Source organism: Pseudonocardia yunnanensis (genome assembly GCF_039534065.1).
Taxonomy (GTDB): domain Bacteria; phylum Actinomycetota; class Actinomycetes; order Mycobacteriales; family Pseudonocardiaceae; genus Pseudonocardia; species Pseudonocardia yunnanensis.
This window is the reverse complement of the sequence record NZ_BAAAUS010000020.1, coordinates 113994-171664: the sequence shown is the minus strand read 5'-3', so window position 1 is coordinate 171664 and position 57671 is coordinate 113994. Positions and strand designations below refer to the sequence as shown.

At 69.8% G+C, this 57671-nt stretch carries 49 protein-coding genes (1 of these 49 only partly in view); 19 read left to right on the top strand and 30 right to left on the bottom strand.

Features of this window, described 5'->3' with window-relative positions; translation table 11 throughout:
- Positions 1-12 precede the first annotated feature (12 nt).
- From ABD743_RS19540 to ABD743_RS19530, 3 genes are read left to right on the top strand one after another with little or no spacing between them, the layout of a single operon-like run.
- Positions 13-900, top strand: a complete 888-nt coding sequence (locus ABD743_RS19540; protein ID WP_344723549.1) for a DUF4331 family protein — start codon at positions 13-15, stop codon at positions 898-900.
- Positions 897-1046, top strand: coding sequence for a hypothetical protein (locus ABD743_RS19535; RefSeq protein ID WP_344723548.1), 150 nt, complete (start codon positions 897-899; stop codon positions 1044-1046). Before ABD743_RS19540 ends, ABD743_RS19535 begins: the two co-directional genes overlap by 4 nt.
- 10 nt (positions 1047-1056) lie before the next feature.
- Positions 1057-1920 (top strand): alpha/beta fold hydrolase, encoded by an 864-nt coding sequence (locus ABD743_RS19530; RefSeq protein ID WP_344723547.1) that lies wholly within the window; start codon positions 1057-1059, stop codon positions 1918-1920.
- A 22-nt stretch (positions 1921-1942) separates the two neighbouring features.
- On the opposite strand, the gene ABD743_RS19525 is transcribed toward ABD743_RS19530, so the two are convergent.
- Positions 1943-3037, bottom strand: a complete 1095-nt coding sequence (locus ABD743_RS19525) for an MBL fold metallo-hydrolase (protein ID WP_344723546.1) — start codon at positions 3035-3037, stop codon at positions 1943-1945.
- Positions 3038-3094: 57 nt separating this feature from the next.
- Positions 3095-4003, bottom strand: a complete 909-nt coding sequence (locus ABD743_RS19520) for a LysR family transcriptional regulator (protein WP_344723545.1) — start codon at positions 4001-4003, stop codon at positions 3095-3097.
- A gap of 321 nt (positions 4004-4324) precedes the next feature.
- On the opposite strand from ABD743_RS19520, the gene ABD743_RS19515 reads away from it, so the two are divergent.
- Positions 4325-7081, top strand: coding sequence for an AAA family ATPase (locus ABD743_RS19515; RefSeq protein WP_344723597.1), 2757 nt, complete (start codon positions 4325-4327; stop codon positions 7079-7081).
- Positions 7082-7118: 37 nt separating this feature from the next.
- On the opposite strand, the gene ABD743_RS19510 is transcribed toward ABD743_RS19515, so the two are convergent.
- Positions 7119-7709 (bottom strand): hypothetical protein, encoded by a 591-nt coding sequence (locus ABD743_RS19510; protein ID WP_344723544.1) that lies wholly within the window; start codon positions 7707-7709, stop codon positions 7119-7121.
- Positions 7710-7824: 115 nt separating this feature from the next.
- Positions 7825-8949: a Gfo/Idh/MocA family protein gene (locus ABD743_RS19505; protein ID WP_344723543.1), complete on the bottom strand. Its 1125-nt coding sequence runs from the start codon at positions 8947-8949 to the stop codon at positions 7825-7827.
- 76 nt (positions 8950-9025) lie between these two features.
- Between ABD743_RS19505 and ABD743_RS19500 the strand changes: the two genes are divergently transcribed.
- From ABD743_RS19500 to ABD743_RS19490, 3 genes are read left to right on the top strand one after another with little or no spacing between them, the layout of a single operon-like run.
- A complete protein-coding gene (locus ABD743_RS19500; protein WP_344723542.1) occupies positions 9026-9544 on the top strand; it encodes an ArsR/SmtB family transcription factor in 519 nt (172 codons plus the stop codon).
- Positions 9545-9585: 41 nt separating this feature from the next.
- Entirely contained in the window at positions 9586-10716 is a 1131-nt protein-coding gene (locus ABD743_RS19495) for a serine hydrolase domain-containing protein (RefSeq protein WP_344723541.1), read from the top strand.
- Complete coding sequence (locus tag ABD743_RS19490; protein ID WP_344723540.1) at positions 10713-11078, top strand: hypothetical protein; 366 nt, start codon at positions 10713-10715, stop codon at positions 11076-11078. The genes ABD743_RS19495 and ABD743_RS19490 overlap by 4 nt, the downstream gene beginning before the upstream one ends.
- 11 nt (positions 11079-11089) lie before the next feature.
- On the opposite strand, the gene ABD743_RS19485 is transcribed toward ABD743_RS19490, so the two are convergent.
- The 18 genes from ABD743_RS19485 to ABD743_RS19400 form a co-directional block, all read right to left on the bottom strand.
- On the bottom strand, positions 11090-12151 hold the full coding sequence (locus ABD743_RS19485) for a LacI family DNA-binding transcriptional regulator (RefSeq protein WP_344723539.1): 1062 nt from the start codon (positions 12149-12151) through the stop codon (positions 11090-11092).
- Positions 12152-12187: 36 nt separating this feature from the next.
- Entirely contained in the window at positions 12188-15130 is a 2943-nt protein-coding gene (locus ABD743_RS19480) for a glycoside hydrolase family 2 TIM barrel-domain containing protein (RefSeq protein ID WP_344723538.1), read from the bottom strand.
- A gap of 33 nt (positions 15131-15163) precedes the next feature.
- Entirely contained in the window at positions 15164-16858 is a 1695-nt protein-coding gene (locus tag ABD743_RS19475; protein ID WP_344723537.1) for a dihydroxy-acid dehydratase, read from the bottom strand.
- A gap of 11 nt (positions 16859-16869) precedes the next feature.
- Complete coding sequence (locus tag ABD743_RS19470) at positions 16870-17778, bottom strand: dihydrodipicolinate synthase family protein (protein ID WP_344723536.1); 909 nt, start codon at positions 17776-17778, stop codon at positions 16870-16872.
- Entirely contained in the window at positions 17775-19211 is a 1437-nt protein-coding gene (locus ABD743_RS19465; RefSeq protein ID WP_344723535.1) for an NAD-dependent succinate-semialdehyde dehydrogenase, read from the bottom strand. The genes ABD743_RS19470 and ABD743_RS19465 overlap by 4 nt, the downstream gene beginning before the upstream one ends.
- 1 nt (position 19212) lies before the next feature.
- Positions 19213-21000: a GH39 family glycosyl hydrolase gene (locus ABD743_RS19460; protein ID WP_344723534.1), complete on the bottom strand. Its 1788-nt coding sequence runs from the start codon at positions 20998-21000 to the stop codon at positions 19213-19215.
- Between the two features lies 1 nt (position 21001).
- The gene (locus ABD743_RS19455; protein ID WP_344723533.1) at positions 21002-21892 is read right to left on the bottom strand and encodes a carbohydrate ABC transporter permease; all 891 of its coding nucleotides are present in this window, start codon (positions 21890-21892) and stop codon (positions 21002-21004) included.
- Complete coding sequence (locus tag ABD743_RS19450; RefSeq protein WP_344723532.1) at positions 21885-22826, bottom strand: carbohydrate ABC transporter permease; 942 nt, start codon at positions 22824-22826, stop codon at positions 21885-21887. Before ABD743_RS19450 ends, ABD743_RS19455 begins: the two co-directional genes overlap by 8 nt.
- Positions 22823-24103 carry an extracellular solute-binding protein gene (locus tag ABD743_RS19445; RefSeq protein WP_344723531.1) on the bottom strand — a complete coding sequence of 427 codons (1281 nt, stop codon included), beginning with the start codon at positions 24101-24103 and terminating at the stop codon, positions 22823-22825. The genes ABD743_RS19450 and ABD743_RS19445 overlap by 4 nt, the downstream gene beginning before the upstream one ends.
- 801 nt (positions 24104-24904) lie before the next feature.
- Positions 24905-25342, bottom strand: coding sequence for a histone-like nucleoid-structuring protein Lsr2 (locus tag ABD743_RS19440; protein ID WP_344723530.1), 438 nt, complete (start codon positions 25340-25342; stop codon positions 24905-24907).
- A 256-nt stretch (positions 25343-25598) separates the two neighbouring features.
- Positions 25599-25910 (bottom strand): helix-turn-helix transcriptional regulator, encoded by a 312-nt coding sequence (locus tag ABD743_RS19435; RefSeq protein WP_425566947.1) that lies wholly within the window; start codon positions 25908-25910, stop codon positions 25599-25601.
- Positions 25829-26158, bottom strand: coding sequence for a hypothetical protein (locus ABD743_RS19430; protein WP_344723528.1), 330 nt, complete (start codon positions 26156-26158; stop codon positions 25829-25831). The genes ABD743_RS19435 and ABD743_RS19430 overlap by 82 nt, the downstream gene beginning before the upstream one ends.
- Positions 26159-26326: 168 nt before the next feature.
- Positions 26327-27811, bottom strand: coding sequence for an MFS transporter (locus tag ABD743_RS19425; protein WP_344723527.1), 1485 nt, complete (start codon positions 27809-27811; stop codon positions 26327-26329).
- Positions 27808-28257, bottom strand: a complete 450-nt coding sequence (locus ABD743_RS19420; RefSeq protein ID WP_344723526.1) for a MarR family winged helix-turn-helix transcriptional regulator — start codon at positions 28255-28257, stop codon at positions 27808-27810. The genes ABD743_RS19425 and ABD743_RS19420 overlap by 4 nt, the downstream gene beginning before the upstream one ends.
- Positions 28258-28810: 553 nt before the next feature.
- On the bottom strand, positions 28811-29713 hold the full coding sequence (locus tag ABD743_RS19415) for a sugar phosphate isomerase/epimerase family protein (RefSeq protein ID WP_344723525.1): 903 nt from the start codon (positions 29711-29713) through the stop codon (positions 28811-28813).
- 42 nt (positions 29714-29755) lie between these two features.
- Positions 29756-30841, bottom strand: a complete 1086-nt coding sequence (locus ABD743_RS19410; RefSeq protein ID WP_344723524.1) for a Gfo/Idh/MocA family protein — start codon at positions 30839-30841, stop codon at positions 29756-29758.
- Positions 30838-31902, bottom strand: a complete 1065-nt coding sequence (locus ABD743_RS19405) for an aldose 1-epimerase family protein (RefSeq protein WP_344723523.1) — start codon at positions 31900-31902, stop codon at positions 30838-30840. Before ABD743_RS19405 ends, ABD743_RS19410 begins: the two co-directional genes overlap by 4 nt.
- Positions 31899-32636: an SDR family NAD(P)-dependent oxidoreductase gene (locus tag ABD743_RS19400; RefSeq protein WP_344723522.1), complete on the bottom strand. Its 738-nt coding sequence runs from the start codon at positions 32634-32636 to the stop codon at positions 31899-31901. The genes ABD743_RS19405 and ABD743_RS19400 overlap by 4 nt, the downstream gene beginning before the upstream one ends.
- A gap of 243 nt (positions 32637-32879) precedes the next feature.
- On the opposite strand from ABD743_RS19400, the gene ABD743_RS19395 reads away from it, so the two are divergent.
- The 4 genes from ABD743_RS19395 (at position 32880) to ABD743_RS19380 (ending at position 37131) form a co-directional block, all read left to right on the top strand.
- Positions 32880-34100, top strand: coding sequence for a CaiB/BaiF CoA transferase family protein (locus ABD743_RS19395; RefSeq protein WP_344723521.1), 1221 nt, complete (start codon positions 32880-32882; stop codon positions 34098-34100).
- Positions 34097-35212, top strand: a complete 1116-nt coding sequence (locus ABD743_RS19390) for a hypothetical protein (RefSeq protein WP_344723520.1) — start codon at positions 34097-34099, stop codon at positions 35210-35212. Before ABD743_RS19395 ends, ABD743_RS19390 begins: the two co-directional genes overlap by 4 nt.
- The gene (locus tag ABD743_RS19385) at positions 35209-36009 is read left to right on the top strand and encodes an enoyl-CoA hydratase/isomerase family protein (protein WP_344723519.1); all 801 of its coding nucleotides are present in this window, start codon (positions 35209-35211) and stop codon (positions 36007-36009) included. The genes ABD743_RS19390 and ABD743_RS19385 overlap by 4 nt, the downstream gene beginning before the upstream one ends.
- A gap of 81 nt (positions 36010-36090) precedes the next feature.
- The gene (locus tag ABD743_RS19380) at positions 36091-37131 is read left to right on the top strand and encodes a LacI family DNA-binding transcriptional regulator (RefSeq protein WP_344723518.1); all 1041 of its coding nucleotides are present in this window, start codon (positions 36091-36093) and stop codon (positions 37129-37131) included.
- Positions 37132-37366: 235 nt separating this feature from the next.
- Here the strand turns inward: ABD743_RS19380 and ABD743_RS19375 are convergent, their stop codons facing one another.
- Genes ABD743_RS19375 through ABD743_RS19365 form a run of 3 tightly spaced genes read right to left on the bottom strand, consistent with a single transcriptional unit; the run spans position 37367 to position 40939 of the window.
- Positions 37367-39541 (bottom strand): xanthine dehydrogenase family protein molybdopterin-binding subunit, encoded by a 2175-nt coding sequence (locus tag ABD743_RS19375; RefSeq protein WP_344723517.1) that lies wholly within the window; start codon positions 39539-39541, stop codon positions 37367-37369.
- A complete protein-coding gene (locus ABD743_RS19370) occupies positions 39541-40500 on the bottom strand; it encodes an FAD binding domain-containing protein (RefSeq protein WP_344723516.1) in 960 nt (319 codons plus the stop codon). The genes ABD743_RS19375 and ABD743_RS19370 overlap by 1 nt, the downstream gene beginning before the upstream one ends.
- Positions 40487-40939 carry a (2Fe-2S)-binding protein gene (locus ABD743_RS19365; RefSeq protein WP_344723515.1) on the bottom strand — a complete coding sequence of 151 codons (453 nt, stop codon included), beginning with the start codon at positions 40937-40939 and terminating at the stop codon, positions 40487-40489. Before ABD743_RS19365 ends, ABD743_RS19370 begins: the two co-directional genes overlap by 14 nt.
- 223 nt (positions 40940-41162) lie before the next feature.
- Here ABD743_RS19365 and ABD743_RS19360 point away from each other — a divergent pair, with 223 nt between their 5' ends.
- Complete coding sequence (locus ABD743_RS19360) at positions 41163-41741, top strand: TetR/AcrR family transcriptional regulator (protein ID WP_344723514.1); 579 nt, start codon at positions 41163-41165, stop codon at positions 41739-41741.
- Between the two features lie 40 nt (positions 41742-41781).
- On the opposite strand, the gene ABD743_RS19355 is transcribed toward ABD743_RS19360, so the two are convergent.
- From ABD743_RS19355 to ABD743_RS19345, 3 genes are all read right to left on the bottom strand, one after another.
- Positions 41782-42693: a hypothetical protein gene (locus ABD743_RS19355; RefSeq protein ID WP_344723513.1), complete on the bottom strand. Its 912-nt coding sequence runs from the start codon at positions 42691-42693 to the stop codon at positions 41782-41784.
- Between the two features lie 920 nt (positions 42694-43613).
- Entirely contained in the window at positions 43614-44879 is a 1266-nt protein-coding gene (locus tag ABD743_RS19350; RefSeq protein WP_344723512.1) for an MFS transporter, read from the bottom strand.
- 66 nt (positions 44880-44945) lie between these two features.
- Positions 44946-45815 (bottom strand): hypothetical protein, encoded by an 870-nt coding sequence (locus ABD743_RS19345; RefSeq protein WP_344723511.1) that lies wholly within the window; start codon positions 45813-45815, stop codon positions 44946-44948.
- Positions 45816-45936: 121 nt separating this feature from the next.
- Between ABD743_RS19345 and ABD743_RS19340 the strand changes: the two genes are divergently transcribed.
- From ABD743_RS19340 to ABD743_RS19315, 6 genes are all read left to right on the top strand, one after another.
- Positions 45937-46887, top strand: a complete 951-nt coding sequence (locus ABD743_RS19340) for a lactate/malate family dehydrogenase (protein ID WP_344723510.1) — start codon at positions 45937-45939, stop codon at positions 46885-46887.
- Between the two features lie 165 nt (positions 46888-47052).
- Positions 47053-48378 (top strand): ABC transporter substrate-binding protein, encoded by a 1326-nt coding sequence (locus ABD743_RS19335; RefSeq protein ID WP_344723509.1) that lies wholly within the window; start codon positions 47053-47055, stop codon positions 48376-48378.
- A 97-nt stretch (positions 48379-48475) separates the two neighbouring features.
- Entirely contained in the window at positions 48476-49405 is a 930-nt protein-coding gene (locus tag ABD743_RS19330; protein ID WP_344723508.1) for a carbohydrate ABC transporter permease, read from the top strand.
- Positions 49402-50223: a carbohydrate ABC transporter permease gene (locus ABD743_RS19325; RefSeq protein WP_343982696.1), complete on the top strand. Its 822-nt coding sequence runs from the start codon at positions 49402-49404 to the stop codon at positions 50221-50223. Before ABD743_RS19330 ends, ABD743_RS19325 begins: the two co-directional genes overlap by 4 nt.
- Positions 50224-50266: 43 nt before the next feature.
- On the top strand, positions 50267-53095 hold the full coding sequence (locus ABD743_RS19320) for an alpha-L-rhamnosidase (RefSeq protein ID WP_344723507.1): 2829 nt from the start codon (positions 50267-50269) through the stop codon (positions 53093-53095).
- A 57-nt stretch (positions 53096-53152) separates the two neighbouring features.
- Positions 53153-53938 (top strand): nucleotidyltransferase domain-containing protein, encoded by a 786-nt coding sequence (locus ABD743_RS19315; protein ID WP_344723506.1) that lies wholly within the window; start codon positions 53153-53155, stop codon positions 53936-53938.
- Here ABD743_RS19315 and ABD743_RS19310 read toward each other — a convergent pair whose 3' ends face one another.
- Both ABD743_RS19310 and ABD743_RS19305 read right to left on the bottom strand, forming a co-directional pair.
- Positions 53939-56539, bottom strand: a complete 2601-nt coding sequence (locus tag ABD743_RS19310) for a glycosyl hydrolase (RefSeq protein ID WP_344723505.1) — start codon at positions 56537-56539, stop codon at positions 53939-53941. It abuts the gene before it with no gap.
- Between the two features lie 76 nt (positions 56540-56615).
- Positions 56616-57050, bottom strand: a complete 435-nt coding sequence (locus ABD743_RS19305; protein ID WP_344723504.1) for an Rrf2 family transcriptional regulator — start codon at positions 57048-57050, stop codon at positions 56616-56618.
- Between the two features lie 131 nt (positions 57051-57181).
- Between ABD743_RS19305 and ABD743_RS19300 the strand changes: the two genes are divergently transcribed.
- Positions 57182-57671 carry the 5' portion of an SDR family NAD(P)-dependent oxidoreductase gene (locus ABD743_RS19300; RefSeq protein ID WP_344723503.1) on the top strand. The gene runs 266 nt beyond the window's last position, so only the first 490 of its 756 coding nucleotides appear in the window; its start codon is at positions 57182-57184; its stop codon lies beyond the right edge, outside the window.

Here is a 57671-nt window from a genome sequence, read left to right as displayed (position 1 = left end):
AGCATTTGCAGCGTGTCTCACCACCTGGATTCCGAGTTGTCTCGCAGGGACAACCGGCTCGACCTCACCGACCATTACGTCTTCCGCGGCGAGACCGGCACGGTCTTCGTCATGGATGTGAACTCCTCGCTGGCGACGGACGCGCCCCTCGGGTGGCACCCGGAGGCCCGCTACGAGTTCAAGATCCACGCCAGCGGTGGCGAGCTGGAAGATCTCACCTACCGGCTCAGCTTCGGCCCGTGGGACGCCGACGGCGGCCAGTCCGTGTCACTCCGTGTCCTCACCGGTTCCCAGGCTCGGGACGACGCCGCAGAAGGCGAGCTGCTCGCCGAGGGCCGAACGGGCGCCGTCATCACCGGGCCGGCCGGACTGCGGTTATGGACCGGCCGCGCTGCGGACCCGTTCTACGTCGACCTCACGCAGGTCTTCGCCATCAACGCCGCCGTCACGAGGGGCGCGGAGATCGAACTTCCAGGCTGGCGCCCCGACATCGCGCAGAGCAGTTTCGCCGGCTCGTTCATCCACTCCATCGTGCTCGAGATCGCCGACGACGACCCGCACCTGGGCGTCGACCGGAACATCGGGGTCTGGAGCGTCACCAAGCTGGCCACCGACGCCGGTGGCTGGCGACAGATCAATCGCGAGGGCCACCCCATGATCTGGCCGATCTTCCGCCCCGACGACGGCGAGGCCGCCAGCACGACGAACGAGACGCATCCGGCCGACGAACTGCCTGCCGAGAGCGAACACATCGCGAAGCTCGTCGCGGGCGTGGTGCGGGCGAACGGAACGGCCGGCGACCCCGAGGCCCACGGAAGATCGGTGGCACGACGGCTGCTGCCCGACGTGTTGTGCCCTATCGGACCGGCACGTCCGCCGAGTTCGGGTTCTCCGACATGAACGGTCGCGACCTGGCCGACAACGCACCTGAGGTGATGTTCTCGCTCGTCCTCAACTCTGCTGTCAGCACCGGTCTCACCTCGGGGCAGTTCGCGCGCACACGGAGCGCGGCTTTTCCCTACGTCGTGGCCGCCCCGGCCGAGTGACGGCCGCACCATGACCACACCTGCTACTGCACCGACGCAGTTCACCGCTCCCAACCTCTACATCGAGGCCGGCAACGGGATCACCTATGCCTACCGCCGCTTCGGCAGCACCGGGCCCGAGATGACACCGCTGCTGTTCCTGCAGCACTTCCGCGGCAACCTCGACAACTGGGATCCACTGCTCATCGACGCCATCGCGGCCGAACGTGAGGTGATCCTGCTCGACAACACCGGGGTGGGCGGATCCTCAGGACGAACACCGAACAGCGTCACAGCGATGGCGCACGACGCACTCGCCTTCGTCGACGCTCTCGGCCTGCGCACACTCGACATCCTCGGCTTCTCCCTCGGTGGGTTCGTCGCTCAGGAACTCACGCTCATCAGGCCGCACCTCGTGAACCGGCTCGTCCTTGCCGGCACCGGCCCGCAAGGAGGCGAGCAGATGCACGGCTTCACCTCAGACGTCCTGGACGCGGCCACACGCGACGAGCCCACGGGCGAGGACTTCGTCTCCCTCTTCTTCGAGCGCACCCCCACGAGCATCGGCAAAGGCTGGGAGTTCGTCGACCGCATCTGCAGCCGGACGCAGGACCGCGACGCGCCGACCAGCCTCCAGACCCGGGACGCCCAACTCGACGCGATCACCACCTGGGGAATACCCGACCCCACCCGCCTGCACCGGCTCTCGGGGATCACACATCCCACACTGGTGGCGAACGGCGACCACGACATCCTCATACCGACGAGGAACAGCAGGCTACTGGCCTCGAACCTGCCCAACGCCGCACTGTCGATCTACCCAGGCGCAGGCCACGGGTTCCTCTTCCAGCACCCGGAGGAGTTCGCGGCGGAGGTCAACGCCTTCCTGGACTGAGGTCGGCGCCGACGTCCGGAATTCACGGGTGCCCGATGTACGGCGCAGGAACCCAGCTGAATCCGTTCTGTTCGGCGCGAACGTGACCAAGCCCTGGGAACGAGAGATGAGCGCCACCGACAAGATATCCTTGTTTCGGGGCATCGCCCAGCATCCGCATTCTTGACGCCACCGCCTGCGCCGGATCCACGTCGTATTCAACAGTGATCGACGGATCCCGGAACTGGACCTCGGCGGCGTGCACGATATCGCCCCACAGCAGCATGCGCTCGCCCCGGCTTTCCACCAGGTAGCCCGTCAGTCCAGGCGTATGCCCGGGCTCGGGCACCGTGCGAATGCCCGGGAACAGCTCTGTCTCGCCGTCGAAGGTCCGGAGCCGGTCGGCCTGAATGTACGGGTCGAGGGTTTGCCTCGACTGTACGAACGTCATTTTGCGATCCGCCGGCGCGCCGGCCTCGGCTGCGGAGGAGAGCCAGTAGTCCGGATCATCCTTGTCGACATAGACCCTCGCGTTCGGGAACACGGCCTTGCCCCCGATGCTCAGGCCACCTGAGTGGTCACCGTGGATGTGCGTGAGCAGAATCGTGTCGACGTCTTCGGGTCGGTAGCCCGCAGCGCGCAGATTGTCGACCAGCTTCCCGGACGTCGCCCCGAACAGCTCGCCTGCACCGGTGTCGACCAGGATCTTCTGCGCGCCCGTGTCAACCAGGAAGCAGTTGATCGACAGCTCCGTCGGTAGCGCTTCATGCGACGCCTCGAAGGCCGCCCTGACATCGTCAGGCTTGCTCATGATCATAGGAAGGTCGCGAGGCGCCGTGCCATCCGACAGGACTGTGATCCGGAAATCGCCGAGCCTCAACCGGTAGAAGCCGGGAGCCTGCTGGTCCACCCATCCGGACGTTGCGGCACCCTGGTCGGCTGGGGCCGCGCAGGCCGCAGGTGCCATGGCGACAGTCACGGCGACGATGAGCAGAGCTCCCTTGCGCAACACCATTGTTCGTCTCACGTCGACTCCTTTCCCTGAGGGCGAGACATGATTGAAAGCGCCTATCCGCGCGATTTCCGGTTCATCTTCCGGCGGCACAGGATCGATGGCGCCCGTGGACACCCCGGTCACGTCCCCGGGGTGGGGCGCACCGCAGTCGAGACACCGGCCCCGGAATCGCCGCGCGAGCTAACCCCGGCAGGCCCGTATGGCGACGCGCAGTAGCTCCTCGGCGGCGCCGACAAGTTTCCGGCCCTCCGGCCACACCGCACGCAGAGTCCGGTGCAGGTCGACACCCGCAATGGCGACCTCGACGAGCTGGCCTGCGGAGATGTCCGATTGCACGGTGATCGCGCTCAGCACTGCCGGCGCCACACCCGCGATGACCGCGCTGCGTGCGGCGGCGTTCGAGTCGAGCTCGAGCAGGGGCCGAGCCGTGCGGAGATCGGCCCTCTCCAGCATGCGGTCGAGGGTTTCCCGTGTGCCGGATCCCAGTTCACGCACGATGAGCGGGGTCTGCGCGAGCTCCGCCAACTCGACGACGTGCCTGCGCTGCGCCCATGGATGCCCTGGGTGAACGACGATCGCCAACCTGTCCTTCGCCACCTGTTGCGAGCTCAGCCGTGCGGGGACCGTGGGAGCTTCGATGAAACCGATACCGATCTCGCCGCGCAGAGCCAGGTCGGCGACGTGCTCGGAGTTCGTGACCCTGAGGCTCGCGTGGAGCCCAGGCGTTCGCCGCTGCAACGCGCCGATCCAGCCCGGTACGAAATGCTCCGCGAGCGTCATGCTGGCGGCGATGCGCAGGTCGTTGGCACGGTCGGCGCGGAGTGCCGCGACGCCGACCATGAGTTCGTCCACCTCGGCGAGGACCCGCTGGGCCCACTGGGTCACTGCACGCCCCTCCGAGGTGAGGTGTGAGCCCCGGCGACTCCGATCGACGAGGGTGAGATGCAGGCGGCGCTCCAGTGCAGCCAGTCGTTTGCTCGCAGCCGGCTGGCTCGTCCTCAGCCGCCCCGCCGCTTGACCGAGGCTGCCGAGTTCGCCGACCAGCACGAGCAGCTTGAGGCTCTCGAGATCCGGAACGGTCTCGCTCATAACCAGATGGTAGGAGGTAATTCCCGATTGCGGTCTACCCCCGGCTCTCCAAATTCCTGATCCTTGAACACGCCGTTAAGCCAATGAACAGCAAGGTGCACAGCTCGAGAGCGCCTGAGTCGACTCGCCGGCGAACCGATCATTTCTGGAACTGTGCCCGGGTGCAGAATCCGGACAACATGGAGGAAGCCTCGTCATGTCTGCGCCCAACTCCCCCGGACCCGGCACCGCAGCCGGATGACAGGCGAGCCACTGATTCCACTCGGCCACGGCTCGCGGCCTGTCGATCTCGGCGTCGGGAGTTCCGATCGACCACACCGCGTGCTCACCGGGCGGCTCGACAACGGCGGGCGCCGGTCGCGGCGCCACCATGAGTTGTCGGGCAGGCGTGATGAGTGTGGAGTGCTCGATCGACTGGTGGCCGGCGTGCGGGCCGGTCAGAGCCTGGCGATGGTGCTGTGCGGCGAGCCCGGGGTGGGTAAGACCGCGCTGCTGGAGCACGTGGTCGAGCAGGTCACGGGATTCCGGGTGGCGCGGGCCGCGGGTGTGCAGCCGGAGACGGACCTGACCTTCGCCGGCCTGCATCGGTTGTGCGCGCCGATGCTGCGCTGGGCAGAGGTCCTTCCCGTTCATCAGCGCGATGCTTTACAGGCGGCGCTCGGGATGCGCGGTGAGCCGGGGCCGAATCGTTTCCTGGTCGGCCTGGCGGTAGAGGGCCTGCTGACCGAGGTCGCCAGGGAACGGCCGCTTCTTCTCGTCGTGGACGACGCTCAGTGGCTCGATCGCGCCTCCCTGCAGGCACTGACGTTCGCCGCACGTCGACTGGAATCGCAACCGGTGGCCCTGATCCTCGCGACGCGCGAGCCCGCTTGCACACCCGAGTTGACGGGCCTGCGCAAGTTGGTGGTCGCCGGACTGCCCGACGCCGAGGCGCGGGCATTGGTGCGCTCGTTCCACCGCGGACCGTCGGACGACCAGGTGCTCGACCGACTCGTCGCCGAGACGCGGGGGAACCCGGCGGCATTGCTGGGACTGACGCCTGCGGAGTTGGCCGGCGGGTCGGGATCGCCTGGGGCACAGGCTCTCCCGAGGTGGGTCGAGAAGGAGTACCTGCAGAGTCTGCCGGCGTCGCTTCCGGCCGCGACGCGCCGGCTGGTCCTGATCGCGGCGGCGGAGCCGCTCGGTGACCCCGTGCTCTTGTGGCGGGCGGGCGCCCGGTTGGAGATCGGTGTCGAGGCGGTGGAGCCGGCGGCCGCAGCCGGGCTGCTCGAGGTCGGCGCCCATGTGCGGTTCCAGCACCCGCTGCACCGCTCGGTCGTCTACCAGGCGGCATCGGTGCTGGAACGGCGCATCGCGCACCGGGCACTGGCAGAGGTCACCGACCCGGTCGCGGATCCTGATCGACGTGCCTGGCACCGGGCGCAAGCCGCAGCCCAGCCCGACGAGGAGGTCGTCGGGGACTTGCAGCGGACAGCGGCGCTGGCGCGGGCCCGCGGCGGACCGGCCGCGGCGGCCGCGTTCCTGCAACGGGCAGCCGAGCTGACACCGCCGGAGCGGGCGCGCCGCGCTGAGCGCGCTCTGGTTGCGGCACAGGCCGCGCATCGGGCCGGCAAGCCCGACGCGGCCCTGCGAATGCTCTCGCTGGCAGAAGTGGACCCGTTGGACGAGCCGCAGCGGGCCCGGTTGGAACTCCTGCGCGCACAGATCACGTTTGCCGTGAACCCGGGCAGCGAGGCACCACCGCTATTGCTCAGGGCCGCCCGACAACTCGAACCACTCGATGTCCAACTGGCCCGCGAGACCTACCTGGATGCGCTCTCCGCGGCCATGATCGCGAGCCCGTTGGCCGGCGTGCGCGAGGTCGCCGAGGCCGCACGTTCCGCGCCGCCCTCGGCGCTGCCGTCGCGCGCGACCGATCTTCTCCTCGACGGCCTCGCGACGCGTTACACCGACGGATACACGGCGGGGCTGCCGACGTTGAAGCGGGCCCTCGACGCCGTGCTCAGCCACGACATCTCCCGCCGCGACGGACTGCGCCTGCCCTGGCCCGCCCACATCACCGCCGTGAATCTCTGGGACGACGAAGCGCTGGAGATGGTCGCCACCCGCTGTCTCCAGGTCGCCCGGGACGCCGGGGCGTCCACCACGCTCCCCCTCGTCCTGAACTCACGCATCGCCACACACGTGCTCGTCGGCGAGCTCGCTGCAGCCGCGCCGTTGCTCGACGAGCTGGACGCGGTCACCGAGGCGACCGGGAGTCCCCTCACCCCCTATGGCGCCGTGCTGCTTGCAGCCTGGCACGGTCGGGAATCCGAGGCCTGCGAACTCATCGGGAGCACCGTCACCGACGCCCTGCGACGAGGAGAAGGCTTCGGACTGATCGTCAGCTACAGGGCCAAAGCGTTGCTCTGCAACAGCCTGGGCCGGTACGAGGACGCACTTGCCGCGGCCGAGCACGCCGAGAACGTGTGCCCGCAGGCGTCGGGCATGCCCACCTGGGGGACGCTGATCGAGCTCATCGAGGCGGCCGGCCGCAGCGCGATGCCCGAGCACGCTTCCGCGGCATATCAGCGACTCGCGGAAGCGACCGACGCGAGCGGTACGGAATGGGCGCTGGGCATCCAGGCCCGCTCCCGCGCTCTGCTGAGCAACGGTAAGGCTGCCGAGGAGGCATACCGCGAGTCGATCGCCCGCCTCGGCCGCACACGCATCCGCGGCGAACTCGCCCGCGCACACCTCCTGTACGGCGAGTGGCTTCGCCGCGCGAACTCTCGGCTGAGAGCGCGTGAGCAACTGCGTATCGCCTTCCGCATGTTCACAGCCATGGATATGGAAGCGTTCGCCCGCCGCGCTACTCGGGAGCTGCAGGCCGCCGGCCAACGCAGCCGCAGACGGACCGTCGAGAAGGATGGCGAACTCACGAGTCAGGAGATGCAGATCGTCGGCCTCGTGCGGGAGGGCCTCTCGAACCCCGAGATCGCGGCCCGGCTGTTTCTCAGCCCGCGCACCGTCGAGTGGCACCTGCACAAGATCTTCGGCAAGCTCCACATCACCTCACGCGTACAGCTCTATCGCTGAATCGGGCTTCCCTCCCGCCACACGCGGCGGTGGTCCCTCACGCTCCTACCGGAATCCACGGCGACACCCGATCCCGGTCGAGGAGATCAGGCCGCCCCAGAGAACCCAGCATGCTGTGCACAGCGACCTCGGCATCCCGGGTCCAGTCATGACACTGCTGCTTGGACCGGCACAGCATCGGCGCACGGCTCCGTGCGGCGGCGACGATCACCTCGGCATCGGCCCTGACCTGCTCGTTCTCGGTTGCTGGGTCACGAAGCTGCATGCCCGCCGAGGCAACGATCGCCGCGACATCGGACAGGCGGGTCCGCAGCCAGTCCCACGGCGCGGCCTTGACCGCCTCGTCCCAGTGACGCTCACTTGGCTCGACCCCCACGAAGTGCGGGTGAAAGTGCGCCGCCTCGAACGCTCCGGGGCTGCCGTCGAGACGATCGAACAGGTCCGCCCGCCACACGGGTTGATCGACCACGATCACCTGGGCGGCCGACTCGGAACCACGGCGCGGTTGAGGGGCCAACAGCCGGATCTCGACGCGCGCACCGTGCTCCATGTGGCTGTCGGCGAGGTCGATCTCGAACCAGTGCCGTACGAGAACGGCAACCTCGTTGAAGACGAAGGCATGCTGCACGTGCTGCTCCTGTCAGTTCGCCGGATTCCGGGTTGCGCATACCTGCCTACCTCCCCGCCAGGCCCGTGACCAGTAGCGCGTGATCAGGATCGGCTCAGGGGGCCGATCCGGATCATCAGTCGACGCTCGGCACCGGGACGGGTCGCGATCCGTTTGCCAGCGACTGCGCGCCCATGACGCCGACGAGTACTGCCGCAACCGCCGGACGCACCGGAACCAGCGGCGGCGCACCGTGCTCGATCGTCGCGCGGAACGCAGTGAGTATCAGCGCCGTTCCCTCGGCGCGCCGTTCGACCTCATCGCCCGCCAGGAACAGCGGCGGCGGTGTTCGCTCGTCGTCGCGGATTTCTCCGTCGTCGCTCGCCCACCCCTCGGTTCGAACCCGGACCGACCAGGCCCGCTCACCCGGGCCACGTCCGGACTCGACCAGCCCGCGGCTGCCCCGCACCGACACCCAACTCCAGTGGCTGTCCGCTTCGCCCTGCAGGAATCCGTGCCGGGTCACAGCCAGCGCGCCCGTGGACAGCCGGACCACCATGACCACCGCGGCCCGTCGGTTCGTCTCGTCCACGGTGAATGCGGTGACCTCCACGGGTCGCGCCCCGGTGATCGCCAGCACCGGCGACATCGTGTGGGTGCAGTACGCGGTGGGTGCGATGCGCCCCCTCCAGTGCGCTGGGTCCCCGATCAGCGCGTCCACCATCTCCGGCGACATGCCGTGCAGGTAGTCCGCCTCGATCAGCTCGACCCTGCCCACCTCGCCGCGGGCGACCACCTCCCGGATCGCGCGCACGTGTGGGTGGGCGACGTAGTTCTCCGCCAGTGAGTAGGTCGCGGCCGACCCGTCGACAGCCTCGATGAGCCGGCGTCCCTCCTCCACGGTGGTGCACGCCGCGGACTCGGACAGCACGTGCACACCCTGTTCGAGGAACTCCATCGCCGGCGGCGCGTGCGCGTCGAAGTCGTTCGCCAACACCACGCCGTCGAGGTCGAGTTCGAGCAGGTCCTCCCACCGGTCGGTGAGATTCGCGCCGGGCAAGCGGCCCGCCGCGGCGGCGCGGGTCTCCGGGTCGCGATCACAGCCGGCCACCACCTGCAGCCCGACGCGCTGCGCCCAGTCCGCCAGGTAGAGGCCCATCTTGAGACCCACGACGCCCAATCGCAGGCCGCTCGACACCGTCACCGGATCCGCCCCGTCCCCCGCTGCGACATGCGTGGCGGACCAGGGTGCCAGGTTCACCGTCCTCCGCAAGCTGGCTCGGAGCGCGCACCGAAAGCCGTTTGCGACGATTACGTAAATTCGTAATATTGGCGCCATGGAGTTCGACACCGAGGCGCTACGGGATCTTGATGCCCGCTTGCGGGCCGTCGAAGCGCGCCTCGACGGCGAACCAGCGGACCGTCGGGCGGTGAGCGCAGACGCCCAGACGTTCTGGGTGCTCGAGGGCCTGCGAGCGCGACTCGCAGGTTCTGACGGTGGCGAGGTGGTGTTCGCCGGCGAGGTCGAGACAGCCGCAGGGTCAGCGAGCTGGCAGTACGGGCACCCGACCGAAGCCCTGCTCGATCTCGACGAGGGTGCCGCGGACAGTGCGGCGGCACGCCTGTCCGCGCTCGGGCATCCGGTGCGCCTGCAGCTGCTGCTCGCCGTGCTGCGCGGCCACACGAGCCCAGCAGCTCTCGCCGAGCTCGACGGCATGGGGACGACCGGGCAGGTCTATCACCACGTCCGCATCCTGACCGCTACCGGCTGGTTGCGCTCCGCCGGGCGCGGACAGATCCACGTCCCGGTCGAGCGGGTCGTGCCGCTGCTCGTCGCTGTCGCAACGGCCCTATGACACGCACCGCAAGAACCGCACCACCAGGGGGAGGAAGCACCGTGACCAGCTCATCAACCATCGCCCCACACGCCCCGCCGCCATCCCGGCCCCGCGCCGGAGGAACCGTTGTCGTGGTGGTGGTGTGTGCCGCGCTGGCCCTTGCGGTCGGGCTCGTGGCGCGGCCCGCGCCGAGCCGGCTCCCCGACCACCACGTCGGGGACGCGGCGCTCGCGACGCTGGCCCGTGAGGTCGTCGGCGAAGGGCAGCCGGCGCTCGCCGTCGCCGCCGTCACCAGGGACGGCACGCGCACCGTGGCAATCGGCGCCGGTCTCGACGACCGATTCGAGATCGGATCGATCAGCAAGGGGCTGACGGGTCTGCTGTTCGCGGAGATGATCGGCCGCGGCGAGGTCACGGCCGCCACACGGCTCGGCGATCTCGTCCCGGTCGACGGACCGATCGCCGAGGTGACCCTCGCCCAGCTCGCCACGCACCACTCGGGCCTGCCGAGACAGCCACCCACCGTCGCGCAGTTTCTTCGGGGCTACTGGAGCGGGCTCTCGGCCGGGGACCCGCACATCGCGACGCTCACGCAGCTCCTCGCCGAACTCGCCGACGTCCACCCCGACGCCCCGCCGGCCACGTACTCCAACGTCGGTTTCGAACTGCTGGGCGCCGCGCTCGCCGCGGCCGGCGGGGCGCCCTATCCGCAGCTGCTGGCCGAGCGGGTGCTCATCCCGCTCGGAATGGCCGACACCATCGTCCCCGTCTCCGCCGCTGAGCTGGGCCCCCGCGACCTGCTGGGCGAGGCCCGAGGCGGCCGCCGTGCCGACCCGTGGCTCGGCGAGGCGATGGGCCCCGCGGGCACCGGCAGGGCCGACATCACCGACATGGCCGTTCTCGCCCGAGCGCTGCTCGACGGCAGCGCGCCCGGTATCGACGCCCTCACGTCTCGCAGCACCTTCGACGAGGAGGACAGCATCGGATGGGCCTGGTTCACGAGGGCCGTCCCTGCGACCGGGACCACGGTCGTCTGGCACAACGGGAGCACCGGCGGGTTCTCCTCATTTCTCGGGATCGACCGGGATGCGGGCACCGCCGTCGTCGTGCTGGCCGCCGCTGGGGAACCGGCCGACCGGATCACAGCGACGGGGTTCACCCTGCTCGAACGCATCGGAGGTGAGGCATGATCGCGGCGCTGGAAATCGGGCTGTGGTTGTTCGCGGTGATGATGACCGGCAACCAGGTGCTGCGGGCGTGGTCCCGAGGGGCCTTCGCGGCCCCCAGCAGGTTCGTGCTGGTCAGCTCCACCGTGGACGCCGTCGTGGCGCTGGCGTTCGTGCGTGCCGTCATCCCGCCGCCGGGCCTGCTGTCCTGGGCCTGGGTGATCGCGGCGGTCGCTGTCGGGATCGGGATCGCCGGAGTGATCCTGCGCTGGCCCACGCTGGGCTGGGGCGCCCCGACCTCAGGTACCTCGCGGCCCACCATGCGAGCGGTCCTCACCGCCATCTACGCGGCCGTCGGCGCCGGCATGGTCGTTGTGCTCGCCTGACCCGACCAGGGCTACGGCGGCGGCGGTGCGGTGCTCCGGCGCACCACGAGCCGGTTGGGGACGATCGTGAAGCCGTGCTCGGGCTCGTCCGTGCGGATCTGGCGCAGGACGCCTTGTACGCACTGGCGGCCGACCTCGGCGAAATCCTGATGCACCGTCGTCAGCGGCGGGAAGAACGACGCCGAATGCGGAATGTCGTCGAATCCGACGACGCTGACGTCACCGGGCACGGCACGGTCCCGTTCGTGCATCGCGCGGAGCACGCCCAGCGCCATCTCGTCGTTCGCCGCGAACACCGCCGTGCAATCCGCTTCATCGGCGAGGCGGAGCCCCGCGCGGTATCCGGACTCGGGGGTCCAGTCGCCGCGAACCACCGGGGGTACGTCCAGCCCAGCGGCACGGAGGGTCGCCTCCCAGGACTCCTCGCGGCGCTGCGCGGCGAAGGACGCAGCCGGACCGGCGACATGCCAGACCGTGCGATGACCGAGGTCCAGGAGGTGCTGAACGGCCGCACGTGCTCCGCCCGTCTGGTCGGTGTCGACAACGCTGTATCTGGCACCCGCGTCGTGGTCGCCGACGACCACGGGCATTCCCCGCGGCAGGTCGATGGCGGCGCTGTCGAGGAGGTGCATCTCCATGACGATGATCACCGCGTCGACCGCCAGCTCGCCGAGGCGGGTGACGGCACCGCGGAGGCTGCCCTGCGTAGGCACCGCGACAGGCAGCAACGTGATCGCGTATCCGGCTTCGGCCGCGGACGTGGCGATGCCCTCCAGGGTGCGCGTGCTACCCGTGGTGGACAAGGAGAAGACGATGACACCGATCGTGCGGAACTCCCCGCGCTTGAGGGCGCGGGCCGCGCTGTTCGGCCGGTAGCCGAGTTCGGCCATGGCCGCCAGCACCGTGTCCCGAGTCGACTCGACGACGCCGGGGAAACCGTTCGAGACGCGGGAGACGGTCTGGGCGGACACCCCGGCGCGGCGGGCGACGTCGGCTATCGACACCCGCCGCCCCCGCCGCGCGCGCGGCACGGCCGCGGCGCCGTCCACCACCGTCAGCTCGCCGTCGTCCATGCTCGGAATTCTCGCCCCTCCGCTCCTCGGACGATGTCACCGCCGTATCGCGAGCGGCAACAGCCGTAGCGAGAAGGTGGCGGGGGCGGGCATCAGCAGGTGTTCCGGCGCCGGGCCCGGTCCGCACGATGCCGACCCGAGCCCGCTCTGCCCGACGTCGAGGTTCACCCACAGCCGGTCACCCGCAGCCAGCTCGTACGGGTGCGCGGCCGCGCCGAGCTGCTCGCTGGTCCATCGCCGGGCGGTGAGGTCGATCGTCGGCAGGCCCTCCACCCGCAGCCCGCCGTCCGGGCCGGTCAGCTCGGCCCAGCGCGCCCCGCGCCGGTTGCCGTTCTCCTGCGGGTGCACATACGGCGTCTGTAGTTCGGCCACGCTTGCCCGGAACCGGCCGACCCGCACCGCAGAGCCGCTGTCGGCGTAGGACTCCCCCGGGCCCGTGCCGAACCAGGTGACGGTGTCGATCGCGGCAGGCAGGCCGGTGCGCAGGCCCAGCCGCGGCAACGGCACCTCCCACGGCCCGTGCGGCTCGACGGTGACGTCCAGGCGCACGGCCGTCTCGGGCTTCTCGCCGTCCGCGGTCCACCGGTACCGGACCCGCATCGCCACGTCCGTCGCGGCCGCCCCGACCCAGGTGGTGACGACGAGTGCGCCGTCGGCAAGCCGGACGTCGTCGACGCGGTGCTCCAGGCGGTCGAGGCCGATGGCCTGCCACTGCGCGAGCAGCGAGGCACCTTGGCCCGCCGCGGCTCGCTGCGGATGGCCGCGGTCGTTGTCGGTGGGCGCCCGCCACAGGTCCAGGCGGAGCCCGTCGACAGGCAGGTCTCCGATCCGGCGCAGTGCACCGTCGGCATCGAGCTCGGCGGGCCCGACGAGGTTCCTTCCACTGTGGACGGTGGCCGGCCACCGCGCGGGCGCACCGACCGGGGGCACCGGCCCGGCGGGCGTGACGAGCAGCTGGCCCTGGCCGACGACATGCCCGGCAGGCGCCCACGGTTCGTCGGCGGCGAGCTCCGCCCGGACGGTCAGCCAGCTCTCCCCCGTGGTGAGCGGCAGCTCCGGAACCTCCAGCACGACGGTCTCCCCCGGATCGAGCCGAGGTGTGGGCAGCTCGCCCTTGGCGATCTCCGCTCCCTCGCTCTCCAGCGCCCAGCGCAGGGTCACGTGCGTGAGATCGCGGACGTCGTACCGGTTGGTGACGACGATGCCCGAGCCGGACGCGGCGGCGATCCGGACCGGGGCGATCACGGCGGCCAGCTCCAGCAACCCGGGCGAGGGCGTGCGGTCGGGGAACAGCAGCCCGTCGGCGATGAAGGTGCCGTCGTGCAGGCGTTCGCCGAAATCGCCGCCGTAGCCGAAGAACTCGGTGCCGTCAGCGGTGCGGGTGCGCAGCCCGTGGTCGAGCCACTCCCACACGAACCCACCTTGGCAACGCGGGTAGCGCTCGAACAGCGCCTGGTACTCGGCGAGGCCACCCGGCCCGTTGCCCATGGCGTGTGCGTACTCGCACAGCACGAACGGCAACGTGCGCCTGCGGGCGTCGGCGGCCGGATCCGGATGCGGTTCCTCGGCACGGCGCCCGATCTGCTCCACTTCGGACGGTGAGGCGTACATCCGGCTGTACACGTCGGAGTTCATGGCCGAGCGGTCGTGCTCGTAATGCAGCGGGCGGGAGGGGTCGATCGTCCGGATCTCCGCGGCCATCGCCGCGAGGTTGACCCCGCTGCCCGCCTCGTTGCCCAGCGACCACATCACCACCGAGGGGTGGTTGCGGTCGCGGTACACGGTGCGCCGGGCGCGGTCCAGGTACGCCGCGCGCCAACGGGGGTCGTCCGACGGGTTGTTCCGCCACTCGACCAGGAAGAACCCGTGGGTCTCGAGATCGCACTCGTCCACCACGTAGAGGCCGTACTCGTCGCACAGTTCGAGGAAACGTGGATGCGGTGGATAGTGGCTGGTCCGCACCGCGTTGACACCGTGGCGTTTCATCAGGAGGACGTCGGCGAGCATGGTGGCCTCGTCCACGGCGCGGCCGGTGTCGGGGTGGAACTCATGCCGGTTGACCCCCCGGAACAGCAGCCTCCGGCCGTTGACGCGCAGCTCGCCGGCCTCGATCGCAACAGTGCGGAAGCCGATCCGCAACCGCACCCGCTCCGTGGCCGTCGCGAGCTCACCGTCGTAGAGCCGAGGCACCTCGGCCGACCACGGCTCCACGTCCGTCAGCGTGACCTGCTCGCCCGCCGGCACGTCGACGCCCAGTTCGGGCACGCGCAACCGCGCCGCAGCTCCGCCGCCGGTGACCGCGTCCACGCGGAGCTCGCCCGTGCCCGTCGCGGAGTCGAATCCGGCGTGCACGGCCACGTCCGTGATCCCGCCCTCGGGTCGGGCGAGCAGGGCGGTCTCGCGGAAGATCCCGGACAGCCACCACATGTCCTGGTCCTCGAGATAGCTACCGGCCGACCACTGCTGGACCCGCACCGCGAGCAGGTTCCGGCCCGGCCGCACCACCGCGGACACGTCGAACTCCACCGGCAACCTGCTCCCGGTGGACCAGCCCACCTCGGTGCCGTTGACCCACACCTGCGCCCGCGAGTCCACGCCCTCGAATCGCAGCTCCGTGGTGCCGGCCGGCCAGTCGGCGGGCAGCTCGACCCGGCGCCTGTACTCGCCCGTCGGGTTCTCCAGCGGCACCCGCGGCGGATCGACGGGAAAGGGGTAGGCGACGTTGGTGTAGGCCGGGCTGCCGTGGCCGTGGAGCTGCCAGTGCGCGGGCACCGGCAGGTCCGTCCAGCTGCTGTCGCTGCCGTCATCTGCCGGGTCGACGCCCGTGTCGGCGCGCGGGAACAGCCGGAACCGCCACGACCCGCAGAGGTCCAGCCGGGGTGCGTCGGAGCGCAACCAGGCACGTGGTTCCAGCGCGTGCGCCGAGGGTTCGTACGCGTCCGACGTCATCGGCGTGTTTCCCTTCAGCGGGTCGTCCACGACCCGATCTCCGGTTCGGCGACAGGTGTGCCGTCAGGCACGGGGGATGCAGAAGTCGAAGTCGCAGCCACGGTCGGCCCCCGTGACGTGCTCGTGGAACAACTTGCGGTATCCGGTCATCGGGCCCGGTTGGGGCACAGGCAGCTCCGCCCGGCGGCGGGCCAGCTCCGCGTCGTCGACGAGCAGGTCGAGGCTCGCCTCGCTGACCGACAGCCGGATCCGGTCCCCCGTCCTGACCAGCGCGAGCGGGCCGCCGATCGCGGCCTCAGGCGTGACGTGCAGGACGATCGTGCCGTACGCGGTGCCACTCATTCGCGCATCGGAGATGCGGACCATGTCGCGCACGCCTTTGCGCGCCAGCTTGGCGGGAATGGGCAGGTAACCGGCCTCGGGCATCCCCGCTCCGCGCGGACCGGCGTTCTGCAGTACGAGAACGTCCGACTCCGTCACGTCGAGGTCCGGGTCATCGACTCGTTCCGCGAGGTCCTCCAGCGAGCGGAACACCACTGCTCGTCCCGTGGTCTCGAACAGCGCCGGATCCGCGGCGGACCGCTTGATCAGCGCGCCGTTGGGCGCCAGCGACCCGCGCAACCACACCAGCCCGCCCTTGTCCCGGCTCGGTTCCGCGGCCGTCCGTACGACGCTTCGGTCGACCCAGTCGGGCCCCTCCCCCAGCACGTCGCCGAGGGTGGCGCCGGTGACGGTGAGCGCGGACAGGTCCAGCAGGTCCCGCAGCTCGTGCAGCACGGCCGGGAGTCCACCGGAGGCGTGCAGGTCCTCCATGTAGTGCGCGCCCGTCGGCTTGAGCTCGACGAGCACGGGCGTCGTCTCGCTGAGCGCGTTCAGCTCGTCCGGATCGATCGGGATTCCCAGCCGCCCCGCCATCGCCGTCAGGTGGACCAAGGCGTTGGTCGAGCCGCCGATCGCGAGCAGCACCCGCAGCGCGTTGCGGACCGACGCCGGGGTGACCACCTGGTCCGGCGTGCGCCCTGCTGCGGCGATCTCGACGGCGGCCGTGCCGGTCGCCTCCGCGATCCGCAGCCGGTCGGAGTGCACGGCAGGTGCGGTGGCGCTGCCCGGCAGCGCCATCCCCAGTGCCTCGACGACGCACGCCATCGTGCTGGCCGTGCCCATCACCGCGCACGTGCCCGCCGTGGTGGCGAGGTTCCGTTCGACCTCCGCGATCTCCTCGGCGCTGACGTCGCCACCGCGGTAGTTCGCCCAGAACCGGCGGCAGTCGGTGCAGGCGCCGAGGCGTTCCCCGTGGTAGCGCCCGGTCGACATGGGCCCGGTCACGAGCTGGACGGCCGGTCGCCCGGCGGAGAACGCACCCATCAGCTGCGCCGGGACGGTCTTGTCGCAACCACCGACCAGGACGACGGCGTCCATGGGCTGTGCCCGCACCATCTCCTCGACGTCCATCGCCATCAGGTTGCGGAACATCATCGCCGTCGGGTTGAGGAATCCCTCCCCGAGCGACACCGTCGGGAACTGCATGGGCAGCCCGCCGGCCGCAGTCACGCCGCGCACCACCGACGCGACCAGCTCCGGCATCGCCCGGTGGCAGGGGTTGAAGTCGCTCGCCGATGTGGCGATGCCGATCACCGGGCGATCGAGCGATTCCGGCGCACGGCCCGTCGAGTGCAGGAATGTCCGGCGTAGGTAGCGGGAGAACTCCCGGTCGCCGTAGTTCGTCAGGCCGCGGTAGAGCCCGGTCTCCTCAGTCATCGCTTCCTCTCCTACGGGAGCACGGCGCCCGGGGCACGGCGCAGGTGCTCGGCGAGCAACTCGAGCATGCGCGGCGGGATCGCCCGTGCGGGCGGCCGCACCGCGTCGTGCCGGATCAGCCCGCGCAGCACCAGGCTGTGCTTGCGCAGCCCGAGCGCGATGCCCTGCTGGAACTCGAAGTTCACCAGCGGCAGGTAGTCGCGCCAGACCTCACGAGCGGCGCCGAACCCACCGGACCGATACGCCGCGACGCAGGCGAGCAACCCCTCCGGCACCGAGAACCCGGTCATCGCGCCCGCCGCACCGACCGCGAGCTCGTCGAGCAGACACGTGCCGCCGAGCCCGCCGAACACGGGAACCTCGACACCCGCGACGAGCTCGGCCACGGCAGGCGGGCTGGGCGAGGACTCGGACTTCACCGCCGTCACCGACGGCACCCGTCGGACCGCGTCGACCAGATCACGCGCGGCGATGGAGACACCACTGATGACCGGATAGTCCTGGACGACGATCCCCTGTCCCGTCCGGTCGGCGACCTTCGTCAGGTGCCGAGCAAGCTCGGCCGGGTCGGGGGACGCGACCTGCACCATCAGCCCGGCCAGCCGCCCGTCCACCAGATCGAGCACGTTGTCCGCCTCGGCGCAGGCCGCGTCGGTCTCGAGCGCACTGACCCCGACCACCAGCGGCAGCCGCGGGTCCGCCGCCACCACCGTCTCCACGACGGTCCGCCGCTCGTCCTGCGTGAGCCGGGCCGCCTCGCCGAACACCCCCAGCACGGTGAGCCCGGTAGCCCCGATCCGCGCGTAGTGCTGCACCTGGCGGGCGAGGGACTCGGTGTCCACGGCGGATCCGTCGGCGGTCAGCGGCGTGGCCAGCACTCCCCAGACGCCCGCAGGAAGCGGTTCCTTGCTACTGCTCACGGCCTTCCCCTCGATGTCACGGCGGTGGCGATGGTGTACGCCTCGATGCTCTCGGTGCCGCCCTCCCGGCCGTACCCCGAGAGTCCGACTCCTCCGAACGGCGACGCGGCCGAGGCGAGTGCCGTCTCGTTCACCCCGATCATGCCCACGTCCAGGCCCGCCACCGCAGCGTCGGCCCGACCGAGGTCAGTGGTGTAGACATACGCCGCCAGCCCGTACGGCACGTCGTTGGCCCGGGCGAGCCCTTCGTCCAGGGTGCCGAACCGCAGCACCGGAAGGACCGGCCCGAACGGCTCCTCGCGCAGAACGGCGGCGTCCGCGGGCACGTCGGTGAGGACCGTCGGCAGGTAGAAGAAGCCCGGCCCGTCCGGCGCGCGGCCGCCGCACCGGACGGTGGCTCCGCCGGCCGCGGCCTTCTCGACCAACTCGGCCACGGCAGCGCGCCGCCGCGCGTTGGCGAGGGGGCCGACGTCGCTGTCCGGATCGCTGCCGGGCCCGACCCGCAGCTGCGCGACCTGCCGTTCGACGGCGGCGACGAAGCGGTCGTGGACGGCATCCTGCACGAAGATCCGGCTCGGCGAGATGCAGACCTGTCCCGCGTTGCGGAACTTCGACCGCACCACCGCGGCACCAGCGCGGTCGACCGCCTCGTCGTCGAGATCGTCGAGGACCAGCACCGGGGCGTGGCCGCCGAGCTCCAGCGTGAGCGGTTGCAGCCGCCCGGCGGAGAGCCGCACGAGCTGCCGGCCCACCGGCACCGAGCCGGTCAGGCTGATCTTCGCGATCACGTCCGACTCGATCAGCCGCGCACTGACGCGGGGCGGTTCGCCGGTGATCAGGTTGACGACGCCGTCCGGCACGCCGGCGTCGGCCAATGCCGCCACCAGCGCCATCGCGGTGCGTGGTGCCTCCACCGCAGGGCACAGCACGATGCTGCAGCCGAACGCGACGGCGGGCGCGAGCTTGCGCGCGGGCAGCGACGCCGGGAAGTTCCAGGCCGTGAACGCGGCCACCGGGCCGACCGGCCGCCGCTCGACCCACGACCGGCGCCCCGGCTCGGTTGCGAGCACCCGCCCGTAGGCGCGCACGGCCTCGCCGGCGAACCAACTGAACTGCTCGGCCGACTGGCGCACCTCGGCCCTGGACTCGTCGAGCGGCTTGCCCTGCTCCTGGGTGAGGACGGCGGCGATCTCCTCCGTGCGCTCCAGCAACAACGATGCGGCACGGGCGAGCGCCTCGGAGCGCTGGGTAGGGGACGCACGCCGCCAGGTGTCGAACCCCGAGGCCGCCGCAGCGAGGACGGCGTCGACGTCGGCGTCGGATGCGTCCGGCACCGTGGCCACGACCTGCTCGGTGGCCGGGTCGACGACGTCGATCGTGCGGCCGTCCGACGCGTCCCGCCATTCACCCCCGATGAACAGCTGGTCGGGCACGTCAGGCGCCCTCTTCGGGGATCAGCACCAGCAGGCTGAGCGAGGGCAGCGGAAGCTGCACCTCCAGCGTCAGCGTGCCGCCGTCGACCGTGACACGCGCATCGTCGGCGAACCGCTCGAGACCCTGCCGGTGCGTGATCGTGGCCAACTGCTCTGCCGTCGGGTCCTGTGGGGCACCGACGCCCTGCCACACCGTGTGGCTGTTGCTGTGATCGCGGTCGATCCGCCAGTGCTGCAGCGTCCATGCACCCGGCGTCAGCCCGTCGACCTGCAGGTCGACGACGGTGGGCGCGTCGTCTTCCGCGTACTGGTCGTCGGCGTGGCGCCAGACGAGCACCGCGACGCGGCCGTCGGCCGGCGACCGGCTGGCCAGCACGTCGACCTCCTCCGCGAGACCGGCGCCGACGACGGTCAGATCGTCCACGACTACGGCAGCGTCCGATGTGGCCCCGATCCGCCGATCACCGAGCTGGGCGAACACCCGGTAGGCGTTCATCAGTGGCTTCTCGATCCCCGACGCCGTGACGAAGCTGCGGGTGCCCTCGAAGTAGCGCTCGCCCTCCATGAAGAAGCTCCACGTGGTCGCCTCCGCGACCTGCGCATCGTGGCGCGCGTTCAGGTCGAGGACCTTCTTCATCAGCTTCGCCTGGAACACCGGGTAGTACTCGTTGTTGCGATAGGCGAAGTTCGCGTTGTCGTAGATCCCCCAGTGCGCGGGCACCGACGCGTCGCATTCGTCCACGATCGCGGGCAGCCCGGTGTAGGCCGGGAACTCCTCCATCACCGCGAGCATGCGATCGATCTCCCGCAGCATCTTCGCCATGGACGGCGACTGCTTCGTCGGTGCCGGCGCGCCGATCGGCGCATAGGTGCGCCACGGCGAGAATGCCGCTCCCTTGGTGTGGAACGAGACGAAGTCCAGCGGCAGGTCCCGCTCGGAGCACGCGGTCAGGAAGCCACGCAGGAACGTGACCCCCTTGTCGCCGCCGGTCACCGTTGGCCCGCCGACGCGCGCGGTGGGCAGCACGCTCCGGATCGCCTTCGCGGCCACCTCGTACAGGTCGTGGAACTCCTCGGGGGTGCCGCGCCAGTAGGAGATGTCGGGCTCGTTCCACAGCTCCCACAGCCAGTGCGACATCTCCTCCTCGCCGTACCGGTCCAGGCAGTGCTGCGCCAGCGCCGCCACGAGCCCGCCCCACTTCGCGTAGTCCTTCGGCGGGTAGGACCACCATCCCGCCTCGTACTCGCTGTAGAGCGTCGGGCTGCTCTCGAACGCGAACTCCTCCTTCGCCCTGTCCGGCACCAGGGCGCGCGGGGTGAACGCCAGCTCGACCAGCGGGTGATGGCCGGCCCCGACGATCGTGTCGTAGGTGAGATCGGCGATCGTGAAGTCGTAGAACGGGTTGCCGTCCGCGTCCTCGTGGTAGACGTTCCCGCTCCCCCAGTGCGGGAGACCGAGGCCCGTGCCGCTGTTGAAGATGTAGTGCGGGCGGACGTGGTAGGGCTTCTCGGCGAAACCCCCGATCGTCCCCAGCGTCCGGCGGCCCTGCGGGGTGTAGGTCCAGTTGATCTCGTCGTAGCCGAGGCTCGCCCACGGACGGTCCAGCACGCCGCGGTCGTCACCTGCGTCGACCGTCACCCGGGCCGTACGCACGTGCGGCGCGTCCGGATCGGAAGGCGTGTAGGGCACGGCCTGGACGCCGCTGCCCGAGCTGTTCTTCTCGGCGGCAGGATCGGCGGCCCCGTTGTCGGAACCGTCCGTGTCGATCTGCTGCAGATCGGAGGTCATCTCAACCCTTCAGTCCTGTACTGCTGATTCCTTCGATGATGAAGCGCTGTGCGAAGAGGAAGACCAGGAGCGGCGGCGTGATCGCCAGGATCGTCGAGGCCATCACCACGCCGTAGTCGATGTCGCCATACGCCGACCGGAAGGTCACAAGGGCGAGCGGGAGGGTCTGCATAGCGGGCGAGCTGGTGGAGATCAGCGGCCAGAGGAAGTCGTTCCAGGCGCCGAGGAAAACGAGGATGCCGAGCGTCGCCATGGCCGGGCGGATCAGCGGCACCACGATGTAGCGGTATGTCTGCCACGGGTTCGCGCCGTCGATCCGGGCGGCGTCGGTGAGGTCGTCGGGCAGGTTCACGATGAACTGCCGGATCAGCACCACACCGAGCAGCGACACGATGTGCGGCAGCGCAAGCGCGCCGTAGGTGTTGAGCAGACCGAGCTGGTTGAACTGCTGGAACAGTGGGACCAGCACCACCTCGTTCGGGATCAGCATCGTCACCAGGAGCAGCCCGAAGACCACGCCGTTGCCACGGAACGGCAGCCTCGCCAGCGCGTAGCCGGCCATCGAGCAGACCAGCAGCGCCAGCACGGTCGAACTGACCGCCACCACCGCGCTGTTGAAGAACGCGACGAAGATGTTCACCGCGCGCCCGCCCGGGTCGACGAGCATTCCCCAGTTGTCGAGGGTGGGGCTCTGCGGCACCAGCCGGTTGCCGTCGTCGTCGGCCGCCTCGAACGAGGAGGACAGGGCCCACAGCAGCGGAAGCGCCCACAGCACAGCCACCACGAGTGCGGCGCCCGTGGCGATCCACCGGGCACGACGCCGGGCGGCGGGTGGCACCTGCCCCCGGCCTGCTGCGGAAGCCGGGCGCGTCATGCTCGCGGTGTCAGCCATTGCCCGAGCTCCTCCGGGTCAGGATCTGCTGGACGATCGCGACCACGAGGATCACGAGTGCGAGCGTCCATCCGATGGCGGCGGCGTATCCGGTGCGGAAGTCACGGAAGCCCGTCTCGTAGAGCATCTGCAGCACCACACGGGTGCTGCCGCTCGGCCCGCCCTCGGTGAGCAGGTAGACCTGCTCGAACACCTTGAACGAGTCGATCAACCTGAGCAGGATCACGAGGCCGAGCACCGGCGCGATGCCGGGCAGCGTGACGTAGCGGAACTGCTGCCACGGGTTCGCCCCGTCGATCCGGGCCGCCTCGTACAGCTGCTTGGGGATGTCCTGCAGCGCGGCGAGCAGGATCAGCAGCGGGAACCCGACCCGCCACCACAGTGTCAGCAGCACGACCCCGCCCATCGCCTCACCTGGCTGGGAGAGCCACTGCTGTGCGGGCAACCCGATCGCCTGCAGCACGGTGTTGAGCGAGCCGTTGACGGGGTTGAGCACGAGATTCCAGATCAGGGCCACAGCAGCGCCGGGCAGCAGATAGGGCGACACGAACGCAGCCCGGATGGCGTTTCGCCCACCGAGGTCGCGGTTCAGGAGCAGCGCGAGCACCAGCCCGGCCGCCACGAGCACCGGCACGTTCAGCACGACGAAGAGCAGCGTGTGGCCGAACGCGGCGTGGAAGTCGGAGTCGCCGAGCAACGTCACGTAGTTGTTCAGTCCGACGAACCCGCCGGTGCCCTCGGCCACGTTGACGTCCGTGGCGCTGAGGTACAGACCGTGCACCACCGGCACCGCCCACAGCAGCAGGTAGAGCGCGGCGAACGGCGTCAGGAACAGAACGGCGGCTCGCCACGGACGCCTGCGCCGATTCCTGTGGGTCCGCGCACCGGTCCCGTCTCGAGTGGTTGCGCCGATCCCGGTGGTGACGGCACTCATGACGGCTCCTTCATCGTCTCGGTCGCCCGGGCCGTCGCGGCGCGGAGTTCTGATGCCACGTCTGCGCGCTGGTAGACGATGTTGTCCATCGCGTCGTTGAGGTACTGGTAGGCCTGGTTCCAGCGGTAGGCATACGGCGCGAAATGCGCGTACTTCGCCTGGTCGATGAAGAGGCTCATCTTGCGGACGACCGGGTCCGTGCTCGCGGCGATCGGTGCCGCGGCCGCCGTGCTGGCCGGCGCCTGCGCACCCGCCCAGTCGACGCTGCCCTCGCGGAACAGCCAGCTGATGAACTTCTGCGCCTGGTCCCGGACCCAGTCGTCGTTCGTGCGCTGGATCGGGATGGTGTAGATGTGCGAGGTCGCGATCATGGCCCGCGGCCCGTCGAAGAACTGCGGCAGCGGTGCGACGTCGAGCTCCATGCCGGTCTCGGCGTTCGTCTCCAGCAACTGCTGGAGCCCCCAGGGATAGGTGCAGACCATCCCGACCTGCTGGGCGCGGAACATCTGCCCGACCTGGAGCCCGTCCACGAGCTGCTGCGGCGACACCTGGTAGCGGTGCACGAGGTCCTGCTCCAACTGCGCCGCCGCGATGCCCGCGTCGCTGTCGAACATCGCGCGGCTCTCGGCGTCGATCAGGTCGCCGCCGCCTTGCCAGTTCATGCTCTGCCAGGGCATGTACGTGCCGGTCTCCCGGACGAAACCCCATGGTCCGGACGCCTTCAGCGCCTGTGCGGCCGCGAGGAACTCCTCACCCGTGGCGGGCGGGCGGGCGGGATCGAGACCGGCCTTCGCGAACAGCTGCCGGTTGTACCCGAGCGCCTGCGGCCCCGTGCTCATGGTGACGCCGTACAGCTCACCGTCGATCTCCGCGAGCTCTCTCGTACCGTCGACGAAGTCGGATTCGGCGAGCCCCAGATCCCCGAGCCGGATCGTGTGGAGGAAGCGCCGCAGCGGTTGGATCTCATAGCTGTGCAGCGCCACGATCGCGGGCGGTGCCCCGGCCAGCGCGGCCGTGAGGACCTTCGTCAGGTAGTCCCCGCCGTAGGCCGGCGCGCTGAACCGGACGAACACCTCGTCCTGCGATGAGTTGTACCGATCGACGATGGACTGCATCAGGTCGCCGTCGCCACCGGTGTAGAACGTGACGAACTCCAGAACCCGACCGCCTCCGCGAGTGGTCTCGTCGAATGGTGAGGAGCAGGCGCCGAGCGCGACACTCGCGGCGCTCCCGGCCGCAAGCGCCAGCAGCCGGCGCCGGGACAACGTGGGCAGCATCAGTCTCCCTCGGACATCGATGTCGTGGGCTTGTACTGGGCTGTGATCCCCGAGCTCACCGGGTCAGCCGGCGGCCGAGCTTCCGTGAACGAGATACGGCTGATCCGACAGGTCAGCGGCGAGGAAGGGGGCTGCGGTCATCGATACCGGGCGGGTGGATCTCCACCGGTGGAACGGCCGTGGCGATCGGAACGGACTTCGACCATGTGGGCGCCCAGCACGCGCTGCTCGTCTCGCCCTCCGCGAGCGGACCGAGCGGAACCTGGGCACGGAGCTCATCGACCAACCGATCACGCATCCCCCTCGACACGTTGTTAGCGCTCACAATGTTAGCGTTAACAAGGTTTGTCAACCGGGAGCGCCGACAACTGTTGATCGTTAGCGGCCGCCAAAGGGTGGAACGGACGATCACGAGAACCTGTGGACAACCGCGTTGTCGCAGCCAGCTGCGCATCGTCGCAGCAGGCCGGCGCGTTGCGAGGTCACCCCACGTGCTGCGAGGTGCGACGGATGATCGTAGTGCTCAGGCCGGGAGCGCGGTGCGTCGGATCGGGGAGCGAACCGTCGCCGCTGTCAGGGCCGCGGCGATCGCATCTCTCGACGCCTGCCTGCCGCTGGGGCCCTGCCCGCGCGGCTGATCGACACCTCAGGCTCGCCGTCGATCATGAATGTCTCGACGGGACACTGGAGGGATAGGCCCGTGCTCTGCGGTCGCGCCAGGCGCGACGTGCCAGGGCTGGAACTGACACGGCGAGGGAACCGGGGTCGAAGACCCGGACCCTCGCCGCACTTGGGTTGAGATCAGTTGTCGGTCGCGAACGGGTTCGCAACCTTCTTGCGCGGCCGGCGCTTGGGCTTGGCGTCGGCCTCGACTCCGACCGCGTCGGCGGTGGAAAGGGCTGCTGTCGCGCCCCGGCTCTCGTAGGCCTGGATCACCGCGGCGGAGATACGACCGCGCGCCGAAACCTGGTGGCCATGAGCAGCAGCCCACTCACGAATTGCGGCGGTGTCGTCCCGTCGGGGTGACGAGGCACCCGTGCCGCGCTGGCGGCGAATGGTGCTGCCACCGGCACGACGGGCTGCCCCGGCGAACGGAGCCAGAATGCCCCGCAGCTCCGCAGCGCGTTTCGCGCTCAGGTCGATCTCGAAGTTCTTGCCGTCGAGGGCGAAGGAGACCGACTCGTCAGCCTCGCCACCATCCAGGTCGTCGACGAGCCGTACACGCGTGACGCTTGCCATCTTTCACTTCCATCCATCAAGCCTTCAAGGGTCACGCAATTCTCCACGACAGTCGGAGAATGTCAAATCACCCGAGGATGTGGACGCCCCGGGTTCCCCCCTCGGCGTGAATAATTACCGTCGGTGGCCGGGCAGTGCTCCAGAAACGAGCAGCAACAGCCCGGCGGCCACCGCTGGCACGGGAATCACTGCAGCCCACACGCGGTATGCCCAACTGCGGCCGAGCAGCAGCAGACCCCCAGGTAGCCGGCCCGAGCTACCGCTCGGTCCCGCTCTTCTCCTCGGAGAAGGTCGGGTCGTCGCCGGGGTCGAAAATTGATTCGATCGGGTGCTCGAAGAGCCGTGCGATGCGGAAGGCGAGAGGCAGGCTGGGGTCGTAACGGCCGGTTTCCAACGCATTGACGGTCTGCCGGGAGACCCCGAGCCGATCAGCCAACGCGCCCTGGCTCCAGCCACGATCCCCTCGCAGCGCCCTGAGCCGGTTCCTCACTGCCGCCCCGCCCGCTGAGTGAGGACACCGCCGGCGACAGCCCAGCCGAGCATTCCCGCGCCGTAGACGACCCAACATCCCGTGGCCAACGGAAACGGCGGCTCCAGGCCTGCGAAGCCGAGAAAGCCCCCCGTCACCGCAACGACCATCGCGACCAGAAAGCCGACGCTGAGAGCTTGGAACGTCAGCAGCCGTTGGAATTCGTCGATCCTGTGCAGGTGACGCACGACGGCGCGCACCACCCACACCGCCGGTAGCACCGGAAACAGTGCCCAGAGGAAGCGCCACGGACTCTCGCCATCGAGCTGACCGAACACGAGCACCACGGCGAGCACCGCGCCATAACCGACTATCCCCGGCCAGAAATCACGGTGGTATGCCCGCGCCCGGATTCGATCACCGACGCTTCCGGCGGAACTGTCAAGGTCGCTTGTCATGCACTGAGGATCGACCCGCCGCGCCTCAATGTCAAGCGTCCTTGTCACCCGTGTGGATCAGGGTCGCCGGGACTGCCCTGGAGATCGAGATGTGCAGGTGCCGGCAGGTACGGGGTCGTGATCGGCGGGCGTCTCGGCGTCCTTCGACCCACCGATTCGACGCAGGGAGCGATCGACGAGGGTCACCGCCAGGAAGAGGAGCGCGCAGGGGCCGAGGAACAGGGCCAGGTGGTGCAGGCCGGGCGTGTCGGCGCGATCGGCCAGGAAGGCGCCGTTGGCGGCGGCAGCGCTGATCGCGCCGAGATAGAAGAAGGTGCGGTACAAGCCGGCCGACGAACCGGTCCGAGTGGGGTCGGCTTGGTGGTACATGGCGTTCTGGTTCGCGAGGTTGTTCAGCCCCTGGGGGATGCCCAGGAGCAGAGCGAGGCCGACGAGCCACCAGATCCCGGTGGCGGGGCCGAGCAGCAGCAGCCCGGCGCAGGCGACGACCTGGGCGACGGCACCGACGACGAGCTTTCCCCGCACCTCGGTACGGCGTCCGGTGACCGCCGAGACGACGACCCCGATGGCGAACATCGGGATCAGGACGAGCCCGGCCACGGTCGGCGACAGCCCGCGCCCCTGCTCGAGCCACTGCGTATACCCGTAGAGGAAGGCGTACGCCACGACCGCCGTCAGCAGGGTGCGGGCGTAGGTGGCGAGCAGCGGGAGGTTGCCACCGAGCACTCGCAGGTCGATGAACGGGGTCGCCGCGCGCAGCTCCCACCATCCCAGTCCGACGGCGGCTGCGACGGTGATCGCGAGCAGGTAGGCGTGTGAGAGCTGTGGGGTCGTCAGGAACAGCAACAGCGAGACGAGCATCGTGGCGAACAGGACGATGCCGGCGAGGTCCACCGTGCTGGCCAGCCCGGTCGTCCGTGCCGATGCGCGGGTGCGGGGCAGACGCAGCGCTCCGAGGACGAGACAGGCCACGGCGAGCGGAACGTTGACGGTGAAGGTGGCCCGCCAGCCGCCGAGGCCGATCAGCAGCCCGCCCAGGCTGGGCCCGACCACGGCGATGGTCTGGCTGGCGATCACGAGCAGGGTCAGGACGCCGTTGGGGCTGTCGCGCCCTGTGCGGGTGGCCTCGCTACGGATGAGGTACATCGCGGCCGGGTAGCCGGCGCACGTGCCGAACCCGAGCAACACCCGGGCGACGACCAGTGCCCCCACGGACGCGGCGAGAGCGCCGAGAATCCCGGCGATCCCCACCAGGGCGGTGCCGGCCAGGTAGAGGCGGCGAGGTCCGTAGATGTCGACCAGCCGCCCGACGACGGGCTGACCGATGGCGGTTGCGAGATACAGCGCGGAAACCAGCCAGGCCGTCTCGGACGGTGGAGCCCCGAGGTCGATTCCGATCGGGATGAGCGCCACGGCGATCATCGAGGAGTTCACGGGATTCAAGATCGACCCGAGGATCATCGGCGCGATCAGCTTGCGGTCGAACGTGTCGTCCGTCGGAAGGGAACGTCCGGGCCTGGTCAGGCGAGTCAGCCAGGTCATGCGTGGGTGAGCCGTTCCAGGAGGGCCATCGCCTCGATGACGGCGCGGCGCTCGGCTTCGGTGAAGCGCTCGTGGAGGGCACGGGCCAACCATTCCTCGCCCGCGTGCCGGCTGTCGTCGATGAACTCGCGGCCGGCCGCGCTCAGCGACACCAGTTGGCGCCGGCCGTCGCCGGGGTCGGGATGGCGCTCGATCAGCCCGCGCTCGTCCAGCACCGAGAGAACCGCCGCCACCGACTGCGGACGGACCCGCTCGGCCGCCGCCAGCGCGCTGGCCGTGGCCGCTCCGTCTTTGTCGAGGCGGCTGAGGATCGAGGTCTGGGACGGAGTGAGGTCACCGCTGTCGTAGGTCTCCCGGAGCCGACGTCGCAGCCGGCCAACAACCACCCGGACATCGCGCGCCGCGCACACCGCCGACGCCGCCACATCACTGCTGATCTCGGACATTCCGTGACCGTAGATTCAACAGTCCAAACTGACAAGTTCAAACTGAGCAACACAGACTGAACAGTTTGGGTTGTGGTTCAGCCGGCGAACTGGTGTCGCTGCGGATGCGTGGGCCCCGACTCTCGGACGAGCGGCACGTTCGTACGCCATCTATTGCACGAACGGTCCACTCGTTGCCGCGGGCGGGGCTGGGGCCCGGCCGCAAGGTCAGGAGCTTTGCGGGGGTGCTGGCGTGCTGATATCCGGACGATCGGCGCGTTCGTGCCGATCTAGTGGATGAACGGGTCGCTCGTTGCCTCAGACGGGGTCGGCTGCCAGATCGGGGGCTTGGGTGCTGGCGCGCCGATTTCCGGACGAACGGCACGTTGGTCCCGACCTACTGGATCAACGGCCCGCTCGTCACCCGCGCGGGCCGGGGGACGGCCCCAAGACCGGGAGCTTGGGTGCTGGTGCGCTCATTTCCGGACGAGCGGCACGTTGGACCCGATCTACTGGATCAACGGCCCGCTCGTGGCCCCCGGGTGGGCTGGAGCTGTCCTGAACGTGCGGTCGGCTACACGCCCGCGGCGACGAGCGCGCCGTGGACGAACTGCTTGGCCGCAGGCACCTCGTCCTCCGTGACGTGCTCGATGATCACGGGCATGTTCGGGTGCTGCGCGGCGAGCAGCTCGAGGTAGAGCGGGTAGTTCAACGCGCCCTGTCCGGGGCCGTGCAGCTCCATCGCCCCGACGCCGCGGAAGGACAGGTACTCCGCCGCACCGGTGTCGGCGTGCTTCTCGCCCGTGTCGGTGGCGCGGGCCACATCCTTGGCGTGCGCGATCTTGATGTACGGGCTCAGCTCGGCGAACATGCGGCGCAGCACGCCGTCCATGTCGTCGATGTTGTGGTCCTCGTAGTAGTTGGTCGGGTCCATCACCAGGCCCAGGTGCGGGCTCGAGATGTCGCGGAACAGCCGCAGCGTGGCGTCGATCGTGCCGATGACGTTGTTGACGTAGGTCTCCACGCAGAAGACGGCGTCGTGCTTCGCGGCCTCCTCGACCAGGCCGCCGATCACGTCGAGGCACTCCGCGTACCCGGCCTCGGTGAGGTTGCGCGGGTCGGGGGCCCAGTCGCTGCCGGTGTTGTAGGTGCCGGTCTCGCTGATGACGTAGGGCGTGCCGAGGTGGCGCCCGCTGCGGATGAGGGCGCGCAGCCGGTTCAGCCGCAGCTGCCGCTCGGCCGGGTCCGGGTGGATGATGTTGGTGTATCCGGACACCGAGACGATCGGCACGTCGTGGCGGCGGTAGGTGTCGCGGATCTCCTTGCACTCGACCTCGGTGAGCCCCTGCTCGGTGAAGCGAGGATCGGTGAAGTCGAGGTCGAACTGCACGCAACCGAAGCCATGGGCGCGGGCGCGCTGCGCAGCCTCGTCGAGGTCGTGCTGGTAGATGCCGGAGAAGATGCCGACGGGCAGCATGTGCCACTCCTTCGTGGAGGTCCTGAGAACGGTCGATGGGACTCAGAGGAACTCGGCGGGCGACACCGCGCGCCGCTCGTCGATCGATCGGTAGGCGGCCTCGACGAGGGCCATGGTCTTCAGGTTGTCGCGCGCGGGGAGTGCGGGCGGTTCGCCGGTCGCGAGCGCGTACTGCAACTGCTCCATGACGCCGGCGAACGCGTCGGGGAACCACTGGGTGTTCCAGGTGGGCTGCACCCACCCGTCGGTCGACTCGCTGGAGTACCGCAGCGTCGACGGGCTGCCGTCGGGGTAGTCCGGCCAGCCGAGGGTGCCGGTCGCCAGCCCGCGGGTGCCCTCGACCCGCCAGCGGATCGCCACGTCGCCCTCGACGCCCTCCTGTACCGGCCCGCCCCACACGTCCTCGAAGCTCACCGCGAGCACGCCGCCGGGGAACCGCAGTGTGGAGGCGACGATGCCGTCGACGTGCTCGAACGTCGTGCGCGGGTCTTTACGGACGGCGGTGTAGACGTCCTCCGGCTCGCCGAACAGGTACCGCAGCGCGTCTAGGTGGTGGACGCTCATGTTCGCGATCGTGAGCCGGTCGTAGTCGCGCAGGAACGGCTGCCAGTGCGGCACCGCGCGCATGTCGACCGTGGCCGTGACGATCTCGCCGAGCTCACCACGGTCGATCAGCTGCTTGAGCACCCGGATCGACTGGTCGTAGCGCATGTTCTGGTTGACCGACATGACCTTGCCCGCAGCCTCGACCTCGTCGACGAGCCTGGTGGCCTCCGCGAGGTTCAGCGCGAGCGGCTTCTGGGCGAGGACGCCGCGGATGTGGTCGTGCCGCAGCGCGGCCCTGATCACGTCCGGCTGCAGGTGCGGTGGGTAGGCCACGTCGAGGATCTGCACCGCGGGGTCGGCGACCAGGTCCTCGACGGTGTCATGGACGGTGGGGATGTCCCAGCGCTTGGCGACGGACTCGGCGCTCGCCCTCGTGCGGGAGGTGATGGCGCGCACCGGGAAGCCGGCACGCGCGTAGGCGTCCAACTGGACGTCGGCCATGATGAAGCCCGCGCCCACGGCGCCGATGCCGAACTCGCGGCAGCGCACCGGCTGGTCGGGACTCACGTCGGTTCCGCTCACAGCTCCCCCACCCGGAAGACCGTCTCGTAGCGCCGCTCCTCCCCCGGCTCGAGGAACGTCATCGAGCCGTTCTCGCGCGCGGCCACCTCGCCCTGGACGTGATGGGTGGACGGTTCGAACCCGATCGCGTAGGCGCCCTCCCGCAGGTGCAGCCACTGGAAGAACGCCGGGAACTGTGCGGTGTCGAACTCCAACTCGAAGAAGACCCCGAGCCGCTCGTTCACCAGCCGTGGGCGCACCTTGCCCGCCCCGTCGGGCTTGAGCTCGTGCTCGTAGACCTGCTCGACGAAGCCCTTCTGCGGGGCGGGCATCTCGATGTTGGACACGCCCTGCTCGGCGACACTGTCGCTCTGCCAGGCCGTGCGCTCGACCGGGAACTCGCAGCGGGCGCCCTCGTCGAGGAACGGCCAGCCGATGTTGACGTGGTAGAGGTACATGTGCGGCGTGGGGTCGAACCCGGCGTTGCGCACTGTGTCGATCAGCCGGATCTCGGTGCCACCGACGTCGGCCTCGATCCGGCGTGTCAGTCGCAGGTGCTCGCCGAAGATCGCAGCCTGGCGCACCTCGCCCTCGGCCCACAGCACGCAATCGCCCTCGTCGGTCCAGCGCTCGCCGTAGCCGTGCAGACGGGCGGGGATGTTGCCGACGCGTCCGTGCAGCCCGTTCGACACCGTCTCGCGAGGCGGGTAGCGGTACTGAGAGGCGTCCACCTCGGCGGAGAAGAGGGTGTGGTCGAGCCCGGCCGTGAGCAGCAGTCCCGAGAAGCTGCGCATCATCGACAGGCCGTCGTCGTCGCGGTACTCGTGCAGCCCCGGGTGGCGGAATCCGGTGGCGGATCGCCAGCCGAACCCGTTGCCGCGGAACTCCGCGGTGCCCAGGTCCATCGCGCGGTCGACCAGCACGTCGAAGGACAGTCCTGCGCCGGTGCGGAACTCCAGCGCGCGGATCCCGCGCTCCGCCCCGTCGTCCAGGACGACCGCGCGCACCCCGCCCGCCGCGGCGGCATCCCCTGCCAGCCGGGCCAGACCGGTGCGGTCGTAGTCGCGGCCGTTCAGCCTCATGCCATCACCCACCCTCCGTTGACCTCGATGCACTGTCCTGTGACGAAGGAGGAGTCCGGCCCGGCAAGAAACGCCACGACGGCCGCAAGTTCCTCGGGGCGGCCGCGCCGCTTGAGCGCCTGCCGGTCCAGCACGAACTGCTGGTACTCCTCCGGATTCTCGTGGATCTCCTCGGCGGCCGTGGGGAACGCGCCGGGCGAGACGCAGTTGACGCGGATCCCGTGCTCGCCGAGCTCTCGGGCAAGCGCGCGGGTGAACGCGGCAGCGGCGCCCTTGGTGGAAACGTAGGCCGCGAGGTCCGCCCAGCCGCCGTGCATCGTGATCGAGGCGATGTTCACGATCGCCCCCTCCCCTGCTGCGACCATGTGTCGGGCCGCTGCCTGCGCTGCCACCCAGTACGCGCGCTGATTGACCACGACGACCTGCTCGTACTCGGCGAGCGGCACCTCGAGGAACGGCCTGCTCGGGTAGATCGCGGCGTTGTTGACCAGCACTCGCGGCCCGCCCAACTCGGCGGACGTTCGCTCGACCGCTTCCTCGACCGCGGCGGCGTCGCGGAGGTCCACGGGCAACGGCAGGACGCGCACGCCGGTCTTCCCGACCTCTTCCGCCGTGCGCTCCAGGCCCGCCTCGTCCACGTCGAGCAGTGCGACGTCGAGGCCGTCGGCGGCCAGGCGCACGGCCGTGGCCCGGCCGAGTGCACCGGCTGCGCCGGTGACGAGCGCCGCCGTCACCGGGCACCACTGACCCGGACGGCGACTCGTGACGGTGCCGTCCCGGTCGGTCCCTCGACTCGTGCGCGCATCGGCGACCCCCATCCCGGCCCGCGCCGGACGTCTTCGTCACAGTGCCTGGTTACCCACGGTCTCCCGGAGCTCTCATTGGGCAACACACCTGCGGTTGACACCTCGAACCGGTGCTGCCTAGCGTGATGTTAGCGCTAGCGGTAGCGCTAACACCAGGGCGAGGGAGCGACCGTGACAGGCCAGCAGGAGGACCATCAGCGCCCCGGAGTACTCACCGGCTACCGGGTCCTCGACTGCTCCATCGCCATGGCGGGCCCGTTCGCCGCCCAGCGGCTGGGCGATCTCGGTGCCGACGTCATCAAGGTCGAGCCCGTCTCCGGCGAGTGGCAGCGCCATGCCGCCGCCGGTGGCGCCACCGGCAATCGGATCAACGTCTCGTTCCTCTCGCTGAACCGCAACAAGCGCTCACTGGCCGTCGACCTGAAGTCCGAGGCCGGCCGCGACATCCTGCGCACGCTGGTGGCGTCAGCCGATGTGTTCCTGCAGAACTACCGGCCTGGTGTGGCCGCCCGGCTCGGGGTCGACTACGAGAGCCTGCGCGCGATCAACCCCGACCTGGTCTACGTCTCGATCTCCGGCTACGGCGAGGACGGCCCCTACGCGGGGCGCCCCGGCCAGGACCTGCTCCTGCAGGGCATGTCGGGCGCCATGCTATCCAGCGGCCGCGCCGGCGAGGCACCGCGCGCGGCCGGGCAGTACATCGTCGACGCCGTCACCGCCTCCACCGCGTTCGAGGGGGTGCTCGCCGCGCTGCTGCACCGGGAGCGCACCGGCGAGGGCCAGCTGGTCACCGTCAACATGCTCGACGCGATCACCACACTCCAGATGCAGGAGCTCTCGGTGTACACCGTCGGCGGCCTGCCGCAGGCCCGCTCGGAGCAACCGCACGCGCACGTCTACATCCGCTCGCCCTACGGGACGTTCAAGACCGCCGACGGCTACATCGCGCTCGCCTTCCCGCCGCTCAAGACGCTGGGGGAACTGCTCGGCGAGGACTCCTTCCTCGACATGATCGACGAGGAGCACGGGTGGACCCACCGCGACGAGATCTTCGCGGCCACCGCCCGGCATCTGGAGACCCGCTCATCAGAGCACTGGCTCGACGCCTTCGCCGCGGCCGGCATCTGGGCAGGCCCCGTCTACGGCTACGCCGATCTGCTGGAGGACCCGCAGATCCGCCACAACGGCACATTCGTCACCTACGACCACCCCACCGAGGGCGCGGTCACGGTGCCCGGCTTCCCGTACAAGTTCTCGGCGACCCCACCCCGGATCGATCGCGGCGCCCCGCTCGCGGGCCAGCACAGCCGTGAGGTGCTCCGTGAGCTCGGGCTCGACATACCCGCGATCGAGGGACTGCTGGAGTCCGGCGTCGTCGTGGAGAGCACATGACCGCCTCGCGTGCGGCTTTCCGGGGCCTGACCTGGGACCATCCCCGCGGCCACGACGCGCTCGCCGCAGCGGCCGGGGACCTGATCGTCTGGGACACCCAACCGCTCGAGGGTTTCGAGTCGCACCCGATCGACGACCTGTGCGCCCGCTACGACCTGGTCGTCCTCGACCATCCCCACCTCGGGGAAGCCGTCGCGGCAGGCTGTCTCACCCCGCTCGACGAGCTGTTCAGCGCCGACGAGCTCGCGGTGTGGAGCGCGGCGAGCATCGGCCCCACGATGCGCTCGTACGTCGTCGAGGGTCGCCAGTGGGCGCTCCCGCTCGACGCGGCCACGCAGGTGAGCGCCGCACGCGCGGACCTCGTCGGCGAGCCGCCTGCAACCTGGGACGAGGTGGAGCGGATCGCCCGCAGCGCGCCGGTCGCGCTCTCCCTGGCCGGGCCGCACGCGTTCCTGTCGTTCGCCTCGATCGCCGTCGCGCTCGGCGAGGAACCCGCCTCCTCCCCCGACCACCTGCTCTCGACCGGCACCGGGCTCGCGGTGCTCCGCCTCATGGAGTCGATCGACGCGCATGCACCGGCTGAGACCCGTGTGCTCAACCCCATCAAGCTCCTGGAGCTGATGTCGGCCACCGACCGGCTCGCGCTCTGCCCGCTCGTGTACGGCTACGTCAACTACGCAGGGCGCCTGGCGTTCGGCGACGCCCCCGCCGTCACGCCTGGCGGACGCCCCGGCTCGACGCTCGGCGGCACCGGGATCGCGATCAGCGCCCGCTGCGCGCCCAGCCCGGCGCTGCTCGACCACGTGCGCCGGCTGATGAGCACCGAGGCGCAGACCCGGTTCATCCCCTCCCACGCCGGTCAGCCCAGCGCGCGGGCGGCCTGGTCCGACGACGGCGTCAACGCTGCGGCGGGCGATTTCTACCGGCGGACGGCACGCACCTGCGAGACGGCTTGGGTGCGTCCGCGACACGACGGCTACATCGAATTCCAGTCGGACGCCTCCGCCGTCGTCCGAGCCATTCTCGCGGGCGATCTCGATAACCGCCGCGGGCTCGACCGGCTCCAGCACCTCTACCGTGCCAGCCACTCGGAACGGGAGAAGACCTCATGACAACCACGACACCCTTCATCGATCTCGGCACCGAGGAGGTTCTGCTCGACGTCATCGACTGCGTCGCAACGCTCACGCTCAACCGGCCCGCAAAGCTCAATGCCGTGACCTCGCGAATGTCCGCGGCGATCGTCCACGCCATCGGGTGGTGCGATCGCTCCGACTCGGTGCGGGCGATCGTGGTCACCGGCGCGGGCGACCGCGCCTTCAGCGCCGGCTCGGACATCGCCGAGCTCGACCGGTACGCCACGCCGTGGGACTTCCGCAACCGCACCGACTACTGCGACGCGATCCGCGCCGCGCGGACCCCGACAATCGCGGCGGTGAACGGGTACGCGCTCGGTGGAGGCCTCGAGACGGCCCTGTCCTGCGACATCCGCATCGCGTCCAGCACCGCCTCGTTCGCCGCTCCCGAGATCAAGCTCGGTTGGATCGGCGGCGGCGGCATGACGAGTTTCCTCACCCGCGCCATCGGTCCGAGCAACACGGCCTTCATGACCATGACGGGCGAACGGATCGATGCCGACCAGGCCCTGACCTGGCACCTGGTCAGCGAGGTGACGGAACCGTCCGGCCTGATTTCACGGGCATGGGAGATCGCAGCGATCATCGCCTCGCGAGCACCGATCGCCGCGGAGACAGCGAAGATCAACCTGCGGGCCGCCTACAGCATGTCGGAGGACAAGGCGCTGGAGTACGAGCGCGACCTGCAGACGATCTGCTTCGCCACCGAGGACGCCGCCGAAGGCAGGCGCGCCTTTGCAGAGAAGCGCGACCCCGTGTTCCGCAGGCGCTGATAGGAACCCATGGACGGAAGCAGTGACAGCGAGGGCGCCGGGCCGGAGAACCCGCACCAGGGGTTGGCTACGGTTCCGCCCGTGAACCCGACGCCTCGCCGCCCGCGCAGGCGCTCCGCGACTCGCTCGGTGACCCTCGCCGATGTGGCGACGGCCGCGGGCGTGTCTCCCCAGACGGTCTCCCGGGCGCTGCGCGACAGGGAGGCCGTCGCGGTGGATACCTACGAGCGGGTGGAGCAGGCCGTCGCCGCCACCGGGTACGTCCCGAACCTCGCGGCGAGCAACTTGGCATCCAATCGCAGCCGTGCGGTGGCGGCGATCATCCCGCTGATGAACGCCTCGGTGTTCGCCGAGACCGTGCACGCCTTCTCCGAGGCGCTGACCCCGCATGGCTACCAGATCTTCGTGGGCAGCACCGACTATCGGCCCGACCAGGAGGAGCAGCTCATCCGCAGCTTCCTCGGCAGGCGCCCCGACGGCCTGCTCGTCGTCGGCACCGAGCACACACCCGGCACACGGGCGCTGCTCACGTCGGCGGCCATCCCCGTCGTCGAGACGTGGGGCTGGACCGACGATCCTGTCGACCTGCTCATCGGGTTCTCGAACGCGGCGGCCGCGGCCGAGCTCGTCCGCCACCTGGTCGACAGGGGGCGGCGGCGCCTCGTCTACGCCGGCGCACTTCAGTCCGGTGACTTCCGCGCCGCCGAGCGCCGGGACGGGTTCGCCGCGGCCGTGCGTGAGCTCCTGGCCGTCGAGCCGCGGATCGTCGCCGCCGACGACCTCTCGGTCAGCATGGACACCGGTGTCGCGCTGCTCGACCGGGCACTCGCCCGCTACCCGGACACCGACGCCGTGGTGTTCGCAAGCGACGTCTTCGCCGCCGGCGCCCTGCTCGCCTGCACCCGGCGGGGCATCCCGGTCCCGGAGCGGCTCGCCATCACCGGGTTCGGCGATTTCGAGGTCTCGGCACACCTCGTGCCTTCCCTGACGACCGTGGCTGTGCCGACGCAGGAGATCGGGACCCTGGCCGGCACGCTGCTGCTGGACCGGATGCAGCGCCGTCCCGTGGCCGAGCCGGTCCGCGACGTCGGTTTCCGGCTCGTGCAACGCGAGAGCTCCTGACACAGTTCGGGCAGCTGATGGCCTGGGTTGCCGAACGGTCGCGCCCTGCAAGAAGGTGCGCAGTGTCGAGTTCGTCGACACGATCCCGAAGTCACCGAGCGGGAAGATCCTCCGCCGGTTGCTGGCCACGCAGCCGACCTGACGTGGAAGCGGTGTCAGGAAATCCCCCGATGGGCGGCTCCCCGACAGAGGGAACCGCCCACCGGGGCGTCGGGACGACTGACGCTCCCGGGCGTCACTGCTCCAGGAGATCCTCGATCACGATGGGGATGTGACGGACGCGGACGCCGGTGGCGTTGTAGATGGCGTTGGCAACGGCTGCCGCCATGCCAACCGTGCCGATCTCGCCCACGCCCTTCGCGCCGACGGCATTGTGCAGCGTGTCCGGGTACTGCACGAAGTGGACGTCGACCTCAGGAATGTCGGCGTTCACCGGGAGCAGGTAGCCCGCGAAGTCCCCGTTGGCCAGCCGGCCGTTCGCCTCGATCTCCATGCCCTCGTGCAGGGCAGCGGACACGCCCCAGATCATGCCGCCCATGATCTGGCTGCGGGCCGTCTTGTCGTTGATGATCCGGCCGGCGTCGAACACGCCCAGCATGCGTGACACGCGGGCCTCGCGCGTCCATTTGTGCACGCGGACCTCGCAGAACTGGGCACCGAACGAACTGAACGAGTGCTTGGTCAGCTCCTCGCCGGGTGCCGACGAGCCGGTGGCGGAGATCGACGGGCGTCCCACGGCCTGCAGCAGTTCACCGAACGTCATCGCCCGGCCGCCGCCCAGCACGCGACCGTCGGAGTACGAGACCTCCATGCCCTCGAACGGTGAGCCGGGGGACGCGGCCACGGCCAGCAGGTCGTCGATCACCTTGGTCGCGGCGATCATGATGGCCGACCCTGCGCTCGCTGTAGCGGTCGAGCCGCCGGACATGCCACCCGGCGGCAACGCCGAGTCGCCCAGCCGCGGCGTGATCCGGTCCGGCGAGATGTCCAGCGATTCCGCTCCCACCAGTGAGAGCACGGTCAGCAGGCCGGTGCCCGGGTCCGCTCCGCTGGTCGCGACCACGGCCGTGTCATCGGCCTGCAGCCTGACCTCGACGGAGGCCGGAAACCGCAAGGCGGGGAACATCGCGGTGGCCGTGCCGAGACCCACGAGCCAGTCGCCGTCGGTGTGGCCGTGCGGCGTGCGGTTCGCCCAGCCGAACCGGGCCGCACCGATGCGGAAGCACTCGTCGAGATGCTTGCTCGACCACTGCAGGTCCTTGCCGGGCGGCGCGGCCGAGTCGTTCCTCAGGCGCAGCTCGATCGGGTCCATGTTCAGCGCAACCGCAAGTTCGTCGATCGCGCTCTCCAACGCGAAGGAGCCAGGCGCCTCCCCCGGCGCCCGCATGAACGTGGTCGGCGGGATGTTCAGCGGCACCATCTTCTGGCTGATGGCCAGGTTCGGGGTGGCGTACCACTCCCGCGAGGTGCCGTGCGACGTCGGCTCGACGAACGACCGGTCGGCCGCTGTGCTGCACCACGAGTCGTGGCGCACCGCGATCAGCGTGCCGTCCGTGTCCGCGCCGAGCGCGATCGTCTGTACGGTCGCGGCGCGGCCCGCGGTCGCCGTGAACACCTGCTCCCGGGTGAGCGCGGCCTTGATCGGCCGGTCGAGAGCCCGGGCTGCTGCCGCCGCCAGGAACGCGGGCGAGGACGTGCGACCCTTGCCGCCGAACGCCCCGCCGACGAACGGGTTCACCGCGTGGACGGACGACGGATCCATGTCCAGCGCACCGGCCACCTCCGCTGCCTGGAGATCCGACCCCTGGTTCCCGCTATAGACGGTCAGCACGCCGGAGTTCCATACCGCGACCGCGGAGTGCGGCTCCATCGCGGCGTGGTTCTGGGTAGCGGTGGTGTACGTCGCCTCGACGACCACCGGGCTCGCAGCGAGCGCGTCCTCGATGGACTCGACGCCGTCGGCGAGAACCGTGTGGGACTGCGGTGAACCGTCGAAGGCCGGGGGCGCGTCCTCGGCCGAGGCCAGTCCGTCCTCCAGCGAGGTCAGGGCCGGCCGCGGCTGGTAGGTGACCGCGACGAGCATCGCCGCGTCCCGGGCCTGCTCGAAGGTCTCCGCCACCACGAAGCCGATCGGCTGGCCGTAGTAGGTGACTTCCCTGTCCTGCAACGGAACCCAGGTCTCGCCGAAGATCGGGGTACTCGGTGTGCGCAGCTCCAGCGGGTCGAACGGCGAGTACACGCCGATCACGCCGGGTGCGCTCTTCGCGGCGGTGACGTCCATGGCCTCGATCTCGCCATGGGCGATCGTGCTGAGCACGATGTATCCGTAGGCCATGCCGGGGAAGTTGTGGTCCGCCCCGTACTCGGCCCGGCCGGTGACTTTCAGCGGCCCGTCCAACCGGCTGACCATCAGTTGCTCCCCTCGGTCAGTTCGAGCAGTGCACGGAGAACGGTGCGCTTCAGCAACGTCACCTTGTAACCGTTCGCGGACAGCGGCCTGGCACCCTCGGCCGCCACGGACGCGGCGGCCTCCAAGGCCTCCGTGGTCACGGGCGCACCCCGCAGGGCCGCTTCGACCGCGGTCAGCCGCCACGGCACGGTCGCCACCCCACCGACCGCCACCCGGGCGTCGACGATGCGCGAGTCCTGGATGTCCAGCGCGACCGCGGCGGAGCACAGCGCGAACTCGTAGGACTGCCGATCCCGCACCTTCACGTACGTCGAATGCGACGCCCAGTCCAGCCGTGGGACCAGGACCTCGGTGATCAGTTCACCGGGGCGCAGGTCGTTCTCCACATCGGGAGAGTCGCCCGGCAGGCGGTAGAAATCGGCCAGCTCGACGATGCGGCTTCCCGCGGCGTCTGCCAACCGGATCTTCGCTCCCAGCGCGACAAGCGCGACCGCCACGTCGCTGGCGTGGGTGGCGACACACGATTCGCTCGTGCCCAGCACGGCGTGCATCCGGTTGGCCCCGGAGATCGCAGGGCAACCGCTACCCGGATCCCGCCTGTTGCACGGCATGGCGACGTCGCGGAAGTACGTGCACCGGGTGCGCTGCATCAGGTTTCCGCCGATGCTCGCCATGTTCCGCAGCTGCTGGGAAGCGCTCAGCAGCAAGGCACGCGAGATCACGGGGTACACGCCGGGGTGCCCGGCGATGTCGCTCATCCGCTCCAACGCACCGATGCGCAGCCCGTCGCTGGTGTCGATGCCTCGCAACGGCAGCTCGTTGATGTCCAGGACACGCTGCGGTGTCAGGACGTTGAGCTTCATCAGATCCACAAGGGTGGTGCCACCGGCCAGGAACGTGCCGGGTGACGCGAGAGCGGCCTCGACGGTAGCCGGTGCTGTGAGTTCAAAGGGACGCATCGGCGTGCCTCGCTTGTTCGATTGCCGCGATGATGTTCGGGTAGGCAGAGCAGCGGCAGATGTTGCCGGACATGAACTCGCGCACGTCCTCGACGCCGTCCTCGACCGCGGCGACTGCCGACATGACCTGCCCCGGAGTGCAGAACCCGCACTGCAGGGCGTCCTGGTCGAGGAACGCCTGCTGGACGGGGTGCAACTGATCCCCGTCGGAGAGTCCTTCCACCGTTGTCACCGGCTGCTTCACGGTGGCGGCCAGGGTCAGGCATGAGAGCACGGGCCGGCCGCCGACGTGCACGGTGCACGCGCCGCACTGGCCGCGGTCGCATCCCTTCTTGGGACCGGTGATGTCGAGGCGTTCGCGTAGCGTGTCCAGCAGTGTCACGCCAGGGTCCACGCTGAGTTGTTCCACCTTGCCGTTGACTTCGAGTGAGATGTCCACTGGATCTTCGTTTCCCCAGATCGTCCATGTTGGAAGCCTGACGGCATGGGTCGCGGTGCGGCTACGAGCCGCCGCGACACTGAAACGGATAGCCATCCGCTTCAGCCGTCCAAGCTAGCGGATTATGATCCGCTTCGCAACGAGGGCTCACGGGAGGTAAGCCCGATCCAGGGCCTGCTGCACTACATTCAGGACGAACGCGACGAACGATCCGGGAGAGCCAATGACGACGACGGGATCGGTCAGCCCCCGGCGTGCGGACACCCGGCGCAACCACGAACGCATCCTCGCCGCGGCCGCCGGGTCACTGGCCAGCTCGGACGAGGTCTCGTTCAACGCCATCGCGAAGAAGGCCGGAGTGGGGGTCGGCACCGTGTACCGGCACTTCCCCACGCCGGAAGCGCTCATCCTGGCGGTCTACCAGCGCGAGGTACAACATCTCGTCGACGTCGTGCCGAGCCTGCTCGAGAACCACACCCCCGAACAGGCCTTCCGCACATGGACCACCGAGCACCTGGCGCACTACATGATGACCAAGCGCGGCCTGGCCAACGCGCTTCGCGCCGCCACGCCCTCCCGCGGGGAACTGCCTCCGAATGCTTACGAGGCCCTGGTCGGTGCGATCGCCACACTGTTGAAGGCCAATGTCGATGCCGGAACCGTCCGTGCCGACCTCGATCCGGAAACCGTCCTGCGTGGCCTGGGCGGCCTCCTGTACCTCGACCGCAGTGCCGACTGGAAGAACCAGACCGCGTGTCTCACCGACCTGCTGTGGCGAGGTATGTGCGATCGCTCGAATTGAGCACAGGGTAGTCGCCCTGTCACGTGGCCCGCCGCCACCTTTATTCCGCGGGTTCAGGGTTCAATACCCGGTGGCCCATGTTGCGCGGCGGGCCGTACTCACGCCATGGGTCGTCATGGGACTCAACCGCGGCGTATGAGGAAATTAGTGGCGGCGGCCGCCAATCCGTCGAGTGCGCAAACACACTGTCACTGATCTCCATTCGGGATGTGTCGACCGTGCAGCGGAGTTGAGCCTCGATCAGAGAGATTCGAGAATCTCTGATCTTCGCATCGGTAAACCTGAACGCGATAGGCCCGAACTCGCTCCCTTCGAAGTTGAGGATAGCCTTGGGTCCGATCGTGGCCGCCTCGAACGAGAGGTCGTTGCACTCGAACTTTGCATGACGAAAGAAGAGGGTACTGCCCTCGACGCGTGCCCGGTAGAAACTCGCGCGACGCCCGATGAAGATAGCTCGATCAAAGAGAACGGCCGCACCCCGAAAATCGGCATTCACGAAGTTGGGAGAATCGAGCAGCGCGCCGGTAAAATTCAAGGTCAGCCCTGCCCAGGAAGCGGACGTGAGCGAGTCAGGGCGTAGATGATCCGCTATTGATCGAATTATCGTTCGACGGACCTCCGCTCCCCCAGGGGGTGAGTCTGCCGGGTTATACGGCATGCGGAGGTATGCACATAGGACGTCAACGCATGTCTGCCTCTGCGCGAGCCAGTCGTCGGCAAGACCAGCGATGGCGTAGACACCGGCAAGTCGTACAGCTGACTTCTCGTGACCCAACTGCACTGTGGCCGATCCGAAGCGCTCGTTGAATACGCGGGTATCTTCACGACTCTCCTGCGCGAGGGCGAGTTCGTGAGCGGCTTCAGCGAGGAGTTGCTTACGGTACGCCACGGTCAGCGCGACGACACCACCCATAAATGCGGCAGTGGCCAGGGAGAGCTGAAGAAGGGACACTATCTGACTGTCTGGCACACCGGCTAGACTTGGAGAGCGAGGCCACGTGACAGCCCAAACTGCAGCCACTGCCGCAGCCGCCGCCATGGCGAGCGCAATAAGAAGGGTTGCAGAAATTGCTACAAATAACGGCGGCTTATTGAATTTGCGCGTCGATGTCATCTGCGCACCGCAATGTACGAGCGAGACTGCTGCAAGCTTAGGGTCACCAGCGCTGCCTCCTAGCCCGAGAACCGAATGCAGCGATCGCGCAGTCGCGAGGATCACGACATGATCGCCTGCACTGGTATGAGCACCTGTTCCTGGCTCAGATACCTGGAAGCGCGGAGTGCGCAGTGCCGTAATCCGCTGAGGGCGGACGGGGCGGGGGCATGCCTGGGGTGCGCAGCCGATCTGAACCCGCTCCAACCAGGCGCCCGTCCGGGATCAGCGGACGGGCGAGAGACTCAAGCTTCTTGGCCTGCTGCCCGTCCCCCACACTTCGCCGACCGAAGAGGTCGTGCCCAGCCCCTCTGTAGAACGACCCGGTTATGGAGGGCAACACCGGCCAACGTCTGGCCCGAACCGGCCCGCCGACATCTCCCTCCCAGCCAGCGACCTCGTTTCGTGTCGTGAACTTTGTTCGTGGACGGCGCGGCTGCGGTCTCATGCGCAGCGGTTCGGCGAGGCCCGGACAACGTTGACCCTCGCCGACGAACGGCACGTCGGAACGTCCGCGAGAGGATCCCCCGTTCAGAAGACGCGCACGCACGCGGGAACGGGCTCAGTCCAAGCGATGCAATCGCGGCGGTCGTGACGTTGCTTGTGACACGAGCTGAAGGCCTGCGGCAGATCCAGTGCGGCTGGCGAGGCCGAGCGTGGCGCTCGTTGCAGAGCAATGGCCGCGGTGTACGTAGAGCGGCCGTCCCGTCAATGGCGACTCACCTGCTCTGCGCGCTTTCGGCTGGCGGCTGGTCGTCGAGGCTTGCGACGCGGAAGCCGGAGACGGCGAGCAGCAGCGCTGCGCTGATGATGCCCGCCGAGCCGATCCAGAGCGCAGGTCCTGGACCAGCGGTGTCGGCTAGCAACCCGCCCAGCGGGGCGCCGACCACGACGACGGCGCGGTTGAACGATCGCATCGTGGCGTTCGTCCGGCCCTGCAGCCGGTCCGGCGTGACGGCCTGACGGTAAGCCAGCTCGATCGGTCCTTCGGCGCCGAATCCCAGCCCGTAGATGAGCTGGCCCGCCGCCGCGACCACGACGACTGAGGTCCCGTCCGTTGACGCCGCGGCGGCGATGACCGCGATCCCGCCCGCCTCGATCACGCGGGAGCCCGCGATCGTCCCGGGGATGCCGACGCGGCGACCGAGGAACTCCGATGCGGAACTGCCGAGCAGCGCACCTACTCCGGCCAGGGCGAACGTCACGCCCAGGCCCATCGGGCCGATGCTCAGCTCCAGGTAGGCGTAGGGCACGTAGACCGTGACGAACACGGAGTTGAACAGGAACCAGCCGTGCGTGGAGAGCGCGAGCGGTCGCAGCGTGGGGTGCCGGTAGACCCAACTCGCGCCCTCGCGCAGCTCGGCGAGGACCGACATGGCGGTCGGTCGCGGCGCCGGGTCGCGCACAGGAACGGCGGCGATGAGCAGGCCCGACAGCGCGTAGCTCACGGCGTCGACGAGCACGGTGAGTGGTGCACCGATCGCGGCCACCAGACCGCCGCCGAGCAACGGGCCGGTCGTCTGGGCCACCGCGTCGCTCTGCTGAAGCCGCGCATTGGCGCGCGGCAGGAGTTCACGCGGGAGCAGGCGCGGCAGGAAGGACTGGTGGGCGGCAGCGTTCAGCACCGACAGCAGGCCGAACACCACCATCAGCGCCGCGAGCACCGGAACGTTCAGATGTCCGGTGGCGGCGAGCAGGGGCACTCCGGCCAGCACGACCGCTCGGCCGAGATCCGTGCCGACCAGCAGCGGTTTGCGGCGGACGCGGTCGGCCAGCACGCCTGCAAACAGTCCGACCGCGAGGTAGGGGACCATCCCCGCGCCTCGGACGATTCCGACGTCGGTGGCGGTGCCCCCGAGGTCGGCGACGATGAGCACACCGACGGCGAAGACGCTGATGTAGGTGCCACCGTCGGAGATCGTGGAGGCAGCCCAGAATCGGCGGAACCCCCGATGGCGGCGCAGCGGCGCGGTCTGGTCCGTCATGGGGACCAGCCGATCATGAGGCGAGCGTAGCCGTGCCCGCTTCGCCGCGACGGCGGAGAGCCCGGCTCAGGTCGGGAGTCCGTCGCGGGTGTGCTCGGCGAGATGTTCCGGAAGCTCGCCGGGTCCGTCGGTGATCGCGGTAAGGGTGGCGCTCGACGTGACGACGGTGCCGGGTTCGACCGGCCACAGCGGGTTGTTGCCGGCCGTCTCGCGCTCACCGGCGTACTGCCCACTGGCCGGATCGATCAGTAGCTCACGGGTTCGGGCGCCGACGTCGCAGGCCAACGCGACGCAGAGGCGACCATCGAGGTCGACGGCGTGCTCGTCGATATCGATCTCGGGACGCTGCAGCAGACCGCGATAGAGCACAGTGCGGAGGTCGGCGGGAAACAGGCAACTGCGTAGCGCATCGGCCACGTGCGTCAGTGGATGTGAGAAGCGGGTACGGGGGTGGTCGATCTCGAGTCGGGCAATGAGCCGGTCGGGATCGCGGGGTAGCGCAGCAAGGAAGTCCGGGCTGGGTGCGCGCCAGCTACCAGGACGCGGGCCCGGTCGCCGGTTCTCACGCTCGGCACGGAAATCGCCGTAGGGCGCGCGGACGCGGCCGGCGTGGTCCTGGTGGTCGAGGTCGATCCCGTCGGCGCGGGCTTCCTCTTCGGACCCGAGGAGCCACCATCGCCGCCCGGTGCGGCGCTGGTGGCCAATCCAGTCTCGGCTCGGCTGTGCCGGCACCCATCGGTCGGTGCGTAGCTCCTCCAACAGCATGTACCGGACGGTGGGTGTGCCGGATCGACCGCGCAGGAAACTGTGCGATCTCATCGCCCACGCGTGCGTTGACACGACCAGGTACTGGTCAGGGCCCAGTGGCTCGTCGGAGGCACGCAGCGCGTCGATCATCCCGCCCATCCTGCCGGGGCCGACATCGCCTGTGTCCACGCTGGACGCCGGCCCGCCAGGGGCACCGCGACCACGCAGTCCTCTTCGGCGGGTGATGGCGCCGCCGCTGATGTGGGTACAGCCTTCGAGGCGGGTCCGGATCCGGGAGGAGCGTGGTGTCGTGAAGGTCGGTGTGGTCGGAGCGGGTGCGGTCGGAGCGGCGACGGTGTTGTCGCTCGTCGAACGCGGGGGGATCTGCCGGGAGATCGTGCTGGTCGACAAGGCAGCCGAGCGGGCCGCCGGTGTGGCCACTGACATGCGCTATGCCGCCCCACTGTCGCCCGTGGTGGACGTGCGCGCTGGTGGGTATCAGGACCTCGACGACGCCGCGCTGGTGATCATCACGGCCGGAGTGAACGAGAAGACCGGAGGCGCCACCGACCGCTCCGATCCGCAGGGCCGTCTGCGCCTGCTGGACACCAACGCGAAGGTCTACGCCGACGTCGTGCCGCGGATCGTCGCAGTTGCACCCGAGGCCGTGTTGATGGTGGTCACCGATCCCCCGGACCCACTCGCGGATCTCACCCGCCACCTGGCCCGCCACGACCGGGTCTTCTCCACCGGCACGCTGATCGACAGCCTGCGCTTTCGCGTGCACCTGGCCGATCGTCTGCGGGTTCGCCCGTTGGACGTCCACGCGATGGTGGTCGGTGAACACGGCACGTCCGAAGTGCTGCTGTGGTCGTCCGCGGAGGTGGGCGGCATCCCGGTCCTCGACCTGCTCGACGACGGCGGGCAGCCGCTGGACGCGGTGCGCGCGGAGGTCGAGGAAAGCATCCGATACGCGAACATCACGATCATCGAGGGCACCGGAGCCAGCCAGTACGGCATCGGGGCCGTCTCCGCGCGCCTCTGCGAGGCAGTGCTGCGGGACGAACGCGCCGTCCTCCCGGTGGCCGCCTACAACCCCGACTTCGACGTCACTTTGTCCTTGGTCAGCGTGCTCGGCGCCGGTGGTGTCATCGAGATGCACCAGCCGCGGATGACCCCGGAGGAACGTGCTGCCCTCGACCGCAGCGTCTCCACACTCCGCGACGCCACACGCCGCGCCCTCGCGGCCGTCGACCAGTAGCCCTCCGCCGGCCCCAGCTGAACGAACACCAGCGTCCCCCGGGCTCGTTGCGATGATGCGCTGTGTAACCAGATCTTGACCGTTGGACAGGTGCCCGCCTAGCATCCCCAGTCACATCTTGAAACGATTCAAGACCGCAGCCACGTCTGACAAAGAGGTCAAACGATGCGCAAGCCCACGTCCCAGCGAGCGCGGGCGCTCGTCGCCCTCGCGGCAGCTGCCGTCGTCGCCACCGGGTGCAGTGCCGGCAGTCTCACCTCGAACGGGGGCGACGGTGAGGGCGTCACGCTGTCGTTTCTCACCAGCAACGGCCCCGAAGACATCGCAACCGCCGAGGGCCTGGCCAAAGCCTTCATGGCCCAGAACTCAGGCGTGACCGTCGAGGTCGAGCAACGCCCCCAAGGCACCGAGGGCGACAACCTCGTCAAGACGCGACTCGCCACCGGGGACATGGCGGACGTCTTCGTCTACAACTCCGGGTCGCTCCTGCAGGCCCTCGACCCGGCTCAGACCCTTCTGCCCGTCACGGACCAGCCGTGGACCAAGGACCTCGACAAGACATTCGTCGACGCGGTGTCCGGCAACGGCCAGGTCTTCGGCGCCCCGGTCGGCACCGTCCAGGCCGGCGCCATCATGTACAACAAGGCGGTCTACGCGCAGCTCGGTCTCAAGATCCCGCAGACCTGGGACGAGTTCATGGCCAACAACGCGGTGATCGCCGAACGCACCGACGCCGCGCCGGTGATCCAGACCTATCGGGAGACCTGGACCTCACAGCTGTTCGTCCTCGGCGACTTCCGCAACGTCCTGCAGTCCGAGCCGAGCTTCCCCGAGCAGTACACGGCCGGCAAGGTCAAGTACGCGACGTCCGCGGCGGCATTGCGGGGCTTCCAGCACCAGCAGGCGGTGCACGACGCCGGTTACATGAACGAGGACTTCGGATCCGCCACCTACAACGACGGGCTGCGGATGCTGGCCGAAGGCACGGGCGTGCACTACCCGATCCTCACCAGCGCGATCGGTGAGCTCGTCGCCAGCCACGCGGACGCGGTCGCCAACATCGGCGTCTTCGCGCTGCCGGGCCCCGACGCGGCGACGAACGGCCTCACCGTCTGGACGCCGAATGCGGCGTACACACCGCAGACGACGCAGGGCCCGGTGCGCGACGCGGCGCTGCGTTTCCTGGCCTTCATCGCCAGCCCCGCCGGCTGTCAGGCGATGACCGAGGCGGCAACGCCGACGGGCCCGTACGTGGTGCAGGGCTGCGAGCTCCCCGCGGACGTGCCGCCGGCGGTGCAGGACATCCAGTCCTACCTCAGCCGGGGCGCCGCGAGCCCGGCGCTGGAGTTCCTCTCACCCGTGAAGGGTCCGAACCTCGAGAACCTCACGGTGGAGGTCGGCTCCGGCATCCGCTCCGCGGAGGACGCCGCAGCTCTCTACGACCAGGACGTCGCTCAGCAGGCCCAGCAGCTCGGCCTCGAGGGCTGGTGACCGGCCCGCGCTGAAAGCCGGCAGACCCGACCGGGTCGCCGAGCCGGCTCTTCCGACGAGCCGGCTCGGCGCCCGGACCCGCGCAGGGAGGCGCACGATGGCGACGAACACGATGGTCGAACCTGCGGCGCCGCCCGGCCGCAGCACCCGGCCCGTCAAGGCGGGCGGCAAACGGAAGAGCCCCTACCCGCACTGGTTCTATCTCCCGGCGGCGATCGTCTACTCGGTGCTGTTCCTGGTGCCCACGTTCGCGTCCTTCTACTTCAGCCTCACCCGGTGGACGCTCTTCGACACCGAGTTCATCGGCTTCGGCAACTTCGTCACGTTTTTCGAGCAACCACAGCTCGTCACCGGCCTGGTGAACACGATGATCTACGCCTTCGTCACGTCCGGGGCGAAGGTGGTGCTGGGCCTGCTCCTCGCGGTGTTCCTCACGTCGCAGATCATCGCCCGCGGATTCCTGCGGTCGGTGATCTTCTTCCCGGTGCTCGTGAGCACCGTCGGTGTCGGTATCGCATTCCAGGTACTCATGGATCCGCAGGACGGGCTCATCAACGACTCCCTCGCGCTGCTGGGAATCGACGGGCCGGGATGGCTCACCGATCCCGACCTCGCGCTGCTGTCGATCGCCGGAGTCGACGTCTGGAAGGGTGTCGGCCTCGCGACCGTGATCTACATCGCCGGCATCGTCTCGATCCCGCAGGAGTACCACGAGGCAGCGAGGGTCGACGGGGCCAACTCCTGGCAGAACTTCCGGCACATCATTCTCCCGCTGGCGCGGCCCGCCACCGCCACGGTGATCATCCTGTCGCTCATCGGAGGGCTGCGATCCTTCGAGCTCATCTGGGCGATGACACGCGGTGGGCCGGGCTACACCTCCGACGTGATCGCGTCCGTCATCTACAAGCAGTACCAGGCCGGCTTCTACGGAATCTCCACCGCGGGCAACGTGGTGCTGTTCGTGGTCGTCACGGCGATCGTGCTGCCGCTGACTCTCTTCCTCAACCGGCGAGAGGTGGAGATGTGAACCGCACCTACCGCTATTGGGCCAGCACGCTCGGCCTCGTCCTCACCGGGGTCATCTTCGTCGTCCCGTTCGCGTTCATCCTGCTCACGTCGCTGAAGACGCGGCAGGAGGCCAACCTCCTCGAGTTCTCCTGGCCCACCGAGATCGCTTTCGTCGACAACCTCGTCGAAGTGATTCAGGCGCGCGATCTGATGCTCGTGATCGCCTTCATCAACAGCACCGTCCTGACGGTCGCCAGCGTGGCCGGCATCGTGGTGCTCTCCGCGATGGTGGCGTTCGTGCTGCAACGGCGGAAGACGCGCTGGAACCCGTTCATCAACTTCCTCGTGCTGTCCGGGCTCATCATCCCACCGGCCGTGGTTCCGACGATCTGGGTGCTCCAGGGGATCAGCCTGTTCGACACCATGCTCGGGCTCATTCTCGTCGAGGTGGCGTTCGGTCTGTCGTTCTCGATCCTGCTCTTCCGGGCCTTCATCTCGACGATTCCGCGGGAGATCGACGAGGCCGCCATCATCGACGGTGCCGGCCCGCTGCGGGTCTTCTTCCGCATCATCCTGCCGCTGCTGAAGCCGGTGGTCGTCACGGTGATCGTCGTACAGGCGGTGCAGGTCTTCAACGACTTCGTCAATCCCCTCTACTTCCTCCCCGGCAATCCCACCGTGCAACTCACGCTCTACAACTTCCAGAGCCAGTTCCAGACGAGCTACAACCTGCTCTTCATGGACATCCTGCTCATCACCATTCCGCCGCTCGTGATGTTCATCTTCTTCAACCGCCAGATCGTCGCCGGGATGACCTCCGGCGCCGTGAAGGGCTGAGCAGCCCACTCCCCTCCGTCGATCCGTTCCAGGAAGGACGTCCGTGACCGCTGCGCCGTCGACCCGCGTCATCCGCACCACCGCCGAGCACGCCACCGACCGCAGCACGGTCCCCACACCGACGCCGCGCCTGTCCTGGGTGGTCGAGACCGACGTGCCGGACTGGCGGCAGGCGTCCGCCGAGGTGGAGCTCACGCCCACCGGTGGCGGGGACGCGACGACCGCCCAGCTCGACAGCCCCGACTCGGTGCTCGTCGGCTGGCCCTTCGAACCGCTGGCAGCCGGCGACGAGGTCGCCGTCCGGGTGCGGGTCACCGGCGCCGACGGTGGGACCTCCGCGTGGAGCGAGCCACAGCCCGTCGTCGCGGGCTTCCTCGCCGACGGGCAGTGGAGCGCGCGGATGGTCGGACTCGCCGACCCGCAGCAGCCGGCGCAGCCGGTGCTCGTGCGGCACGCCTTCACCGTCGACCGCCCGGTACGGCGGGCACGCCTCTTCGCGACCGCGCACGGCGTCTACCAGGTCGCGGTCAACGGGCGCGACGTCGACGACGAGGTGCTGAAGCCGGGCTGGACCGCGTACCAGTGGCGCCTCGTTCACGAGACGACCGACGTCACCGACCTCCTCGTCGACGGGGAGAACGCCGTCGGCGTCCGCCTGGCGGGCGGCTGGTGGACGGAGCGCTTCGGCTTCCGGGACGCCGCCGCGCGCGTCTACGGCGAGCAGCCCGCGATCGCGGTGCAGATCATCCTGGACTACACCGACGGCACGAGCGAGACGATCGCCAGCGGCGAGGGCTGGCGGGCGAGCGGCGACGGCCCGACGACGCGCAGCGGGATCTATCTCGGCGAACGCTTCGACGCGCGGCTCGAGCCCGCGGGCTGGTCGAGCCCCGGCTTCGACGACCGCGCCTGGTCGCCGGTGCGGGTCGACGGGGACTGCCCGGTGCCGCAGGCGCGCCGCTCTCCGGGCGCCCGCCGCGTCGCCGAGCTCCCGGTCCGGGAGGTCGTCACGACACCGAGCGGCAAGACGGTGCTCGACTTCGGTCAGAACCTCGTCGGTTGGCTGCGCATCACTGCCCGCGGCGAGGCCGGAATCACGATCACGCTGAAGCACGCCGAGGTCCTCGAGAACGGTGAGCTCGGCACGCGACCGCTGCGCGCGGCCGCGGCCACCGACACGTTCACACTCGCCGGTACGGGCGAGGAGACGTGGGAGCCGTGGTCGACGTTCCACGGGTTCCGCTACGCGCAGGTCGACGGCTGGCCCGGCGAGCTCGACCCGTCCGACGTCGTCGCCGTCGCCGTGAGTAGCGACATGCGCCGCGCCGGCGAGTTCGAGTGCTCGCACGAGCAGCTGCAGCAGCTGCACGAGAACATCGTCTGGGGGATGCGCGGCAACTTCCTGCACGTCCCCACCGACTGCCCGCAGCGCGACGAGCGGCTCGGCTGGACCGGCGACATCCAGGTCTTCGCGCCGACCGCCACCGACCTCTTCGACTGCAACGGCTTCCTGGCGAGCTGGCTGCAGGACCTCGCACTCGAGCAGGAAGCGGCGGGCGGCATCGTGCCGTTCGTCGTGCCGCACGTCCTCGGCAGGCCCATCCCCGCGGCCGCCTGGGGAGACGCCGCCACGGTGGTCCCGGCGGTGCTCCACGAGCGCTACGGCGACCGGCAGGTGCTCGTCGACCAGTACCCGAGCATGCGCTCGTGGGTGGAGACGATCCTCGGGCTCGCGGGCGACCGCCGGCTCTGGGAAGGGAAGTTCCAGTTCGGCGACTGGCTCGACCCGGCGGCGCCGCCCCAGCGGCCGGGAGAGGCGAAGACCGACCCCGACATCGTCGCGAGCGCCCACGTCTTCCGCTCCACCGACATCCTCGCCCGCACCGCGGCGCTCCTCGGCCACACCGAGGACGCCGAGCGTTACCGGCACATCGCTGAGGAAGTGCGCGCCGCCTTCCTGCGCGAGTACGTCACGGGCGCCGGACGGATGCTCTCGGACACCCAGACCGCGTACGCGATGGCCCTCGAGTACGGCATCGCCACCGACCCGCAGATGCGCGAGCAGATGGGAGACCGGCTCGCCGATCTGGTCCGCGCGGCCGGGTACCGGGTGGCCACCGGTTTCGTCGGCACCCCGATCGTCTGTGACGCGCTGACGAGCACGGGGCACGTCGACGTCGCCGGTCGCCTGCTGCTGCAGACCGAGAACCCCTCGTGGCTCTACCCCGTGACGATGGGGGCGACCACGGTGTGGGAGCGCTGGGACAGCATGCTCGAGGACGGTTCGATCAACCCGGGCCAGATGACGTCGTTCAACCACTACGCGTTCGGCGCGATCGCCGACTGGATGCACCGCACCGTCGCCGGCCTGGCACCCGCCGCGCCCGGGTACCGGGAGCTGCGGATCGCGCCACATCCGATCGCCGGGCTCGACTTCGCCCGGGTCGCGCACGAGACCCCGTACGGGCGGGCGGCCGCCGGCTGGGAGCGAACCGCGGGAGGCGTCGTCGTGACCGCGGTGGTGCCGGCCGGCACCACCGCCATCGTGCACCTGCCCGACGGGTCGGACCCGCTGGTCGTCGGCTCGGGATCGCACTCCTGGACGGTCGCCCTGAACGGCCGGACCGCACCCGACGGCGCGGTCTCGCTCGACTCCGAGCTCGCCGACATCGTCGACGACCCGGCGGCGTACGCGGCCGTCATGGGCACGCTGCGCGAGTACGACGAGGAGCAGGCGCGCGAGTTCCGCGACACCACCCGGTGGGTGCGCGGCAGCCGGCTCGTCGACGTCATGCGCCGGATCCCGCCCGTCGTCCAGACCGAGGTCGCCGAGGCCCTGGCCGGCGTGACCCGGGCCCGCAGTGCGGGATGAAACGTTCCATCCGGCCCCTGTCCACCGCAGGCCCCGGCGCCTCGTCGAGGCCTGAGGATGCGCCACCACGAGGAGACGCTCGCGGCGTTCGTCGCCGACGTCCGCGGCGAGCCGGACGCCGTGGGCGTCGTCGTCGTGGGGTCGGTCGCCCGGGGTACCGAACGCGCTGACTCCGACCTCGACGTGTACCTCGTCGCCACCGACGAGGCGTTCGCCCGCGCGGGCGAACGGAACCGGCTGAGCTACGTCCGGCGGGACGTCGCCACGTATCCGGGCGGGTACGTCGACGTGAAGGTCGCGACGGAGCACTACCTGGCGGTGGCGGCCGAGCGCGGTGACGACCCGGTGCGGGCGTCCTTCGCCGGGGCCCGCGTGGCCTGGTCCTGCAGCGACGACCTCGATGATCTCGTCGCGCGCGTCCCCGTCGTGCCCGACGGCGCGTGGGAGACGCGGGTGGCCTCGTTCATCGCCCAGGCCCGGCTGTACGGGGAGTACTTCCTGCCCCAGGGCGCGAAACTCGGCAACGACTTCCTCCGCCACCACGCCGCCGTCCATCTGGTGACGGCCGCGGGCCGCGCCCTGCTGGCGCAGCACCGCGTGCTGTTCCGGGGACCGAAGTACCTCGAGGAGACCCTCCGGACGCTCGACCGGCTCCCGAAGGACTACCTCGACCTCATGTCCCGTGTGCTGACCGATCCCACACCGGACGCCGGGGCGGCGCTGCTGGCGGCCCTGGAGGCCTTCCACCCCTGGCCGTTGCCGGCCGCGGAGACGCTGTCGGTGTTCGTCCGCGACAACGAGCTCGCGTGGCTGACCGGCACCCCGCCGCCAGAGTTCTCCTGACTACCGCTGCCCGAACCGCAGCGTCGGCACCGCCCGTAGCCCCGACGTCGCCGGCCGCTGTGCGAGCTCCAGGTCCTGCATCGTGAACCGCTTGCCGTCGATGGAGTTCACCGCGGCGACGGTGGCGGCGAGCTCGGTGTTGGTCCGCAGCGCGCCGAGCCCGGTGCCGAAGACACGCACGACGACGGTGTTCTCGCCTGCGCGCAGCGCGTCGGTGACGTCGACGACGTAGGGCGGCGCCCACGCCCAGCCGCAGTCGACGTCGTTCACGATCACCTGGGCGACCTCGCCCACCGGTGCAGCGACTTCCGCCCGGTACGACGCTCCGCGCAGCGCCGGCTCGCCCGGGACGTCGCGTGCCTCGGCTCTCACCGGACCGAGATCGAGCAGCACGCGCCCGCCGGGACCGTCGCCGTCGACGATCACGGTCGTCTCGTAGGAGGCGCCACCCGAGTAGTCGGCCCGCCCGGGGTCGTCCTCCCAGCGGTGCGGCAGCACCACGTCTGCCCGATCCTGGGGAGCGTCGGCGTACACGACGGTCCACGGCCCGGTGAGCTCGACGGCGTCCGCATCGCCGTCCGGCGGTGCGGCCAGGACGTTCTGGTCGGGCGCAGGGAGCGCGACGATGACTGCGGCCTCGTAGGGCTGCAGGTCGAGCGGCACCCCGCCGTCGACGACATCCACCCGGTGGGCCCGCCCGGTACGCGCGTCCCACCGCTCGACCGCCACGGCGTCGTCGCGGGTGCGCAGCACGAAGGACTGCGGGTGCGGACCGGTGTTCACGACGAGATAGACGTCGACCTCCCCGGCACGGCGGTGCACGACACCGACGTCCGGCGTCGCAGGGCTGGTCGGGGCGTCCGGAGGCACGACCGCGGCGAGCGCAGGCCGTAGCGCATCGACGTCGTCCACGGCGACCCAGCCGTCCCTCTCGACGGCGCCGCCCACGGTGACGACGGCACCCCCCGCCGCGGTGTGCTTCTCGAGCAGCCGCGCCGTCTCCACCGGCAGGTCCCGGACGTACGGCAGGACGACGACGCGGTACCGGCTCCAGTCGGTCTCCCGCAGCGCGATGTCGTCGACGAGGTCGTAGTCGTACCCGGCCTCGCGCAACGCCGCGGGAAGCGCATCGCCGATGTGCGCACGGGTGGCGCGCCACAGGTCGAGGTAGCCCCGCGTGCCGGGTTCGAAGCGCAGCGCGGCGTCGCGGCTCGGCGCGTAGAGCGCGACGTCGACGACCGGGTGGCCCTGCCGCAGCAGCCAGCTCAGGCGGTGCAGGTAGCCCGCGAGTGCGGGCATGGCGGGCCACCACGGGTTCACGTCGCTGAGGGCACCGGCCGCGTAGAAGATCCAGCCGGGCGGCTGCGTGCCGGGCGGCGAGTACGGCCAGCCGTGCCCGATGAGCTGGTTGACGCCCAGGAGCAGGTGCTCGTGGGCCTCGCCGACCAGATCGAGCGGCGTGGCGGCCAGCGACGGTGAGTGCACCCAGGTCCAGGTCTCCGACGAGACGACCGGCCGCTGGTACAGGTGTGCCGCCGACGTGGCCCACTTCGTCTGCGTGACCGACCGCCACCCCCAGCCCTCCCCCTCGGGCAGGTCCGCGTGCCGGTACGCGCTCAGCGTGCCGGGCGGCTGGCCGTAGCTCTGGATGCGGAACAGGACGTCGTGCCGCTGCGCCCACTCCCGCACCACGGCGACGAAGTTCTCCTCGTAGAGCTCCCCGAGCGTCGTCGCGACGTCGGCGCGGACCCGCTCCGAACCCTCGCCGCGGGTGTGCAGGAGCGGTAGCTCGGACAGGAGGTCGTAGCCCCGGCGGGCGCGGAACTCCTCCGGCAGCAGAGGCGTCCAGTCCGCGCCGTACACCTCGAGGCTGTCGCAGAACACCGCGGTGACGAGCTCGCTCGGGACCGCGGCGAGGATCGGATCGGCGACGGCGCGCAGGTGCGTCTCGGTCGCCGTGCGGCTCAGGTGGTCGAGCACCGGCCCCTCCGCGCCGACGGCCGCCCGCTTGACGTTCTGGCCGGTCGGGCTCGACAGAGCGAGAAGGACGACGCGCGGCCCGGAGCCGTCCGGAATCTCGACGGCGCCGTCCCGGACCGGCAGCTGCCGCCACCGCACGGGCGGCTCCTGCAGAGAACCGTCGCCGACGTACGTGGCGACGAACTGGTCACCGGGCCAGGCCTGCGCGACGGGGAGCCGGGCGGCGCGCGGCGGTACCTCGCGCATGTCCCAGCGCAGCTGCCGCGCGGCCGTCTCGTCGGTGATGTGCGGGCCGCCGAACGACCACCCGCTGCCGATCGTGACGTCGAAGCGCAGGCCGAGCCGGGAGGCCGTCTCGGCGGCGAACCGCAGCCGGGACAGGAACCGCGCAGAAAGGAAGCCGCCCGTGGCCCGGTCCGCCTCGGACGTCGACAACGGGTACGTCGAGCAGACCTCGACGCCGCCGATTCCTGCGGCTGCCATGACCTCCAACTCGCGCGCGAGCTCGGCCTCCTCGACGAAGGGGCCGAACCACCACCAGCGCATCATCACGCGGCTGTCGGGCGGCGGGGCGGCGAAGCCCTCTCGCAGCGTCCGGGCGGTCGGCTCGGCAGACGTCATCGTCGCGGGCTCCCTTGATCAGCGTGTGTGAAACGTATCAAGGTCACACTGCGCGTGGCAGGCTCGATCGACGGAGCTAGCGAGGCACCGCGAGGACGTCCCGGACGACGTCCTCCAGCGTGACGCCTGCCAACTCGCGCCTCAGGGCCTCCTCGATGCCCTCGTAGATGCCCTGCATCACCGGCTGGATGCCGTGACCCACCACGCACCCCTGGTCCGGGGTGGCGCGGTGCATCGCGAACAGCGGGCCGGGTTCCACCGCCTCGTACACGTCCAGCAGGGTCATCGACTCCAGCCCGCGCGCCAGCACCCAGCCTGCGCCCACGCCCCGTCGGGACTCCACGAGCCCGGCCCTGCGCAGCTCGCCGAGCAGCCGCCTGATCACCACGGGATTGGTGTTCGCGCTGGTCGCGATCTGTTCGGACGTGGCGACCTCATGGCCCTGGCGCTGGTAGAGGCCGATCCAGGCCAGAGCGTGGGCGGCGATGGTCAACCTGCTGTTGGCGCTCATGGACCCTCTCTCTCCGCCGCAACGATCCATGTTACGACCGGGCGCAGTTGTAACAGAAGCTGTTGCTATCGATCGTCGTAACAACTAGCGTTACGACGGCCAGGGAAGCTCGATCAGCGAGGTGGGAAGAAATGAACAAGCCGCTCACGGGCAAGGTCGCCCTGGTCACCGGGGGGTCCCGCGGGCTGGGAGCCGCGACCGTACGGCTGCTGGCCGAGCGGGGCGCCGACGTCGCGTTCACCTATGTCAGCTCCGAGAAGAAGGCGCAGGCCGTCGTCGACGAGGCGCGCGGCACGGGCGCGAAGGCCGTTGCCTTCAAGTCCGACCAGGCGGACATGAGCCAGGCGCAGGTGCTGATCGACAACGTGGTCGCCTACTTCGGCAGCCTGGACATCCTCGTCAACAACGCGGCGATCTCGCCGGAGCAGGGCCGCACGGTGGACGACCCGGATGTCGACACTGCTGCACTGGACCGGATGCACGCCACCAACTACCTCGGCGTGATCGCCACCATCCGAGCCGCCTCCCGCGTGCTTCGCACGGGCGGCCGGATCGTCACGGTGAGTTCGGGACTGGGCACCCGGGTCGGCGTGCCGGGCCTTGCCGACTACTCGGCGACCA

Bases quoted from the DNA above. Each gene is read 5' to 3' on its own strand.
- ABD743_RS19440 (WP_344723530.1), bottom strand. From the start codon at position 25,342: ATGGCAAGCGTCACGCGTGTACGGCTCGTCGACGACCTGGATGGTGGC.
- ABD743_RS19310 (WP_344723505.1), bottom strand. From the start codon at position 56,539: ATGACGTCTGCCGAGCCGACCGCCCGGACGCTGCGAGAGGGCTTCGCC.
- ABD743_RS19405 (WP_344723523.1), bottom strand. From the start codon at position 31,902: ATGAGGCTGAACGGCCGCGACTACGACCGCACCGGTCTGGCCCGGCTG.
- ABD743_RS19435 (WP_425566947.1), bottom strand. From the start codon at position 25,910: ATGTTGGGTCGTCTACGGCGCGGGAATGCTCGGCTGGGCTGTCGCCGG.
- ABD743_RS19350 (WP_344723512.1), bottom strand. From the start codon at position 44,879: ATGACGGACCAGACCGCGCCGCTGCGCCGCCATCGGGGGTTCCGCCGA.
- ABD743_RS19305 (WP_344723504.1), bottom strand. From the start codon at position 57,050: ATGAGCGCCAACAGCAGGTTGACCATCGCCGCCCACGCTCTGGCCTGG.
- ABD743_RS19490 (WP_344723540.1), top strand. From the start codon at position 10,713: ATGATCGCGGCGCTGGAAATCGGGCTGTGGTTGTTCGCGGTGATGATG.
- ABD743_RS19455 (WP_344723533.1), bottom strand. From the start codon at position 21,892: ATGGCTGACACCGCGAGCATGACGCGCCCGGCTTCCGCAGCAGGCCGG.
- ABD743_RS19385 (WP_344723519.1), top strand. From the start codon at position 35,209: ATGACAACCACGACACCCTTCATCGATCTCGGCACCGAGGAGGTTCTG.
- ABD743_RS19390 (WP_344723520.1), top strand. From the start codon at position 34,097: ATGACCGCCTCGCGTGCGGCTTTCCGGGGCCTGACCTGGGACCATCCC.
- ABD743_RS19475 (WP_344723537.1), bottom strand. From the start codon at position 16,858: ATGACTGAGGAGACCGGGCTCTACCGCGGCCTGACGAACTACGGCGAC.
- ABD743_RS19370 (WP_344723516.1), bottom strand. From the start codon at position 40,500: ATGCGTCCCTTTGAACTCACAGCACCGGCTACCGTCGAGGCCGCTCTC.
- ABD743_RS19485 (WP_344723539.1), bottom strand. From the start codon at position 12,151: ATGGACGACGGCGAGCTGACGGTGGTGGACGGCGCCGCGGCCGTGCCG.
- ABD743_RS19460 (WP_344723534.1), bottom strand. From the start codon at position 21,000: ATGACCTCCGATCTGCAGCAGATCGACACGGACGGTTCCGACAACGGG.
- ABD743_RS19535 (WP_344723548.1), top strand. From the start codon at position 897: ATGAACGGTCGCGACCTGGCCGACAACGCACCTGAGGTGATGTTCTCG.
- ABD743_RS19425 (WP_344723527.1), bottom strand. From the start codon at position 27,811: ATGACCTGGCTGACTCGCCTGACCAGGCCCGGACGTTCCCTTCCGACG.
- ABD743_RS19445 (WP_344723531.1), bottom strand. From the start codon at position 24,103: ATGCTGCCCACGTTGTCCCGGCGCCGGCTGCTGGCGCTTGCGGCCGGG.
- ABD743_RS19335 (WP_344723509.1), top strand. From the start codon at position 47,053: ATGCGCAAGCCCACGTCCCAGCGAGCGCGGGCGCTCGTCGCCCTCGCG.
- ABD743_RS19530 (WP_344723547.1), top strand. From the start codon at position 1,057: ATGACCACACCTGCTACTGCACCGACGCAGTTCACCGCTCCCAACCTC.
- ABD743_RS19415 (WP_344723525.1), bottom strand. From the start codon at position 29,713: ATGCTGCCCGTCGGCATCTTCTCCGGCATCTACCAGCACGACCTCGAC.
- ABD743_RS19330 (WP_344723508.1), top strand. From the start codon at position 48,476: ATGGCGACGAACACGATGGTCGAACCTGCGGCGCCGCCCGGCCGCAGC.
- ABD743_RS19315 (WP_344723506.1), top strand. From the start codon at position 53,153: ATGCGCCACCACGAGGAGACGCTCGCGGCGTTCGTCGCCGACGTCCGC.
- ABD743_RS19420 (WP_344723526.1), bottom strand. From the start codon at position 28,257: ATGTCCGAGATCAGCAGTGATGTGGCGGCGTCGGCGGTGTGCGCGGCG.
- ABD743_RS19450 (WP_344723532.1), bottom strand. From the start codon at position 22,826: ATGAGTGCCGTCACCACCGGGATCGGCGCAACCACTCGAGACGGGACC.
- ABD743_RS19520 (WP_344723545.1), bottom strand. From the start codon at position 4,003: ATGAGCGAGACCGTTCCGGATCTCGAGAGCCTCAAGCTGCTCGTGCTG.
- ABD743_RS19500 (WP_344723542.1), top strand. From the start codon at position 9,026: ATGGAGTTCGACACCGAGGCGCTACGGGATCTTGATGCCCGCTTGCGG.
- ABD743_RS19360 (WP_344723514.1), top strand. From the start codon at position 41,163: ATGACGACGACGGGATCGGTCAGCCCCCGGCGTGCGGACACCCGGCGC.
- ABD743_RS19375 (WP_344723517.1), bottom strand. From the start codon at position 39,541: ATGGTCAGCCGGTTGGACGGGCCGCTGAAAGTCACCGGCCGGGCCGAG.